Source organism: Bradyrhizobium sp. SZCCHNRI3043 (assembly GCF_032377735.1).
In the GTDB taxonomy this organism is placed as follows: Bacteria; Pseudomonadota; Alphaproteobacteria; order Rhizobiales; family Xanthobacteraceae; genus Bradyrhizobium.
This window is the reverse complement of record NZ_JAUHID010000029.1, coordinates 1-50,890: the sequence shown is the minus strand read 5'-3', so window position 1 is coordinate 50,890 and position 50,890 is coordinate 1. Positions and strand designations below refer to the sequence as shown.

General features: G+C 65.5%; 46 protein-coding genes, 1 tRNA gene and 1 other RNA gene. 31 read left to right on the top strand and 17 right to left on the bottom strand.

Features of this window, described 5'->3' with window-relative positions; all coding sequences use genetic code 11:
• Positions 1-66 precede the first annotated feature (66 nt).
• A complete protein-coding gene (locus QX124_RS30800) occupies positions 67-549 on the top strand; it encodes a cobaltochelatase CobT-related protein (RefSeq protein WP_315799203.1) in 483 nt (160 codons plus the stop codon).
• A gap of 43 nt (positions 550-592) precedes the next feature.
• On the opposite strand, the gene hisC is transcribed toward QX124_RS30800, so the two are convergent.
• A complete protein-coding gene (gene hisC, locus QX124_RS30795; RefSeq protein ID WP_315799202.1) occupies positions 593-1,660 on the bottom strand; it encodes a histidinol-phosphate transaminase in 1,068 nt (355 codons plus the stop codon).
• A 316-nt stretch (positions 1,661-1,976) separates the two neighbouring features.
• Between hisC and QX124_RS30790 the strand changes: the two genes are divergently transcribed.
• The 10 genes from QX124_RS30790 to QX124_RS30745 all read left to right on the top strand — a co-directional run bounded on the left by QX124_RS30790 (position 1,977) and on the right by QX124_RS30745 (position 11,150).
• Positions 1,977-2,156 (top strand): hypothetical protein, encoded by a 180-nt coding sequence (locus QX124_RS30790; RefSeq protein WP_315799201.1) that lies wholly within the window; start codon positions 1,977-1,979, stop codon positions 2,154-2,156.
• Positions 2,157-2,335: 179 nt separating this feature from the next.
• Positions 2,336-2,644, top strand: a complete 309-nt coding sequence (locus QX124_RS30785) for a hypothetical protein (RefSeq protein ID WP_315799200.1) — start codon at positions 2,336-2,338, stop codon at positions 2,642-2,644.
• A complete protein-coding gene (locus tag QX124_RS30780) occupies positions 2,622-3,254 on the top strand; it encodes a hypothetical protein (protein WP_315799199.1) in 633 nt (210 codons plus the stop codon). The genes QX124_RS30785 and QX124_RS30780 overlap by 23 nt, the downstream gene beginning before the upstream one ends.
• 455 nt (positions 3,255-3,709) lie before the next feature.
• Complete coding sequence (locus QX124_RS30775; protein WP_315773686.1) at positions 3,710-4,003, top strand: helix-turn-helix domain-containing protein; 294 nt, start codon at positions 3,710-3,712, stop codon at positions 4,001-4,003.
• Between the two features lie 12 nt (positions 4,004-4,015).
• Positions 4,016-6,031, top strand: a complete 2,016-nt coding sequence (hyfB, locus tag QX124_RS30770) for a hydrogenase 4 subunit B (RefSeq protein WP_315799198.1) — start codon at positions 4,016-4,018, stop codon at positions 6,029-6,031.
• A complete protein-coding gene (locus QX124_RS30765) occupies positions 6,022-6,975 on the top strand; it encodes a respiratory chain complex I subunit 1 family protein (protein ID WP_315773651.1) in 954 nt (317 codons plus the stop codon). Before hyfB ends, QX124_RS30765 begins: the two co-directional genes overlap by 10 nt.
• Before the next feature lie 2 nt (positions 6,976-6,977).
• Positions 6,978-7,643: a hydrogenase-4 component E gene (locus QX124_RS30760; RefSeq protein WP_315734917.1), complete on the top strand. Its 666-nt coding sequence runs from the start codon at positions 6,978-6,980 to the stop codon at positions 7,641-7,643.
• Positions 7,643-9,091: a hydrogenase 4 subunit F gene (locus tag QX124_RS30755; protein WP_315735705.1), complete on the top strand. Its 1,449-nt coding sequence runs from the start codon at positions 7,643-7,645 to the stop codon at positions 9,089-9,091. The genes QX124_RS30760 and QX124_RS30755 overlap by 1 nt, the downstream gene beginning before the upstream one ends.
• Before the next feature lie 5 nt (positions 9,092-9,096).
• Positions 9,097-10,608, top strand: a complete 1,512-nt coding sequence (locus tag QX124_RS30750; RefSeq protein ID WP_315799197.1) for an NADH-quinone oxidoreductase subunit C — start codon at positions 9,097-9,099, stop codon at positions 10,606-10,608.
• A gap of 14 nt (positions 10,609-10,622) precedes the next feature.
• A complete protein-coding gene (locus QX124_RS30745) occupies positions 10,623-11,150 on the top strand; it encodes an NADH-quinone oxidoreductase subunit NuoB (protein WP_315775595.1) in 528 nt (175 codons plus the stop codon).
• A 211-nt stretch (positions 11,151-11,361) separates the two neighbouring features.
• On the opposite strand, the gene QX124_RS30740 is transcribed toward QX124_RS30745, so the two are convergent.
• A tRNA-Arg gene (locus tag QX124_RS30740) sits at positions 11,362-11,438 on the bottom strand.
• 269 nt (positions 11,439-11,707) lie between these two features.
• On the bottom strand, positions 11,708-13,183 hold the full coding sequence (locus QX124_RS30735) for a HAMP domain-containing sensor histidine kinase (protein ID WP_315734920.1): 1,476 nt from the start codon (positions 13,181-13,183) through the stop codon (positions 11,708-11,710).
• A 501-nt stretch (positions 13,184-13,684) separates the two neighbouring features.
• On the opposite strand from QX124_RS30735, the gene rpmH reads away from it, so the two are divergent.
• The 10 genes from rpmH (at position 13,685) to dapE (ending at position 22,731) form a co-directional block, all read left to right on the top strand.
• A complete protein-coding gene (rpmH, locus tag QX124_RS30730; protein ID WP_006609582.1) occupies positions 13,685-13,819 on the top strand; it encodes a 50S ribosomal protein L34 in 135 nt (44 codons plus the stop codon).
• 31 nt (positions 13,820-13,850) lie between these two features.
• Positions 13,851-14,261 carry a ribonuclease P protein component gene (gene rnpA, locus QX124_RS30725; RefSeq protein WP_315799196.1) on the top strand — a complete coding sequence of 137 codons (411 nt, stop codon included), beginning with the start codon at positions 13,851-13,853 and terminating at the stop codon, positions 14,259-14,261.
• Positions 14,262-14,283: 22 nt separating this feature from the next.
• A complete protein-coding gene (gene yidC, locus QX124_RS30720; RefSeq protein WP_315799195.1) occupies positions 14,284-16,149 on the top strand; it encodes a membrane protein insertase YidC in 1,866 nt (621 codons plus the stop codon).
• Between the two features lie 138 nt (positions 16,150-16,287).
• Positions 16,288-16,950 carry a ribosome biogenesis GTP-binding protein YihA/YsxC gene (gene yihA / locus QX124_RS30715; protein WP_315799194.1) on the top strand — a complete coding sequence of 221 codons (663 nt, stop codon included), beginning with the start codon at positions 16,288-16,290 and terminating at the stop codon, positions 16,948-16,950.
• Entirely contained in the window at positions 16,947-17,318 is a 372-nt protein-coding gene (locus QX124_RS30710) for a DUF423 domain-containing protein (protein ID WP_315799193.1), read from the top strand. The genes yihA and QX124_RS30710 overlap by 4 nt, the downstream gene beginning before the upstream one ends.
• Before the next feature lie 75 nt (positions 17,319-17,393).
• On the top strand, positions 17,394-18,290 hold the full coding sequence (gene argB / locus QX124_RS30705; protein WP_012047096.1) for an acetylglutamate kinase: 897 nt from the start codon (positions 17,394-17,396) through the stop codon (positions 18,288-18,290).
• Positions 18,291-18,493: 203 nt separating this feature from the next.
• Positions 18,494-19,504: a DUF1036 domain-containing protein gene (locus QX124_RS30700; protein ID WP_315799192.1), complete on the top strand. Its 1,011-nt coding sequence runs from the start codon at positions 18,494-18,496 to the stop codon at positions 19,502-19,504.
• Between the two features lie 220 nt (positions 19,505-19,724).
• Positions 19,725-20,417 carry a pyrimidine 5'-nucleotidase gene (locus QX124_RS30695; protein ID WP_315799191.1) on the top strand — a complete coding sequence of 231 codons (693 nt, stop codon included), beginning with the start codon at positions 19,725-19,727 and terminating at the stop codon, positions 20,415-20,417.
• A 254-nt stretch (positions 20,418-20,671) separates the two neighbouring features.
• Positions 20,672-21,517: a 2,3,4,5-tetrahydropyridine-2,6-dicarboxylate N-succinyltransferase gene (gene dapD, locus QX124_RS30690; RefSeq protein WP_315775602.1), complete on the top strand. Its 846-nt coding sequence runs from the start codon at positions 20,672-20,674 to the stop codon at positions 21,515-21,517.
• Between the two features lie 59 nt (positions 21,518-21,576).
• Positions 21,577-22,731, top strand: a complete 1,155-nt coding sequence (gene dapE, locus QX124_RS30685) for a succinyl-diaminopimelate desuccinylase (protein ID WP_315799190.1) — start codon at positions 21,577-21,579, stop codon at positions 22,729-22,731.
• Positions 22,732-22,750: 19 nt separating this feature from the next.
• On the opposite strand, the gene QX124_RS30680 is transcribed toward dapE, so the two are convergent.
• The 4 genes from QX124_RS30680 to def all read right to left on the bottom strand — a co-directional run bounded on the left by QX124_RS30680 (position 22,751) and on the right by def (position 27,422).
• A complete protein-coding gene (locus tag QX124_RS30680) occupies positions 22,751-24,808 on the bottom strand; it encodes a HAMP domain-containing methyl-accepting chemotaxis protein (protein WP_315799189.1) in 2,058 nt (685 codons plus the stop codon).
• A gap of 154 nt (positions 24,809-24,962) precedes the next feature.
• On the bottom strand, positions 24,963-25,700 hold the full coding sequence (gene truA, locus QX124_RS30675) for a tRNA pseudouridine(38-40) synthase TruA (RefSeq protein WP_315734935.1): 738 nt from the start codon (positions 25,698-25,700) through the stop codon (positions 24,963-24,965).
• A gap of 117 nt (positions 25,701-25,817) precedes the next feature.
• Positions 25,818-26,753 (bottom strand): methionyl-tRNA formyltransferase, encoded by a 936-nt coding sequence (gene fmt / locus QX124_RS30670; protein WP_315799188.1) that lies wholly within the window; start codon positions 26,751-26,753, stop codon positions 25,818-25,820.
• 141 nt (positions 26,754-26,894) lie between these two features.
• Entirely contained in the window at positions 26,895-27,422 is a 528-nt protein-coding gene (gene def, locus QX124_RS30665; protein WP_315734940.1) for a peptide deformylase, read from the bottom strand.
• Positions 27,423-27,591: 169 nt separating this feature from the next.
• Between def and QX124_RS30660 the strand changes: the two genes are divergently transcribed.
• On the top strand, positions 27,592-28,824 hold the full coding sequence (locus tag QX124_RS30660; RefSeq protein ID WP_315734942.1) for a DNA recombination protein RmuC: 1,233 nt from the start codon (positions 27,592-27,594) through the stop codon (positions 28,822-28,824).
• A gap of 43 nt (positions 28,825-28,867) precedes the next feature.
• Positions 28,868-30,253 (top strand): AmpG family muropeptide MFS transporter, encoded by a 1,386-nt coding sequence (locus QX124_RS30655; protein ID WP_315773635.1) that lies wholly within the window; start codon positions 28,868-28,870, stop codon positions 30,251-30,253.
• 203 nt (positions 30,254-30,456) lie between these two features.
• On the opposite strand, the gene QX124_RS30650 is transcribed toward QX124_RS30655, so the two are convergent.
• The 5 genes from QX124_RS30650 to ffs all read right to left on the bottom strand — a co-directional run bounded on the left by QX124_RS30650 (position 30,457) and on the right by ffs (position 34,019).
• Positions 30,457-30,882: a hypothetical protein gene (locus QX124_RS30650; protein ID WP_315773633.1), complete on the bottom strand. Its 426-nt coding sequence runs from the start codon at positions 30,880-30,882 to the stop codon at positions 30,457-30,459.
• A gap of 20 nt (positions 30,883-30,902) precedes the next feature.
• The gene (gene recR, locus QX124_RS30645; RefSeq protein ID WP_008964175.1) at positions 30,903-31,502 is read right to left on the bottom strand and encodes a recombination mediator RecR; all 600 of its coding nucleotides are present in this window, start codon (positions 31,500-31,502) and stop codon (positions 30,903-30,905) included.
• Positions 31,503-31,527: 25 nt separating this feature from the next.
• Positions 31,528-31,848, bottom strand: a complete 321-nt coding sequence (locus QX124_RS30640; protein WP_315775610.1) for a YbaB/EbfC family nucleoid-associated protein — start codon at positions 31,846-31,848, stop codon at positions 31,528-31,530.
• Positions 31,849-31,951: 103 nt separating this feature from the next.
• A complete protein-coding gene (locus tag QX124_RS30635; RefSeq protein ID WP_315799187.1) occupies positions 31,952-33,790 on the bottom strand; it encodes a DNA polymerase III subunit gamma/tau in 1,839 nt (612 codons plus the stop codon).
• 132 nt (positions 33,791-33,922) lie between these two features.
• An RNA gene (gene ffs, locus QX124_RS30630) (signal recognition particle sRNA small type) lies at positions 33,923-34,019 on the bottom strand.
• 145 nt (positions 34,020-34,164) lie between these two features.
• Between ffs and QX124_RS30625 the strand changes: the two genes are divergently transcribed.
• The 5 genes from QX124_RS30625 (at position 34,165) to QX124_RS30605 (ending at position 38,092) form a co-directional block, all read left to right on the top strand.
• Positions 34,165-34,584 carry an HIT family protein gene (locus QX124_RS30625; RefSeq protein WP_315734951.1) on the top strand — a complete coding sequence of 140 codons (420 nt, stop codon included), beginning with the start codon at positions 34,165-34,167 and terminating at the stop codon, positions 34,582-34,584.
• 3 nt (positions 34,585-34,587) lie between these two features.
• Positions 34,588-35,532, top strand: a complete 945-nt coding sequence (gene nudC / locus QX124_RS30620) for an NAD(+) diphosphatase (RefSeq protein ID WP_315773626.1) — start codon at positions 34,588-34,590, stop codon at positions 35,530-35,532.
• Between the two features lie 130 nt (positions 35,533-35,662).
• Complete coding sequence (locus QX124_RS30615) at positions 35,663-36,163, top strand: Lrp/AsnC family transcriptional regulator (protein ID WP_315773624.1); 501 nt, start codon at positions 35,663-35,665, stop codon at positions 36,161-36,163.
• A gap of 112 nt (positions 36,164-36,275) precedes the next feature.
• Positions 36,276-36,605, top strand: a complete 330-nt coding sequence (locus tag QX124_RS30610) for a hypothetical protein (protein WP_315799186.1) — start codon at positions 36,276-36,278, stop codon at positions 36,603-36,605.
• A 20-nt stretch (positions 36,606-36,625) separates the two neighbouring features.
• Positions 36,626-38,092 carry a methyl-accepting chemotaxis protein gene (locus tag QX124_RS30605; RefSeq protein ID WP_315799185.1) on the top strand — a complete coding sequence of 489 codons (1,467 nt, stop codon included), beginning with the start codon at positions 36,626-36,628 and terminating at the stop codon, positions 38,090-38,092.
• A 63-nt stretch (positions 38,093-38,155) separates the two neighbouring features.
• Here QX124_RS30605 and QX124_RS30600 read toward each other — a convergent pair whose 3' ends face one another.
• From QX124_RS30600 to QX124_RS30585, 4 genes are all read right to left on the bottom strand, one after another.
• A complete protein-coding gene (locus QX124_RS30600; protein WP_315773620.1) occupies positions 38,156-39,655 on the bottom strand; it encodes a phosphomannomutase/phosphoglucomutase in 1,500 nt (499 codons plus the stop codon).
• 224 nt (positions 39,656-39,879) lie between these two features.
• Positions 39,880-40,380: a TIGR02281 family clan AA aspartic protease gene (locus QX124_RS30595; protein WP_315799204.1), complete on the bottom strand. Its 501-nt coding sequence runs from the start codon at positions 40,378-40,380 to the stop codon at positions 39,880-39,882.
• A gap of 160 nt (positions 40,381-40,540) precedes the next feature.
• A complete protein-coding gene (hrpB, locus tag QX124_RS30590; protein ID WP_315799184.1) occupies positions 40,541-43,015 on the bottom strand; it encodes an ATP-dependent helicase HrpB in 2,475 nt (824 codons plus the stop codon).
• Positions 43,016-43,144: 129 nt separating this feature from the next.
• Positions 43,145-44,464: a UDP-glucose/GDP-mannose dehydrogenase family protein gene (locus QX124_RS30585; RefSeq protein ID WP_315799183.1), complete on the bottom strand. Its 1,320-nt coding sequence runs from the start codon at positions 44,462-44,464 to the stop codon at positions 43,145-43,147.
• A gap of 151 nt (positions 44,465-44,615) precedes the next feature.
• Here QX124_RS30585 and QX124_RS30580 point away from each other — a divergent pair, with 151 nt between their 5' ends.
• The gene (locus QX124_RS30580) at positions 44,616-45,668 is read left to right on the top strand and encodes an acyltransferase family protein (protein WP_315799182.1); all 1,053 of its coding nucleotides are present in this window, start codon (positions 44,616-44,618) and stop codon (positions 45,666-45,668) included.
• Between the two features lie 8 nt (positions 45,669-45,676).
• Here QX124_RS30580 and QX124_RS30575 read toward each other — a convergent pair whose 3' ends face one another.
• Positions 45,677-46,645, bottom strand: coding sequence for a quinone oxidoreductase (locus tag QX124_RS30575; RefSeq protein WP_315799181.1), 969 nt, complete (start codon positions 46,643-46,645; stop codon positions 45,677-45,679).
• 99 nt (positions 46,646-46,744) lie between these two features.
• Between QX124_RS30575 and QX124_RS30570 the strand changes: the two genes are divergently transcribed.
• Together QX124_RS30570 and polA are read left to right on the top strand one after the other, a co-directional pair.
• Entirely contained in the window at positions 46,745-47,599 is an 855-nt protein-coding gene (locus QX124_RS30570; protein ID WP_315799180.1) for a LysR family transcriptional regulator, read from the top strand.
• Positions 47,600-47,671: 72 nt separating this feature from the next.
• On the top strand, positions 47,672-50,737 hold the full coding sequence (gene polA, locus QX124_RS30565; RefSeq protein ID WP_315799179.1) for a DNA polymerase I: 3,066 nt from the start codon (positions 47,672-47,674) through the stop codon (positions 50,735-50,737).
• Positions 50,738-50,890: the final 153 nt, after the last annotated feature.

The window sequence follows — 50,890 nt, the reverse complement described above, 5'->3', positions numbered from 1 at the left end:
GCCCCGCGTTGACCGTTTCTTTCGAATGCCCATCGCAACCTCCTCATCGAGTGTTGCGACGACCAATTGAATCCACCCGGCCTGAGCCGGCAGAAATGGCTCCGCGACGGCAAACCCGCCTATCCGGGACGGCTGAACGACCTGCTGCACATCGTCTACTGCAGCGGCGGCAAGACCTTGGGCGCGCGGGATTGCGCCGTGATGCTCCGACAGGGACTTACCAAAGAGAATATCGACGGCGAAGCGCTCGCATGGGCCGCAACTCGGTTGCGCCGTTGCAAGGAACGACGAAAGATCCTGATCGTGCTGTCCGACCGCGCCCCGGTTGACGACTCGACGCTCCTCGAGAACGGCGACGAGTATCTCAGCCGTCACTTGCGCACCATCGCCGGCGAGATCGAGCAGGCCGACGACATCCGGCTGGTGGCGATCGGCATCGGCCACGCGACGGCGCCGTACTACCAGCAGGGCATCACGATCAGTTCGCCGGACGAGTTGGAGAGCACCCTGCTACAGCTGATCGAGCAGCTTCTGGACAGGCCTTGCTAATGCGCTCGCGCCGCAAGACGAGCGCGGGGATCATGCGCCCGTCTCAGCTGTTCTGCGCCAACACCTCTCGCAGCGCGTCCGTCAGCCGCGCGAGCTCCGTCTCCGAGCCGATCGTAATGCGCAGATAGTCGGCGATCCGCGGCGCGGTGAAGTGACGGACGAGCACGGCTCGCTCGCGCAGAGCGCTCGCCAACGCCTGGCCCGAATGGTCCGAATGCCGGGCGAAGACGAAGTTGGCGCTGGACGGCAGCACTTCGAAGCCGAGACGAACCAGCGCGGCGGAGAGGTCGGCACGGTTCTTCATGATGACCGAGCGCGCCTGCTGGAAATGGGCGTCGTCCTCGATCGAGGCGATCGCGCCGGCCTGGGCGGGCCGACCGAGCGGGTAGGAGTTGAAGCTGTCCTTGACCCGCGTCAGGCCTTCGATCAGGCCGGCGGCGCCGATCGCGTAGCCGACGCGCAGCCCGGCCAGCGCGCGCGATTTCGACATCGTCTGCACCACCAGCAGGTTGGGATGCTCGGAGATCAAAGGGATCGCAGTCTCGGCGCCGAAATCGACATAGGCCTCGTCGATGACGACGGCCACATCGCTGTGGGCAGCAGCCAACCGTGCGATCTCGGCACGCGACAGCGCAATTCCGGTCGGCGCATTCGGATTGGCCACGATCACGGGGCCGGGGCGGTCGACATAATCGTCGATACGCACGCGCATCTCGGCATCGAGCGGAACGGTCGCGTAATCGATTCCGAGCAGCCGGCAGTAGACCGGATAGAAGCTGTAGGTCACGTCAGGGAACAGCAGCGGCGCAGGTTGCTTCAGGAGCGCCGCAAATGTATGCGCGAGCACCTCGTCGGAGCCGTTGCCGACGAACACCTGCTCGGGTGAGACCTTGTGATAGGCCGCGAGCACCTCGCGCAGCCGCGTTGCCTGGGGATCTGGATAGAGCCGCAAGGTGTCGGCAGCGGCGGCCCGTATGGCCTCGATCGCCTTCGGCGACGGCCCGAACGGGCTCTCATTGGTGTTGAGCTTGACCAGGCCCGGGATCTGCGGCTGCTCGCCAGGCACATAGGGCGACAGCCCATGAACGAGCTCTGACCAGAAGCGACTCAAGATTGTTCTCCTGCGCGCCCGAGATCCGCCAATCGACGCATCGACCGGAACTGATGGACGTGCGAATTGAACGTGCTGTGGTTCATCGGCGAATGGCGCGCCCGGAACGATTCGAACGTCCGACCCTCAGATTCGTAGTTCAAAAACATTGCTTCGCCACGCTATCCGACTGTACGCCACAGCGCAACGATAGACGCAAAAGTCCTTAATTTCGAGCCTTTTATCGCACATCCTCCTACAAGGTCAGGGTCGAACCGTCGAACTCCCCGATTTTCCAAAACCGTTTGAAAAACCGTTTTTGTTTCGGAGCGCTCCGATGGCCGATGTCCGCCTCCTGCTGACCGACAAAGAAATCGCTCGCCTGCCGACCCCGAGGAAGGGCTGGTATCTGGCGCGCGACACCGAACTGAAGGGATTCTTCGTCGTCGAAGCGGAAACGAACCTTTACCGTCCAAGGCGACCCGAGCGACTGCCAAGGAATATCTTGCTCAGATAAGCCGGGGTCAGCATCCCAAGGCCGGGTCGAAACCGAGTCGCGTCGCGGCCAGCGGGGATAGCCCGACCGCGCATCAATCCGGCGGCATCACGCTCAGGCAAGCGTGGGAGCGATATCGCGACGCCCACATGATTAGGAAAGGCCGTAGCGAGCGCACAATCGAGAGCTATCGGGATCACGTGGAACGAATCTTCATCAAATGGCTCGATACGCCATTGGAAGATTTGGGCCGCCACCCTGCAAAGGTGGTCGAGAGACATGACGAAATCACCAAGGAGAACGGGCCATATATTGCGAATGGAAGCATGCGCACTCTCCGGGCCATCTATTCCCACGCCCGCAAAGCGAACAAGACCTTGCCGCCCGATAATCCCGTCGGGGCTATCGACTGGAATGGAGAGAAGCGACGCGACACCGGAATGGGGCCCGGTGATCTGAGGGCCTGGTTTTTCCGAATTGTCGGTTTTGGACAATCCGATCCGCCGTGAATTCCATCTCTTCACGCTGCTTTCGGGATGTCGGCCCACCGCGTTGCAGGAAACCACTCCGGGCAATATCGATTTCAAGAGACGGATCCTGCACATTCCGAAGCCCAAGGGCGGCGCGAAGCGGGCCTTCGACATTCCTCAATCTCGGGAAATGATCCGCTGCCCGATCCGAGTCATGCGCTTCGGACATCAGATGCGTCCGTCGCACGCCCGCCAATGGATATTCCCGGCCGACAGCGTGTCGGGGCACGTCGTCGAGCAGAAAGAAGATCGGGCCACGCTGTCGAAATGGGGTAACGATCTACGGCAGAGCTTTCGCACCATCGCCGCCGCAGCCGGCGTGTCGGAGTTCGATGCAAAGCTGCTGATGAACCACGCAATTCCCGGCGTGAACGCAGGCTACATCACTCGCCCTAAGCTGCTGGAGGATCACCTACGACGCCAACAACAAGCGATCAGCAGTACGGTATTTGCGGCATTGAACGCGAATAGCCCAAGTACCCGTCGGTGGCCAAAATCCACCAACTCGCAACTTCTCAACCCACGTGCCCATGTTATCGCTGACGTCATTCGCGGGCAACAAGGGCTGAAGTCAGCGATCGCGAAATAGCAAGAGCGCGCTCCGTGGGAGAGAGGTGCTTAGTGTCGGCTCCTAGACGCGCGAAACGCGTGTAGCGATCCGCTCTTCTGCATAGATGACGGCACAAGCTCCCCTGTGGCGGAGAGAGTATCAGTCAATCTCCATTGAAAGAGAACGCATTTTCGTTCTTCCCCGACCCAAACCCACCGATTGAGCTACGGCCGGAGAATAGGGTTTCGCCCCCGACAACGACCTGTTCCGTCAATAATCCGTCATCGCCGAAAGTCCATCAAGCGAGTCGATCAATGGCCGGCCTGCAATACGCACCCTCCAATGCGTTGATGCCTGGGACAAAGTCCTCGGCAAATGAGGTCTCGAACATCAATATAGCTATACAAAACAACTTCATTGGTATAATTGATCGAGCAGCTAGCACTTTTACGTGCAGTATTGATGCACAAAATATCAGTACTGGCATCTCGACGATGATCACCGCAGCACAGCTCCGCGCGGCCAGGGCGCTTCTTGACATCGACCAGCGCCAGCTTGCCGAACTGTCTGGCCTTTCGGTCCCCACGATCCAGCGTATGGAAGCGAGCGAAGGCGTCGTGCGCGGCAACGTCGATTCCTTGATGAAATTGATCGAGGCGCTGATCCAGAGCGGCATCGAACTGATCGGCGACGGAGCAGCCAGTCAGACCGGAGGGCGCGGAGTCCGGCTCAAGGAGCCCGCACTCTCCGACTCGCGCCACGTGAAGGGTATGGCGAAAAGGGCATAGGATCCAATTCAGATGAGTGTCGTTGCATTCCTCATGCTCTGCGCAGCGGCGATGTTGGGGGTTGCGCTGTTGGCGGTAGCCATCTCGCACAAGTACGCGGCGACTCGCATCATCTACGGCGCCATGCTGGCGCTGTGCAGCGCGGCGACGGTTTTTTCGCTTCTCGCGCTTGCCGGCCATGCCGGCGCTCCGACTGACCTCGTTCTGCCGCTCGGCCTGCCCTGGATCGGCGCACACTTCGCGATCGATGCGCTCTCGGCCTTTTTTCTCGTTGTCGTGAATATCGGCGGCGCCGTGGCAAGTCTCTACGCGCTCGGCTACGGCGCGCACGCGGAGGAGCCGCATCGCGTGCTGCCGTTCTTTCCGGCCTTCCTCGCCGGAATGAATCTGGTCCTGCTGGCGGCTGATGCCTTCAGCTATCTGTTGTCCTGGGAGTTCATGTCACTGGCCTCCTGGGCGCTCGTAATCGCGCATCATCGCGATCCCGAGAACATGCGCGCCGGCTACGTGTATCTGATCATGGCGAGCCTCGGCACGCTCGCGCTCCTGCTCGCCCTCGGCCTGCTCGCCGGGCCGGGCGGCAATTACGACTTCGAGACGATCAGACATGGCGTGCGAACGCCGCTGACGGCTGCGATGGTCCTCGTGCTGGTCCTGATCGGTGCAGGATCCAAGGCCGGGCTGGTGCCGCTGCATGCCTGGCTGCCGCTTGCGCATCCGGCGGCGCCAAGTCACGTTTCGGCTCTGATGAGCGGCGTGATGACGAAGGTCGCGATCTACGCCTTCATCCGCATCGTGTTCGACCTTGCCGGCGACCTGCCCTGGTGGTCGGGCGCGCTGCTGCTCGCGATCGGCAGCCTGAGCGCAGTCCTCGGCGTGTTGCAGGCCCTGATGCAAGACGACGCCAAGCGGCTGCTCGCCTATTCGACCATAGAAAATATCGGCATCGTCTTCATCGGGCTCGGCCTCGCGCTGTCGTTCCGAGCCGACGGCATGAATGCGGCGGCCGCGCTGGCCATAACGGCAGCCTTGTTGCACGTGCTCAACCATTCCCTCTTCAAGAGCCTGCTGTTCTTCGGCGCCGGCGCGGTGCTGACCGCAACCGGCGAGCGCGACATGGATCGTCTCGGCGGATTGATCCACCGCATGCCGGTGACGAGCTTCCTGTTCCTGGTCGGCTGCATGGCGATCTCGGCGCTGCCGCCACTGAACGGTTTCGTATCGGAATGGCTAACCTTCCAGGCCGTGCTTCAGAGTCCCGACCTGGCGCGATGGTTGCTGAAGGTCATGGTCCCGGCGGCAGGCGGCCTGCTCGCGCTCGCAGCAGCGCTGGCGGGCGCGACCTTCGTCAAGGCCTTCGGTATCACCTTCCTCGGCCGTCCACGCAGCACGGAAGCGGGACAAGCAACGGAGGTGGACCGCTTCTCGCTCTCGGCCATGGCGACACTTGCCTTGCTCTGCCTGATCACCGGCATCGTTCCGGGCTTCGTCATCGATGCCATCGCCCCGATCACGCACCAGCTTGCCGGCACGGCGCTGACGCCGCAGGGGAGCCGGCCCTGGCTCACGATCGTGCCGGAGGCCGAAACCGGCAGCTCCTATAACGGCTTGCTCGTCTTTCTCTTCATCACCACGTCCGCGCTGCTGGCGGTGTGGGCCATCCACCGCTTCGCCTCGCACGCGATCCGCCGCGGCCCGGCATGGGATTGCGGCTTTCCCGATCCCAGTCCGCTGACGCAATATTCCGGCTCGAGCTTTGCCCAGCCTATCCGCCGTGTGTTCCTAGCGCGGACTCCTGTCACGAGTGAAGAGGTCACCATGCCCGCGCCCGGCGACACACGCGCCGCCCGCTTCACGCTGACGATCGCCGATCCGGTGTGGGACTGGCTCTACGAGCCGGTTGCCGGCGCCGTCGAACGCGCCGCGCTCCAGCTCAACAAACTGCAATTCCTCACCATCCGCCGCTACCTCAGCCTTGTCTTCCTCTCCCTCGTGCTGCTCTTGCTGGTGCTGGCGATATGGAGCTGATCTCCGCCCTTCTCGTTCAGGTCTCGCAGATGATGCTGGTGCTGCTGGCGGCGCCGCTGCTGACCGGCTTCATCCGCAAGGTGAAGGCGCGCCTCCAGCGCCGCCGCGGCCCGCCGATCGTGCAGCCCTATCGCGATATCCTACGGCTCCTGAAGAAGGAGGTCGTGGTCGCGGACAATGCCTCGTGGATATTCCGCGTCGCGCCCTATCTGATCTTCGCGGCGACCTGGGTCGCCGCCGCGCTGGTGCCGACCTTCGCCAAGGGTTTGCTGTTCAGCTGGTCCGCGGACCTCATCGCCATCATCGCGCTGCTCGCCAGCGCGCGGTTTTTCCTCGCGCTCGCCGGCATGGATATCGGCACCGCCTTCGGCGGCATCGGGGCGAGCCGGGAAATGATGATCGCCTCGCTCGCCGAGCCGGCCATGCTGCTAGTCGTCTTCACCATGGCGCTGGTTGCGCACTCGACGCAGCTCTCGGCCGTGGCCGATCTGTTCGCCTCGGGCGTCGGCCTGCGTGTCTCGCTGGGCCTTGCGATGGTCGGGCTGATCATCGTCGCCATCGCCGAAAACGGCCGCGTTCCGGTCGACAACCCGGCGACCCATCTCGAACTCACCATGGTGCATGAAGCCATGGTGCTGGAATATTCAGGTCGCCACCTCGCCATGATCGAACTCGCGGCCGCGGTCAAGCTGCTGCTCTACATCTCGCTGATCGGCTGCATCTTCGTGCCGTGGACGCTGGCTGCGCCCAGCGCGAGCACCGCAAGCCATCTGACCGGATTCACCGGCTATCTCGCCAAGCTCACTGTGTTCGGCTTTCTGCTCGGCGTGTTCGAGACCGCCATTGCGAAGATGAGGGTGTTCCGCCTACCGGATTTCGTCGGCGCTGCCTTGATGCTCGGCCTGCTCGGCACGCTGCTGTTGTTCGTATCGAGGAGCCTCTAGCAATGGCGCACGGACTGACATTCGACGTCGCGCACCTGTTGGCGGGCAGCCTGTTGCTGGTCAGCTTCCTGATGATCACACAGCACCGGCTCTATGCCCTGCTCAACGCCTTTGCGCTCCAGGCCGTGCTGCTCGCGATGTCGGTCGCCTGGCAGGCCCACGTCCAGAGCGCGCCGCATCTCTATGTCACCGCCATGATCGCGCTGGTCTTCAAGGCCGTGGTCGTGCCGGTCGGACTGCATCGCATCATCCAGCGGCTCGGCATCCATCGCGAGATCGAAACCGTGATCGGTTCCGGAACGACCATGCTGACCGGCATGGGACTGGTCGCGCTCTCGATGACGGTCATGCTGAAGGTCACCCCCGCCGCCGATCCGCTCGCACGCGAGGACCTCGCCTTCGCGCTGTCGGTCGTACTGCTCGGTCTGTTGATGATGGTGAGCCGGCGCAACGCCGTGAGCCAGGTGGTCGGCTTCATGTCGCTTGAAAACGGGCTGGTGCTCGCAGGCACCGGCGCGCGCGGCATGCCGCTGGTGGTCGAGATCAGCGTCGCCTTCTCGATCCTGATCGCCTTCTTCGTGATCGGCGTCTTCCTGTTCCGGATCCGCGAGCGCTTCGATACCGTCGATGTCCAGGCGCTGGATCGCTTTCGCGGAGAGCGCCGATGATGTTGTCCACCAACGAGGGCGTCGTCCTCGTCACCGTCATTCCGGTCGTCTCGGCCGCTGTGCTGGCCCTGCTTCCCGGCTATCGGCTGTCCGCGCGCCTCAACGTGCTGGCGTCGGGGTTGACCTTCGCGGCCTCGCTCTCGATGTTCTTCGCCGATCACATCCAGCCCGGCTCTTACCTGTTCGTCGATGAACTCAACATCGCGTTCATCGTGCTCAATACCTTCGTCGGCTTCACCACCAGCGTGTTTTCGGCAAGCTATATCGGCCACGAGCTGGCGACCGGGCGGCTGACGCCTGCATACTTGCGTTTCTACCACGCCATGTTCCAGGTCATGATGGGCGGGATGAATCTCGCGCTGACCGCCAACAATATCGGCTTGATGTGGGTCGGCATCGAACTGGCGACGCTGACGACCGTGCTGATGGTCGGCATCTACCGCACCCATGAAGCGCTCGAAGCCGCCTGGAAATATTTCATTCTCGGCAGCGTCGGCATCGGGCTCGCGCTGTTCGGCACCATCCTGGTCTACATGGCTGCGCTCCCCGTGGTGGGCGAAGGCATCAACGGCATGGTCTGGACGGTGCTGGTCGCGCATGCCTCGCAGTTCGATCCGGCGCTGATCAACGTCGCCTTCATATTCCTGCTGCTCGGCTACGGCACCAAGGTGGGGTTGGCGCCGCTGCACGCCTGGCTGCCGGATGCGCATGCGGAAGGGCCGACGCCGATCTCCGCGGTGTTGTCCGGCCTCCTGCTCAACGTCGCACTCTACGCAGTGCTTCGTTTCAAGATCGTGCTGGCAGCCAATCCGAGCGCGGTGGCTCCTGGACCCCTGATGGTGACACTCGGTCTGGTATCGCTGGTGTTCGCCGCCTTCATGCTCTACCGGCGGCGCGACATCAAACGCCTGTTCGCCTATTCCTCGATCGAGCACATGGGGATCATCACCTTTGCCTTCGGGATGGGCGGCCCGGTCGCCAATTTTGCCGGGCTGCTGCACATGGTGATGCACAGCCTTACCAAGTCGGGAATCTTCTTTGCCGTTGGCCATGTCGCGCAGATCAAGGACACGCAGAAGATCGCCGATATCCGCGGCCTGACCGCGACCCATCCGGCGCTCGGCTGGAGCCTCGTGATCGGTGTCGTGGCCATCGCCGGATTGCCGCCGTTCGGCGTCTTCATGAGCGAATTCCTGGTCGTGACCTCAACCTTCGCGCGCGAGCCACTGCTTGCCATCCCGCTCGTGTTCGGCATCCTGCTCGCGCTCGGCGCGCTGTTCTATCATCTCAACGGTATCGCCTTTGGCGTGCCGACCGGGAGCACTGCACCATCGGATGCCTCCTACATGCCGATGATCGTGCATTTCGGTCTCGTGCTGATCGCCGGAATCTTCCTCCCGCCCACGCTGGTCACGTGGTTCCGGCACGTCGCCGATATTCTGGGGTGATCGCAATGGGCCTCGACGAACTCCTGCGCCAAGGCGAGCTTGCATCGAGCCCCTGTCCCTGGCCGCGCGCCGTCGTCGGCGTCGCGACCTGGAACAAGGCGATCGCGGGACTTGGCAGCGCCGACTGGGAACTGCTCGGCCTTTGGGGCGAGGCGGATCGCGTTCACATGGCGCTGCTCGATGCGCCGAAGACTGTGGTCGGCATCGTCACGCTCGATTGCCCGACCCGCCGCTATCCGTCGGTCGGTCTGCACCACCCACCGGCACTTCGGCTGGAGCGGACCATCCGCGATCTCCGCGGCCTGGAGCCGCAAGGCCTGCCGGACCCGCGCGCCTGGCTCGATCACGGCAATTGGGGCCTGCGGCATCCGCTCGCTGCGAAGCCCGAGCCGACGCCGATCGACAAGACCTATGCGTTCCTTCCCGTCGAAGGCGACGGCCTGCATCAGATTCCGGTCGGCCCGGTCCATGCCGGCATCATCGAGCCCGGCCACTTCCGCTTCACAGCCAACGGCGAGACCGTTGTGCGGTTAGAGCCTCGGCTCGGCTATGTGCACAAGGGTATCGAAGGCCTGATTGCGGGCGCGAACCTTGCGAAGGCGGGCAAGCTCGCAGCGCGCGCCTCCGGTGACAGCACGGTCGCCTACGGACTGGCCTTCGCGCGCGCGGTGGAGGCCGCGTTGGGGGTGGAAGTTCCGCTGCGTGCGCACCATCTGCGCGCGCTGATGGCGGAGCTGGAACGTCTCGCCAATCATCTCGGCGATTTCGGCGCAATCTGCAACGATGCTTCCTTCGCCCTGATGCTGGCCCATTGCGGCGTGTTGCGCGAGAAGGTGCTGCGCGGCGCGGGCAATGTTTTCGGGCACCGCCTGATGCGCGACTTGATCCTGCCCGGCGGCGTTGCGACCGATATCAACCAGGATGGCATCCAGGCGATCCGATCGCTGGTGAGCGATATCCAGGCACGCTTCCCAGCCCTGGTGGAACTCTACGACAACACGGCCTCGCTCCAGGATCGCACCGTCACCACGGGCACGGTGAAGGCCGATCTCGCCCGTCAATACGCGCCCGGCGGCTTCATCGGCCGCGCATCGGGCCGCACCTTCGACGCGCGCAAGCATCTTGCCTACGCGCCCTATGACAAGCTCGCCTTCGAGATTCCTGTGCTTGAGGCCGGCGACGTCAACGCGCGGGTGTGGATTCGCGTTCGCGAGATCGAGCAGAGTCTAGGGCTCGTCACCCAATTGCTGGAGCGGATGCCGCAGGGCGAGTTGCGGATCGATCTGCCCACGGCCGGCGAGGTTCGCGAGGGCATGGCGCTGGTGGAGGGTTTTCGCGGCGACATCCTGGTCTGGCTCAGGCTCAATGCCGACAACAGCATTGCGCACTGCCATCTGCGTGACCCTTCCTGGTTCCAATGGCCGCTGCTGGAGGCCGCGATCCAAGACAACATCGTTGCCGATTTCCCGCTCTGCAACAAATCGTTCAACTGCTCCTACTCGGGCCACGACCTCTAGGGACGTCCATCCAGATGAGAAAGCTGCTGTTCCAGAGTCTCGTGCAGATGCCGTTGACGGAGCCGGCGCCGTCGGCCGACGACCGGGCACTTGCAGAAGTGGGCGCTGCGCTGGAGCGGGCGGCCCGCCGGCGCCTTGGCCGGTCGCTGTCGATCCGCGAGGTCGACGCCGGCTCCTGCAACGGCTGCGAGCTGGAAATTCATGCGCTCAACAACGCCTATTACGATCTCGAACGCTTCGGCCTCCGCTTCGTCGCCTCACCGCGCCACGCGGACGTGCTGCTGGTGACTGGGCCGGTGACGAAGAACATGCGCATGGCGCTGGAGCGGACCTACAACGCAACACCAAATCCGAAGTGGGTCGTGGCCGTGGGCGACTGCGCCCGCGACGGCGGGTGCTTCGCCAGCAGCTATGCCGTGGTGGGGGGCGTGGGAGAGGTCGTGCCGGTCGATCTGCATGTCCCGGGGTGCCCGCCCGCTCCGCTCGAAATTCTCCGCGGGCTATTGGCTCTTCTCGAACGCGTGGCTTCGGCCACGCCATAGCCATCTCGACGGCTTCGATGATTTATAGGACCTCAGAGGCACTGGCGGAGAGAGTGGGATTCGAACCCCCGTTAATTCTCCGATCTGGATGCAATCCTTTGCCAGGAGCGGCACCGTCCACGAGCATGCATGTCGCACACCAAAACCGTTTGAAAAACCGTTTCAGTTTTCAAATCTCAAACGGTGATTTTAGCTAAGTCATTGATCTAAATGGCGCGCCCGGAACGATTCGAACGTCCGACCCTCAGATTCGTAGTCTGATGCTCTATCCAGCTGAGCTACGGGCGCGTTTTTCGCGTTTGGCAGGCTCCGGGCCAGGGGCCGGATCCCGGAAGGCCGGGGCGGCAAATGCCGGCAGGCCTCGCGAAGGGCCTTTGACTAACGGCTCGGAGACCGCTTGGCAAGGCTGGAGCGGGACATTTTGCGACCATTTTTCCGCAGACGCGCTGGCGCGGTTCGGTAGAGCCGGAGCGGACGGGCTTCGTTCCGGCACGCCCGAAGTTCCGGGCTCGACGCCTGCGGCATCGCCCCGGAATGGCAGGTGAGGCCGGTCCGGTTCAGGCGCTGGCGCGCTCGGTCCAGAAGGTCTGCAGCTCGACAGGGCGGTCGGGAATCGTGATTCGGAAGGTGGCCCCCAGGGTCCCTTCGACCAGCTGGATGTCGCCATCGTGGGCCCGGACCAGCTCGGCCGCGATCGCAAGGCCCAGCCCCGAGCCGCCCGGGCGACCGGCACCGCGAAAGGCCTCGAACAGGTGCTCTCGCACCTTCGCCGGGACGCCGGGACCCGTGTCCGAGACCTCCAGGATCGCCACCCCGCCCTCGCGGCGGCCGGTGATGCGGATCTGGCGCACGCCGGCATCCGCCGCGAGGCTGTCCAAGGCCTGGGCGGCATTGCGCACCAGGTTGAGCAGCACGCGGAACAGCTGGTCCGGATCAGCATCGATCTTCAGCCCGCGCTCGATCGCCGCGATCCACGTGATCGAGGCATCCGGCGACAGGCCAGCGGTCTCCCGCACCTCCGCCACCACCTGCTCGACCGCCACCATGCGGCGGTCCGGCGCCGGCTCCTGCACCTTGCCGTAGGACAGCGTCGACTGGCAGAACGCGATGGCGCGCTCCAGCGAGCGCATCAGCTTCGGCGCGAAGCGCTGCACCCGCGGATCGGGAACGCTGGCGAGCTGGTCCGACAGCAGTTGCGACGAGGCCAGCAGGTTGCGGAGGTCATGGTTGATCTTGGACACGGCGAGGCCGAGGGCGGCGAGCCGGCTCTTCTGATGCAGCATCGAGACGAGGTCGCGCTGCATGTCGGCGAGCTCGCGCTCGGCGACGCCGATCTCGTCGGAACGCTGGCTCGGCACGATGATTCGCGCCACGCTCTCCGGATTTTCGTGGAAGCCTACGAGGCTCGCGGTGAGGCGCCGCATTGGCCGCACGAACAGGAAATGCAGAGCAAGATAGACCAGCGCCGCGGTCAGCACCGCCAGCAGCAGCGACACGCCGAGCAGATTGCGCGAGAAGCGATACATCGCCTTGCGCAACGGCTTCTCGTCGGTCACGACCTCGATGAACTGGGCGCGGCCCGGCGACGGCCCGATCACGCGCATGGTGTGATCGCCGGTCTCTGTCATCATCGTCAGCGAGTTCACGATCGACGACCACACCGTCATGTCGCGCATGTCGAAGTCGTGGTCGATCGAGGCGGGCAGGTCGGCGCTGGCGAGCAGGCGGCGCTGCTGGCCCATCTTGATGGCGACGCCGCGCGCGTTGATGGAGGTGAGGATCTGCCGCGCCAGCGAATCCGGCACCATGCCCGACGGCGCGGCATCGAGCACCAGCGCAGCGGTATTGGCGGCCGCCAGGCGATCGTTGAGCCGGTTGGTCCAGAAATTGGCGATCGCCGGCACGTAGATCAGCACCTCCGCGATCATCACCAGCGGAATGGTCAACAGCAGCAGCTTTCCAGACAAGCCGAGCCGGCGCGACCTTTTCGGTCGCAGGCGCTCCAGGATTGGCTGGTTGTCGCTCTCGGTCACGTATCGCCCTTGTAAGAGACACCCCCACCCTTACGGGACCGCAAGATGGGACTGCACCGGAGTCCGGTCAAATTACGGATCGCTCATGTTCCGGTTTCCAAATCGTTCATAATGGAACCCAAAACTGCACGACCTCTGACGTCTTCAACCCCGCCGTGCGGAGGCTATTCTTGCCCTCGTCCTGCGCCCAGGGTCTTGCGTTCTCGTCTTGGTTCGTCTCATTCGCCACGCCGACGCACGGCCGGTGACGAAGGTCTTTACGAGATCTCGGCGCCGTCGATCGCCTGCACCGCCTAGGACGCCTTGCCGCGATTGACGAAGGCGGGACGCTCCCTTATAAGCCGCGCCAACCGTCCGCGATGACCCGGCCCGCCCGGGAGCGGCTCGATTTCAGGGCCGGCAGCGGTCCATTTCGGGCCCGGAAGCATCACCGGACATCAATCGACATTTCAAGCAGGCAAGTTGTCAACTGGCAAATTGCCCGGCAGCGGAGAACGACCCGTGAAGCGGACTTATCAACCCAGCAAACTGGTGCGCAAGCGCCGTCACGGCTTCCGCGCCCGTCTCGCCACCACCGGCGGCCGCAAGGTCCTTGCCGCGCGTCGCGCCCGGGGTCGCAAGCGTCTCAGCGCCTGAAGCCAGGGCGTCTGTCCCGGAGATTTCCATCATGGATCGGCTACGGCAGCGGGCGGACTTCCTCGCCGTTGCCGATGGCGTGCGGGCGAACAGCCCTGCCTTCGTGGTCCAACGCCGGGAACGGCCGGACCAGGGCCCGGTCCGGATCGGCTTTACCGTCACCAAGAAGAATGGCACCGCCACGGAGCGTAATCGCATCCGTAGGCGGCTGCGCGAGCTTGTGAAACGGCTCGATCCCCTGTCGATGCGGCCGCACAGTGACTACGTGCTGGTCGGCCGGCGGGATGCCCTGTCACGCGACTTCTCGACCATGCTCGCCGACCTCCAGGCGACGCTCCGCCGCCTCGACCGGCCGCAGGCCAAGCCGCAGCCGCGCAAGCCGTCGGATGCGGACAAGCCAAACGCTCCCGCACCGGACGCGCATTCCCGCAAACCGGATTGAACGACGAGACGATAAGAAAACGATGACCGACAATCGCAACACCATCCTCGCCGTCATTCTGTCCGGCCTCGTGCTGATCCTGTGGCAGGTCTTCTACAACGGACCGCAGATGGAGAAGCAGCGCGCGCAGGCCCAACTGCAGGCGGAGCTCGCCAAGAAGCAGGCGCCGGCAACGCAGCCCGACAGCACCGCTCCGTCTGCCACCCCGCAGCCGGGCGCTTCCGCAACCGGCAGCCCGAGCGCACCGGGCGGGGCCGTGATCAGCACAGGCGTGATGCAGCGCGACACCGCCATCGCCGCCACCCCGCGCGTCAAGATCGACACGCCGCGGCTGACCGGCAGCATCTCGCTGAAGGGCGCGCGCATCGACGATCTGGCTTTCGTGAAGTACCGCGAGACGGTCGATCCGAAATCGCCGGCGATCGTGCTGTTCTCGCCGTCCAACACCGCCGAGCCCTATTACGCCGAGTTCGGCTGGGTCAACGCCGCCGGCGCCAAGGTGCAGGTGCCGGACCAGAGCACGATGTGGCAGCAGGACGGCTCCAACGCGCTGACGCCCTCGACCCCGGTGAAGCTGACCTTCACCAACGGCGACGGCCTGACCTTCCAGCGCACCATTTCCGTGGACGACCACTATCTCTTCACCATCAAGGACGACGTCACCAACGCCGGCAATGCGCCGGTGACGCTGTATCCCTACGGCCTGATCTCGCGTCATGGCACGCCGCAAGTCTCGGGCTATTACATCCTGCATGAAGGCCTGATCGGCTATCTCGGCGAAAAGGGCCTGCAGGAATTCACCTACAAGAAGATGGACGACGAGAAGGCGGCGAAGTTCGACGTCACCAATGGCTGGCTCGGCATCACCGACAAATATTGGGCGGCCGCGCTGCTGCCGATGACGGATGCCCGCCTGCAGGCGAACTATTCGTCGAAGCTGGTCGACAACCAGCATCGCTACCAGACGGACTATGTCGAGACCCCGCAGACGGTACCGGCCGGCGGCTCGGCCAGCGTCTCCACGCGGCTGTTCGCCGGCGCCAAGGAGGCCGGCGTCGTCGGCATCAACTTCCCGATCGGCGGCCTCGGCGGCTACAACCAGATGCTCGGGCTGAACCATTTCGATCTCTTGATCGACTGGGGCTGGTTCTACTTCCTGACCAAGCCGATGTTCCTGGCGCTCGACTTCTTCTTCCGCTTCTTCGGCAATTTCGGCGTCTCGATCCTGCTGGTGACGGTGCTGGTGAAGGCCCTGTTCTTCCCGCTGGCCAACAAGTCCTATGCCTCGATGGCCAAGATGAAGGCGATCCAGCCGCAGCTCCAGGCGCTGAAAGAGCGCTATCCGGACGACCGGATGAAGCAGCAGCAGGAGATGATGGAGATCTACAAGAAGGAGAAGATCAACCCAGTCGCCGGCTGTCTCCCGGTCGTGCTGCAGATCCCGGTGTTCTTCTCGCTCTACAAGGTGCTGTTCGTCACCATCGAGATGCGGCACGCGCCGTTCATCAGCTGGATCAAGGACCTTTCCGCACCGGATCCGACCAATCTGTTCACGCTGTTCGGCCTGATCCCGTTCGACCCGACCCAGCTGCCGCTGTTCGGCCACTATCTCGCGCTCGGCATCTGGCCGATCATCATGGGCATCACGATGTGGTTCCAGATGAAGCTGAACCCGACGCCGCCGGATCCAACGCAGGCGATGATCTTCAACTGGATGCCGCTGATCTTCACCTTCATGCTCGCGGGCTTCCCGGCCGGCCTCGTGATCTATTGGGCCTGGAACAACACGCTGTCGGTGTTGCAGCAGGGCTTCATCATGCGCCGCAACGGCGTGAAGGTGGAGCTGTTCGACAACATCCGCGGCACGTTTAAAAAAAAAGCGGCGTGACGAGTAAGGCGGCGTGAGAAAGTCGGCGGCGCCCCTGGCGGCCGTCATTGCGAGGAGCGCAGCGACGAAGCAATCCAGAGTCCTTGCTCAGCCCTGGATTGCTTCGCTTCGCTCGCAATGACGAGGCGAGAGCGTTTCATGACCACCAGCGCCGATGCGGATGAGCGGCTGATCGAGAAGGGCCGCAAGCTGTTCGCGCAGTCCTGGCGCTTCACCCACGCCTCGCCGTCGATCGCGAGCCTGCCGCCGATGTCGGGGCAGATCGAGATCGCCTTCGCCGGCCGCTCCAATGTCGGCAAGTCCAGCCTGATCAACGCACTGACCGGCCAGAACGCGCTGGCGCGCACCTCGCATACGCCGGGCCGCACCCAGGAGCTGATCTTCTTCGAGGGGCCCGAGCATGCGCCGCTGCGGCTGGTCGACATGCCCGGCTACGGCTATGCCGCCGCGGCGAAGACCAAGGTCGCGTCCTGGACCGAGCTGATCCACAAATTCCTGCTCGGCCGCGCCTCGCTCGCTCGCGTCTATGTGCTGATCGATGCCCGTCATGGGCTGAAGGACGTCGATCAGGAGATCCTCAAGACGCTGGACCGGTCCGCCGTCAGCTATCAGCTCGTCCTGACCAAGGCCGACCAGATCAAGCCGGCTGAGCTCGCAAGCCGGATCGCCGAGACCGAGGCCGCACTCGCCAAGCATCCGGCGGCGTTTCCTCAGGTGCTGGCGACGTCGTCACGATCCGGCACCGGCATGCCGGAGCTGCGTGCCGCCATGGTGCGGCTGCTGGAAGAGCGGAGCACATGATGACGCCGTGGCGAATCCTGGTCGCAATGGCCGGGCTGATGGGCGCCACGGGCGTCGCGCTGGCGGCCAAGGCCGCGCACGAGCCCGATGCATCGCGGCTCGCGACCGCCTCCACCATGCTGCTGTTCCACGCCTGCGCCCTGCTCGGCACCATCGCGCTGGCAGAGCGCGGCGTGGTTCATCGGCGCATCGGCCTGATCACGGCGATCGGCTTCGTGCTCGGCCCGGCCCTGTTCGCCGGCGACCTCCTGATACGGCAGTTCACCGGCGATCGGCTGTTTCCGTTCGCGGCGCCGATCGGCGGTAGCTTGCAGATCGCGAGCTGGCTCGCACTCGCGGTCTGCGCGCTGTGGCCGCGGCGGGCGTGATCCGGCGCTTTGCGCCGCGGGCGGCAATCGGCTAGAACGCGGCGCGACGCCCCCGACAGCCGAGACCTCCCAGACATGACCGACGCGACCACCATCAGCCCGCTCGATCAGGCCCGCATCCTGTCCGAAGCGCTCCCGCACATGCAGGAGTATGACGACGAGACCATCGTCATCAAATATGGCGGCCACGCCATGGGTGACGAGGACACCGCGAAAGCGTTCGCGCGCGACATCGTGCTGCTCGAGCAGACCGCCATCAATCCGGTGGTGGTGCACGGCGGCGGACCGCAGATCGCGACCATGCTCAAGCGCCTCGGCATCGTCTCCGAATTCGCCGCCGGCCTGCGCATCACCGATGCCGCAACCATCGAGATCGTCGAGATGGTGCTGGCCGGCTCCATCAACAAGCAGCTGGTCGGCTACATCAACGAGGCCGGCGGCAAGGCCGTCGGGCTGTGCGGCAAGGACGGCAACATGGTGCGCGCGGTCAAGGCGACCCGCACCATGGTCGATCCCGACAGTCACATCGAGAAGGTGGTCGATCTCGGCTTCGTCGGCGAGCCGGACAAGGTCGATCTGACGCTGCTGAATCAGCTGATCGGCTACGAGCTGATCCCGATCCTCGCGCCGCTGGCGACCTCGAAGGAAGGCCAGACCTTCAACGTGAATGCCGATACGTTCGCCGGGGCTGTGGCCGGTGCGCTGAAGGCCAAGCGCCTCTTGCTGCTCACCGACGTGCCCGGCGTGCTCGACAAGTCGAAGAAGCTGATCCCGGAATTGTCGGTGAAGGACGCGCGCAAGCTGATCGCCGATGGCACCATCTCCGGCGGCATGATCCCGAAGGTCGAGACCTGCATCTACGCACTCGAGCAGGGCGTGCAGGGCGTCGTCATCCTGGACGGCAAGGTGCAGCACGCCGTGCTGCTCGAGCTGTTCACCAACCAGGGCACGGGCACGCTGATCCACAAGTGAGCAGGCGCGACCATCTCTCTCCGTCATGGCCGGGCGAAAGCGCGGAGCGCGTCTTCGCAATGCAGACAGCCCGGCCATCCACGTCGTTCGGCGAAGTCGGAGAGAGAGACGTGGATGCCTGGGCCTCCGCCGCGCCGAAGTGGCTTCGGCCGCGCAGGCGGGTCAAGCCCGGGCATGACGATGTGGGGATATGGGGGCCTGCAATGCCCCTCACGACTCGCCTCTTCCTCGCCGTGTCTACGATCATCCTTACCCTTCTCGTCGCGGCCACCCCCGCTCGCGCCGACCTCAAGCTCTGCAACCGGATGAGCTACGTCGTCGAGGCCGCGATCGGCATCGACGAGAAGGCCGCGACCGCGACGCGCGGCTGGTTCCGGCTCGATCCGGCCACCTGTCGCGTGGTGCTGCAGGGGACGATGACCGCCGATCGCATCCTGCTGCATGCGCGCGCGCTCAGCCTGTACGGCGCCTCGCCGATCGCCGCGAACGGCAATGACCAGCTGTGCGTCGCGACCGACAATTTCGTCATCGCAGCCGCCCGGCAGTGCCGCACCGGGCAGACGCCGGCGCCGTTCACGCAGGTGACGCCGACCAAGGCCGACGACGGCACCCTGATCGCCTACCTCGCCGAGAGCGCCGAATATGACGACGAGCAGGCGCGGCTCGCCGGCATCCAGCGGCTGCTCGGCATCGCCGGCTATGACGCCTCGCCGATCGACGGCGTTGACGGGCCGAAGACCCAGGCCGCGCTCGCCGCGTTCCTGAAGAGCCGCGGGCTGTCATCCGACGTTGTGTCGCAGCCGAATTTCTTCGCGACCATGGTGGAGGCGGTGCAGACGCCGGCGCCGACCGGGCTGACCTGGTGCAACGACACGCCGCACAAGGTGATGGCGGCGGTGGCGACGGACGACGGCCGCACCGTGGTCAGCCGCGGCTGGTACCGGATCGATGCCGGCAAATGCCTGCATCCGGACATCACCGGACAGCCGAAGAAGGTCTACAGCTTCGCCGAAGCGGTCGACGATGAGAACCGCACCATCAAAGTGAAGAACAAGCCGCTGAACTGGGGCGGACTGGTGCAGCTCTGCACCCGCGAGAACAAGTTCGAGACATCCGAGCAGGGCGACTGTCCGAGCCGCGGCTTCACCGCCACCGGCTTCACCGCCGTCGACATCACCCGCGGCGGCAAGACGCTGCGATTTGCACTGCCTTGATAGGCATATCGATGTTGCCCACGTTGCCACCACACCCACAGCTGTCATCCCGGCGAACGCCGAGATCCATAACCACCGGCCGAGGTTTGGGCCATCGGCATCAGCCATCATGCCGCAAGATAGCTTCCGCGGTATGGGTCCCGGCGTTCGCCGGGACGACAGCGGAATATGCCGCCCTAGCCGGGCATGATGACCGAAGGCAGGATGGACCGACGCCCACATGACAGAATCCCCCCGCGCCTTCGATCACGTCGACACCTGGGTGTTCGATCTCGACAACACGCTGTATCCGCATCACGTCAATCTGTGGCAGCAGGTCGATGCGCGGATCGGCGAGTTCGTCTCCAACTGGCTCGAGGTCGATGCGGACGAGGCGCGGCGCATCCAGAAGGACTACTACCGCCGCTACGGCACGACGATGCGCGGCATGATGACCGAGCACGGCGTGCACGCCGACGACTTCCTCGCCTACGTGCACAAGATCGACCACTCGCCGCTGGAGCCGAATCCGGCGATGGGCGCGGCGATCGAGAAGCTGCCCGGACGCAAGCTGATCCTGACCAACGGCTCGGTCGACCATGTCGATGCCGTGCTGGCGCGGCTCGACATTGCCGGCCATTTCCATGGCGTGTTCGACATCATCGCGGCCGAGCTGACGCCGAAGCCGGCGCGCGAGACCTACGACAAATTCCTCAAGCTGCATGCCGTCGATCCGACACGGGCGGCGATGTTCGAGGACCTTTCCCGCAACCTCGTGGTGCCGCACGACCTCGGCATGACCACGGTGCTCGTGGTGCCGGACGGCACCAAGGAGGTGGTGCGCGAGGACTGGGAGCTGGCGGGTCGCGACGACCCGCATGTCGATCATGTCACGGACGATCTGACCGGATTCTTGCAGCGGCTGGTGGGGTGAGACCCGCCACGCATTGAGCTGTCATTCCGGGGCGATGCGAAGCATCGAACCCGGAATCTCGAGATTCCGGGTCTGGTCCTTCGGACCATCCGGAATGACGGAGCACGATAAGCCGCACCTCCCGCGCGGACGGCCCCCGCCACCGATGCGTCCTTGACTCTCCGGGTCCAAATCCCGAAAAAGCCGCCCTGCCCACCATGCTCGTACACGGCCGTCCCCGGCTTTCTGCCCAGGGACCAAGCGAGGATCGACCGATGTCACTGTCCGCCCTGGAATCCACCATCAACAGCGCCTTCGATGCCCGTGATGGCGTCTCGACCACGACCAAGGGCGAGGTCCGCGACGCCGTGGAGAGCGCGCTGGAGTTGCTCGACAAGGGCGAGGCCCGGGTCGCCGAGCGCGGCACTGACGGCAAATGGAGCGTCAACCAGTGGCTGAAGAAGGCTGTGCTGCTGTCGTTCCGCCTCAACGACATGAGCGTGATCCCAGGCGGCCCCGGCCAGGCGTCGTGGTGGGACAAGGTGCCGTCGAAGTTCGAAGGCTGGGGCGAGAACCGTTTTCGCGATGCCGGCTTCCGCGCCGTGCCCGGCGCGATCGTGCGCCGCTCGGCCTACATCGCCAAGAACGTCGTGCTGATGCCGTCCTTCGTCAATCTCGGCGCCTATGTCGACGAAGCCACCATGGTCGACACCTGGTCGACAGTCGGCTCCTGCGCCCAGATCGGCAAGCGTGTGCACATCTCCGGCGGCGTCGGCATCGGCGGCGTGCTGGAGCCGCTGCAGGCCGGTCCTGTGATCATCGAGGATGACTGTTTCATCGGCGCGCGATCGGAGGTTGCCGAGGGCGTGGTCGTGCGCAAGGGTGCGGTGCTGTCGATGGGCGTGTTCCTGGGCGCGTCGACCAAGATCGTCGACCGCGAGACCGGCGAGGTGTTCGTCGGCGAGGTGCCGGAATACGCCGTCGTTGTGCCGGGCGCACTGCCGGGCAAGCCGATGAAGAACGGCCAGATCGGCCCCTCCACCGCCTGCGCCGTCATCGTCAAGCGGGTCGACGAGCGCACCCGCTCCAAGACCTCGATCAACGAGCTCTTGCGCGACTGATCGTCCGCGCTCGGGCGGCCGCACTAGCCGCCGCCCGAGCGCCCATGTTAAGCGAGGGCATGACCGATGCCCTCGCCATCACCCGCGACCTGATCCGCTGTCCCTCAGTGACCCCCGCCGATGCCGGGGCGCTCGGCGTGCTCGAGGCCCTGCTGAAGCAGGCCGGCTTCACGACCCATCGCGTGACCTTCTCGGAAGCAGGTACCGCCGACATCGACAACCTCTATGCCCGCATCGGCACCGAGGGGCCGCACATCACCTTCGCCGGTCATACCGACGTTGTGCCGCCCGGTGATGAAGCGGCGTGGAGTCTTGGCGCGTTCTCGGGCGAGGTGAAGAACGGCTACATCTATGGCCGTGGCGCCGTCGACATGAAGGGCGGCATCGCCTGCAGCGTTGCGGCCGTGCTCGACTATCTACGCGATCACGGCGGACAGCCAAAAGGCTCGATCTCGTTCCTGATCACTGGCGACGAAGAGGACGTCTCGGTCAACGGCACCATCAAGCTGTTGCAGTGGGCGGCCGAGCGCGGCGAGCGGTTCGACCATTGCGTGCTCGGCGAGCCGTCCAATCAAGAGGTCATGGGCGACTGCGTCAAGATCGGCCGCCGCGGCTCGCAGTCCGGCACCCTGATCGTCGAGGGCAAGCAGGGCCACGTCGCCTATCCGCACCGTGCCTCCAACCCGGTGCCGGACATCTCGCGCCTGATCGTCGCACTGTCGGACGAGCCGCTCGATCATGGCAGCGCGCAGTTCCAGCCGTCGAATCTCGAATTCACCACCGTCGATGTCGGCAACACCGCAACCAACGTCATCCCGGGCCTGGCGCGGGCGAAATTCAACATCCGCTACAATGACTGCCATACGCAGGAGACGCTGCGCGCGCTGGTGGAAGAGCGGCTCGCCAAGGCCTGTGGCAACCGCATCCGCGCCCACATCGACTGGCTGCCGTCGAACTCCAACGTGTTCCTGACCAAGCCCGGACCGTTCACCGACCTCGCCGTCGCCGCGATCGAGAGCGTGACGGGGCGCAAGCCGGAGCTCTCCACCACCGGCGGCACCTCGGACGCGCGTTTCATTTCGAGCTACTGCCCGGTGATCGAGTTCGGCCTGGTCGGCCAGACCATGCACCAGATCGACGAGCGCGCCTCGGTCGCCGACATCGCGACCCTGACGAAGATCTATCGCGGCATTCTCGAAAGATATTTCGCCTGAGCGGCGCGCCTGATCCTGATCAGGCGGCCTTCACCTCCGCCAGGAACTGATCGACCTCGCGACGCAGGTCGGTGGCCTGGCCGGCAAGGCTCGCCGCGGAGTCGAGCAGCGAGCGCGCCGATCCGCGGGTGTCCGCGGCGGCCGCGCTGACCAGCGCGATCGACGACGAGACGTCGTTGGTGCCGCTCGCGGTCTGCTGCACACTGCGGGCGATCTCGCGGGTCGTGGCGCTCTGCTCGGCCACCGCGCTCGCCACCGCACCGGTGACGCCGCTGATGGTGTTGACGACGGCGGCGATCTTCTCGATCGCGGCCACCGTGCTGCCGGTCTCGTTCTGGATCGCGGCGATCTGGCTTTCGATCTCTTCCGTGGCCTTGCTGGTCTGCGAAGCAAGGCTCTTCACCTCTGACGCGACCACGGCAAACCCCTTGCCCGCCTCGCCCGCACGCGCCGATTCGATCGTGGCATTGAGCGCGAGCAGATTGGTCTGCGAGGCGATGGCGCGGATCAGCTGCACGACGTCGCCGATGCGCGTGGCGCTGCCGGCGAGCGTGCGCACCTTGTCGGTGGTGTCGAGCGCCTGGCTGGTCGCGTTGGAGGATTCCGACGCGGCTTCCGCGATCTGCCGGGTGATCTCCTTCATCGACGCGTCCAGCTCCTCGGAGGCAGCCGCCACCGTATTGACGCCAGAGGTCGCCTGCGCCGCCGCTTCGGCCACGGCGGTGGCACGGGACGCGGTGGTGCTGGCCGAGCCGTCGAGCGTCTCGGCCGATTGCTTCAGGCCGCTCGCGGCATCGCTCAGCCGGCCACACAGCGTGTCGATGACCTCGCCGAAGCGGCGCGTGAGCGCCTCGATCTTCTGCCGACGGGCGTCGCGCCGGGCCTCGGCATCGGCGCCCTGCAGCGACAGCCGGTCGGCCTCCGCCGATTTCTCCTGCAGAACACCGATGGCGTTGGCGAGCGTGCCGATCTCGTCGGTCCGATCGCCATATCCGATCTCGACGCTGCGCTCGCCACCGGCGATCCGACGGATCATCTCGGTCAGATTCGACAGCGGCTTGATCACGCGGGCATTGAACCAGACCGTCCCCAGTGCGGCGGCCGCGACGTTGACCAGCAACAGGACCAGCGCCAGGGCAAAACGGGTCTGCGACTCGGCAATCGCGACCTCGCTCTGGCTCAGCGCCTCGGCGAGGGCTGCATCCCGCAGCGGCAGGATCGTATCGAGGATCGGGAATACGGACCGCAGGAACTGGTCGGGATCGAGCTCGAGCACCTTGCCCCGGTTCGGCGCCACCTGCGACGAATAGAACTCGCCGCCGCGGGCCCAATAGCCATTCTCGACCTCGGTCAGGGCCGCGAAGATCGGCTTCTGGTTGATCTCTGCGGCAGCGAGCTTGGCCGTCGTCCAGATGCGCTCGATGCGTCCCTTGAACGTCGCGAGCGCCTCGGCCGGTTCACCCGCCATCGGCTGCTTGGTCGCGATCATGCGAACGAACGTCGTCGTGGCGCGACCGGCCCAGTCGCGCAAATCCCAGCCGATCACGGCAAGACGCGCGGCCTGGCCGACCGCTGGATTGGCCGCATTGATCCGGCGCACGATCACGTCGACATGGCTGCCGGTCGTTTCCTGGATCGTGAACATCTGCGGCACGTAATCACGGACGATTGCTTCGGATCGCGCCGCCTTGGCCTGCGCGACGGCATCGAGAGCGGCCCCGCGCGTCGCACGCAATTTCTGCTGGATCGAGTCCAGCGCGGCGGTGTCTTCACTCAGCAGCGCCAGGCTGCGCGCCTTGGCGAAGGCGTCGTCAGAGCCTTGAAGTATCTTCTGCAGCGCGGCCAGCTCGTCCGAGTTCGCCGGATTCGGCGACGCCAGGCGTGGATTGACCATGGCGCGCTCGAGGTTCAGCTTTTCCGGCAGCCGCAGCATGGCGGCCAGCAGCTGCGTATCACGGCCTGCCGTCCTCGCGGCCTGCAGCGAGGTCAGCTGCTGCCAGGCGAACAACATGGTTGCGAGCAGGCCGATGACGGCCCCGAGCAGCAAAGAGAGCAGGAAGACTTGACGAATGCGCACGATCGACCTCGCTGGACAGCAGCCTGAGGTCCGGATAGCAGCGAGGGCTTCAATTTGGAGTTAATGAATCCTGTCCCTTACTCCCGAAACGACTACTCATTAGGATAATCATTGGCAGCTAATAGCGATTCGCGGGTTCCACTGCAGAACAATCTCAATAGTCGACTTTCACGAGATAGAGGCCTTCCGGCGGCGCGACGACGCCACAGGCGGCGCGATTGCGCGCGGCGAGCGCGGCAGCGAGATCATCGGCGCTCCAGCGGCCCTGCCCGACCCACACCAGCGAGCCAACCATCGAGCGCACCTGGCTGTGCAGATAGGAGCGTGCGGAGGTGAGGATGGTGATGGCATCGCCGTCCCTGACGACGTCGAGCTGATCGAGCGTCTTCTCCGGCGATTTTGCCTGACATTCCGTGTCGCGGAAAGTCGTGAAATCATGCTTGCCGATCAGCCGCTGGGCCGCCGCGTGCATCGCGTCCGAGTCGAGCCGCTGCGGCACGCGCCAGACGCGGCCGACCTCGAGCGCGAGATTGGAGCGGCGGTTGACGATGCGATAGCGATAGTGCCGCCTGCGGGCGGAGAAGCGTGCTTCGAAGGTGTCGGGAACGATCTCGGCGTCGAGCACCGCGATCGGGTTGGGCCGCAGATGCGCGTTGAGCGCGTCGCGCAATTTGTCGGGCCGGAATTCTTTCTCAACGTCGCAATGCGCGACCTGACCGGTGGCGTGGACGCCGGCATCGGTGCGCCCCGAGCCATGCACCCGGGTCGGCACGCCACAGGTCGCCTGCACCGCCGCTTCGAGCGCGCCCTGCACCGACGGCAAGGTCGCCTGCAGTTGCCAGCCGCAGTACGGCGCGCCGTCATATTCGATGGTGAGCTTGTAGCGGGGCATCTGACCCGATCGAGTTTTGCCGTCATTGCCGGGCTCGACCCGGCAATCCATCCCTGGACGAAGCTTGTTCTTGAGATGGATGCGCGGGTCAAGCCCGCGCATGACGAGATGAGGTGGTCAGCCGAAACGCAGGCCCGGCGCGATACGGGTGCCGCGCAGGAAATCCGCGGCCTTCATGGGACCCTTGCCGGCGCGCTGTAGCTCGGTGACGCGGATGGCGCCGTCGGCGCAGGCGATGGTGAGCTGCTCGTCAAGAACGGCGCCCGGCTCGCCCCCGCCGTCGGCAAGCGCGCAGCGCAGGATCTTCAAGCGGACCGCTTCGCCATCAAGCGTGAACTCACTCCAGGCGCCAGGAAATGGCGACAGGCCGTGGATGTGCCGCAGCACCGCGTGGGCCGGCTTCGTCCAGTCGATCCGCGCCTCGGCCTTCTCGATCTTGGCGGCGTAGGTGACGCCTTCCTCTGCCTGCTTCGTCAGCGTCAGCCCGCCGCGCTCTAGCGCCGCCATCGCACGCACCATGAGATCGGCGCCGATCCGCGACAGGCGGTCGTGCAGATCGGACGCCGTCATCGCGTCGGTGATCGCAAGGCGCTCGGCCATCGCGACATCGCCGGTGTCGAGCCCGACATCCATCTTCATCACCATGACGCCGGACTCGGCATCACCCGCCATGATCGCGCGGTTGATAGGCGCGGCACCGCGCCAGCGCGGCAGCAGGGAAGCGTGGAGATTGTAGCAGCCGAGCTTGGGCGTATCGAGAATGGCTTGGGGAAGGATCATGCCGTAGGCGACGACCACGGCCGCATCGGCCTGATGAGCCTGAAACTCGGCCAAGGCCTCCTCGGTCTTCAGCGTCTTCGGCGTGAACACGGCAATGCCGAGCCGGCGCGCCTCGGTCTCGACCGGCGTCGGCTGCAGCGCGAGGCCGCGGCGGCCGCCGGGTTTCGGCGCGCGCGTATAGACCGCCGCGATCTCGTGGCCGTGGCCGGCGAGTTCGAGCAGGGTCGGCACGGCGAAATCCGGCGTGCCCATGAAGATCAGGCGAAGCGGCATCTGGTGGAAGATCCTGCATTGCCGAATCCTCCGCGTCATGGCCGGGCTTGTCCCGGCCATCCACGTCGAGCTGCCTGTAACGCGCGGCGAGACGTGGATGCCCGGGTCAAGCCCGGGCATGACGGAGGAGAGAGTTGATCGTTACTCGCTGGCGCGCTTGGCGGCCTTGGTGAACTTCTTCATCACGCGGTCGCGCTTCAGCTTCGACAGATAGTCGATGAACAGCACGCCGTTGAGATGATCGATCTCATGCTGGATGCAGGTGGCGTAGAGCCCCTCGGCATCCTCCTCGCGGACCACCCCGTCGAGATCGATGAACCGCACGCGCACGCGCGCCGGCCGCTCGACCTCCTCGTAATATTCGGGGATCGACAGGCAGCCTTCCTCGTAGACCGACAGCTCGTCCGACTTGGCGACGATCTCCGGATTGATGAAGACGCGCGGCTCGCGCTTGCCTTCCCCGTTCACGTCGGGCTTGGCCAGATCCATGGTGATGACGCGCAGCGGCTGCGCGACCTGGATCGCTGCGAGCCCGATGCCCGGCGCGTCATACATGGTCTGGAACATGTCGTCGACCAGCTGCCGGATCTCCAGCGTGACCTTCTCGACCGGCTTGGACACCAGCCGCAACTGCCGGTCCGGCAGGATGATGATTTCTCTTAGGGACATGGCGCGCGATTTAAGCCGCGGAACCGGCGCGGTCAATGTGATGGCTCGCGGTTAAGACTTCACTAACCATGAATTTCAACGTTTCGTTAACCATGATTCTTAACGTGCCCTTAACCATAATTGTTCTCTCTTCGTTCGCGAGCTTGCGCGAATCGGATAGACGGGGGTGATGACCGTCAGCCAATCCCTCAATCCTGTCGTCGTCATCATCGGCGACCTGCCCATCAGGGCGAGCGATGCGCTGATCGGATTCGGCGTACTGGTGCTGCTACTGCTCGTGATCATCGTGGCCGCCGTGGCCCGCTCCGGACGGCGCGGCGCGGAGCTCGCCGCCCAGCAGGCGATGCGGGCTGACGAGCTCGAACAACGGTTCGGCGAGATGATCCGCGTCCAGAGCGAGGCCTCCGGCCGGGTCGACGCGATGGCCCAGCTGCTCGCCGGCCGTCAGGTGGACCTGGCCCGCAGCGTGAACGAACGGCTCGATGCGGTCACCCACCGCGTCGGACAGTCGATGGAGCAGAGCACGCGCCACACAATGGATAGTCTGCGCGTGCTGCACGAGCGCCTCGGCATCATCGACAACGCCCATCGTGATCTCAGCGAGCTGACGACGCAAGTGACGACCTTGCGCGACGTCCTCGCCAACAAACAGTCGCGCGGCGCCTTCGGCCAGGCGCGCATGGAGGCGATCGTCCAGGACGGGCTTCCGAAGGGCAGCTACGCGTTTCAGCACACGCTCGCCAGCGGCAAGCGGCCCGACTGCGTCGTGTTCCTGCCCGATTCGCGACCGCTGTGCATCGACGCCAAGTTTCCGCTGGAAGCCGTGACCGCACTGCACGACGCCGTGACCGAGGAGGAGAAGCGCGCCGCGGCGCAGCGGCTGCGCACCGACGTGCTCCGCCACGTCAATGACATTGCCGAGAAGTACCTCGTGGTCGGCGAGACGCAGGACACGGCGCTGATGTTCGTGCCGTCGGAATCGGTCTATGCCGAGATCCATGACGGCTTCGATGACGTGATCCAGCGAGCCTATCGCGCGCGCGTCGTGCTGGTGTCGCCATCGCTGCTGATGCTCGCGATCCAGGTCATGCAGCAGATCATGAAGGATGCGCGCATCCGCGACGCCGCCGACCAGATCCGCAACGAGGTGATCCATCTCGGCGACGATCTCGGCCGCCTGCGCGAGCGCGTGCTCAAACTGCAGAAGCATTTCGGCGATGTCGGCGAGGACATCCGCCAGATCCTCATTTCCGCCGACAAGATCGAGAAGCGCGCCGCCCGCATCGAGGAGCTCGATTTCAGCAAGCAGGATTCGCCGGTGGACTCACCACGCATCGCGCCGGTTACCGGCACGACGCCGGATCTGTTTCCGCTGGCGGGACGCGTGCAGGTGGGGGAGTGATGGTGGCGTCGCGAAGGCCGTTCAAATCTGCTACCACCCGCCCATGACCGCACCTGACGCCGCTTCCGAGATCCCTGCTGCCGCTCCAAAGCCCGGCGCTGCCAAACCCGCCCCCACCTGGCGCGAGAGCATGGCCGTCTACTTGCAGCCGCGCGTGCTCGTGGTGCTGTTCCTCGGCTTCTCGTCGGGACTGCCGCTGGCGTTGTCCGGCTCGACGCTTCAGATCTGGATGCGTGAGCTCGGCGTCGATCTCGGCACGATCGGGCTGTTCGCCCTCGTCGGAACGCCTTACACGCTGAAATTCCTTTGGGCGCCGCTGGTGGACGCGCTGCACGTGCCGCTGCTCACGCGCGCGTTTGGACGGCGGCGCGGCTGGCTGGTGTTCGCACAGCTGCTCTTGATCGGCGCCATCCTGCTGCTGGCGCTCACCGATCCGGCACATGCGCCGTTCATGGTGGCGCTGGCCGCGCTGCTGGTCGCCGCGATGTCGGCGACCCAGGACATCGTGGTCGATGCCTTCCGCGTCGAGAGCCTGCCGGAGAGCGAGCAGGCCGCGGGCATGGCGGCGTATGTCGCCGCCTATCGCATCGGCATGCTGGTCTCGACCGCCGGCGCACTGGTGGTGGTCAGTGCATTCGAGAACTCGGGGCTGACGCGTCCGTCGTCCTGGATGTGGGGCTATGTTGCGATGGCCGTACTGGTGCTGATCGGCACGATCACGGCCCTCGCGGCGACCGAGCCGGCCCAGTCGCAGCAGGCGGAGGCCGCGATGGGTGCGGACACCGCGCTCACCCGCGTGATGCATGCGGCTGCCGGAGCCTTCGTCGAGTTCCTCGGCCGACGTGATGCGCTCACGGCGCTAGCCTTCGTCGTGCTGTTCAAGTTCACCGACGCCTTCTCCGGCACGATGACCGCGCCGTTCGTGATCGATCTCGGCTTCAGCAAGGTCGACTACGCCGCGATTGTGAAAGGCGTGGGCCTCGCCGCGACGCTCGCCGGCGGCTTTGCCGGCGGCTTCGTCGCGCGACGCTATTCGCTCGCGACGAGTCTCTGGATCGGCGGCATGGTGCAGGCGCTGGCGAACCTCTCGTTCTCCTGGCTTGCGATCGTCGGAGTCAATCAATGGGCACTGGCGCTGGCGATCTCGGCGGAAAACTTCACCAGCGCGGTCGGCACCGTGATCTTCGTCGCCTATCTCTCCGCGCTGTGTCAGAACCCGCTGCACACCGCCACCCAATATGCACTGCTGACCGCGCTCGCCGCGGTCGGGCGCACCTATTTGTCGTCAGGCGCCGGCTACGTGGCGAAGGCGACCGGCTGGCCGCTGTTCTTCGTGATCTGCGTGCTGGTCGCGATCCCGAGCCTCGTGCTGCTCGCCTGGCTGCAGCGGCGCGGACATTTCGACCAGTTGGGGCCAGTGAAGGTGTAGCTGCGCCTCACATTCGACCGTCGTCACCCACCACCGGGTGTCGTCTTCGACGAGCCCGATGACAGGCTCCGACGGGTGACCCAGTATTCCAGAGACGTCAGCCATCGACCGAGCAGCCGCGGGGTACTGGATCGCCCGGTCGAGCCGGGCGCTGACAGCGGAAAGTCAGGACGCCGCGCTCGCGTGGACGGCCCAATCAGGTCTCACCGCTTCACTAAGCTCCACTTGGTCACGACCGCCTCGCTCATCTGTCCCGCATCCTGGGCGCAGGCGATCTCGTCGACCTTGACCGCGATCTGCTTGCCGAGCAGACCCTTGAGCTGCGACGCCTGCGCCGTGTTCGCGGTGACGAGCTGGAACGTCTCCGGGCCGGTCTCCAGGTTGCACAGCCCGCTCGGCGGCGGCAGGCGGCGCGGCTCGCTCGTGATCTGATAGGCGGCGGACGGCTGGCCCGGCTTGGCGCCTTTGAGCTTGAGCGCGTTCAGCTCTCCCGACAGCACGTCACCGGCATTGAGCGGCTTGCCCGCCTTCTGCGCCGCCTCGCTTTGCTGCGCCAGCACTGACGGCGCCGAGAGCGCCGCCAGAATCGCGCCCAAAGCCAGCCGTTTGCCGAATCCGCGTTTCGTCATCATTCCACTTCCGTCTGTGCTTAGAACAAGGTCCGCTGCCGCATCGCGGCCGAGAGCGTGCCTTCGTCGAGATAGTCGAGCTCGCCGCCGACCGGCACGCCATGTGCCAGCCGCGTGACCTTGACGTTCGCCTCCTGCAGGAGGTCGGTGATGTAGTGCGCGGTGGTCTGGCCGTCGACCGTCGCATTCAAAGCGAGGATGATCTCGGACACCTCGGGCGCATGCGCGCGCTGCACCAGCGCATCGATGGTGAGATCCTGCGGGCCGACGCCATCGAGCGGCGACAGCGTGCCGCCGAGCACGTGATAGCGGCCGTTGGAGGCCTTGGCGCGCTCCAGCGCCCAGAGGTCGGCGACGTCGGCGACGACGACGATCATCGCCGGATCGCGACGCGGATCGGTGCACACGGTGCACGGGCTTTGCGTATCGATGTTGCCGCAGGTCTTGCAGACCTGGATGCGATCGATCGCGACCTGCAGCGCCGAGGCAAGCGGCACCATCAGCGCCTCGCGCTTCTTGATCAGATGCAGCGCGGCGCGCCGCGCCGAGCGCGGTCCGAGGCCGGGCAGGCGCGCAAGCAGTTGGATAAGGCGTTCGATCTCGGGACCGGCGACGGCCATCAGTTCACGAATGTCATCAGGTCAACTAACCGAAACCGAAGCCCGGCGGCAGGCCGAGCTTGCCGGTGATGGCCTGCATCTTCTCCTGCATCGCGGCTTCCGCCTTGCGCCGCGCATCGCCATGCGCCGTGACCAGCAGGTCCTCCAGGATCTCGGCCTCCTCCGGCTTGAGCAGCGACGGATCGATCTTGACGCTCTTCACGTCCATCTTGGCGGTCATGCGCACGGCAACCAGACCGCCGCCCGAGATGCCCTCGACCTCGACGTTGCCGAGTTCCTCCTGCATCTCCTGCATCTTCGTCTGCAGCTGCGCCGCCTGTTTCATCATGCCGAGAAAGTCAGCCATCGGAGCACCTCATCATCAGCCATCTTGTTGAGCATGATCTCCGCGCAAACGCCTTTGGCGTTTGTCGCGAGGAAAACCGGTTTCCACTTTTCCGGATCATGCTCTAGAAATCATCATCGTCGGACTCGTCAGGCGGCTCGACAGCACTGGCGTCCGATTCGGGCGGCTCGGGGGCGAGCCGGCGCACTTCGACCACCTTGGTGCCCGGGAACCGCGCCAGGATCTCCTGCACGCGCGGATCGGCCTCCGCCGCCGCCTCGCGCTCGCTCTTGGCGCGCAGATTCTGCTCGCGCAAGGTCGCCTGGCCCGGCTCGTTGGAAACGATCACCGTCCAGCGCCGGCCGGTCCAGTCCTCCAGCTTGCGCCCGAGGTTCGAGACAAGCGAGCGCTGCGCCGTCCGTTCCAGCGCGATCTCCAGCCGTCCCTCCTCGAAGCGGACCAGCCGCACGTCCATCTCGAGCGCGCTCTTGGTGATCAGGTCACGGTTCTTGCCGGCCAGCGCGACGAGTTCCTGAAAGCTCCCTATGCGCAGTGCGGGCTGGTCCTGTGATGCCGGCGACGGCTGCGATGACATCGCCTGCGGGCGCATCGAACCGCCGACCGCGGCGAGCGTCGGGCCTTGCGCGCGCGGCGCCTGCATCGGCGCCGACGTCATCACAGGCGGCGCCCCCGCGCTCATGCCGGATGCCGGCGCAGGGCGCGCCCCGCCGCCGTTCGTGACGATCGGCGAGCCACCACCGCTCTGCTCGATCATGCGAATGGCTTCGTCGGGTGTCGGCAGATCGGCCGCGTAGGCGATGCGCACCAGCACCATTTCCGCCGCTGCAGCCGGGCGCGTCGCGCCTTGTGTCTCGGCGATGCCCTTCAGCAGCATCTGCCACATCCGCGACAGCACCCGCATCGACAGCTTGGTGGCGAAGTCGCGCGCGCGCAGCCGCTCGGTCTCGCTGAAGGCGACGTTGTCGGCCGTGGCCGGCACGACCTTCACCCGGGTGACGAAGTTCACGAACTCGGCCAGATCCGACAGCACGACCACGGGGTCGGCGCCGACGTCATATTGCTCGCGGAATTCCTTGAAGGCGGCGGCAATGTCGCCGCTGGCGAGATGGTGGAACAGGTCGATCACGCGGGTGCGATCGGCGAGGCCGAGCATCTGCCGGACATCGTCGGCGCGGACCTCGCCGGCGCTGTGCGCGATCGCCTGATCGAGCAGCGACAACGAATCGCGCACCGAGCCTTCGGCGGCGCGCGCGATGATGCCGAGCGCCTCGGGCTCGATCGTCACGCCTTCCTTGGTCGCGATGCCCTGGAGATGCTTCATCAGCACCTCGGCCTCGACCCGGCGCAGATCGAAGCGCTGACAGCGCGACAGCACCGTCACCGGCACCTTGCGGATCTCGGTGGTGGCGAACACGAACTTGGCGTGCTCCGGCGGCTCCTCCAGCGTCTTCAGGAAGGCGTTGAACGCCGCCGTCGACAGCATGTGGACTTCGTCGATGATGTAGACCTTGTAGCGCGCGCTGGCCGGCGCATAGCGGACGCTGTCATTGATCTGGCGGACGTCGTCGACGCCGGTATGGGACGCCGCGTCCATCTCGAGGATGTCCATGTGCCGGCTTTCCATGATCGCCTGGCAATGGGTGCCGAGCACCGGCATGTGGATGGTCGGCCCCTTCACCGAGCCGTCCGGCAGCTCGTAATTCAATGCGCGGGCGAGAATGCGGGCGGTGGTCGTCTTGCCGACGCCGCGGACGCCGGTCAGAATCCAGGCCTGCGGAATCCGGCCGGTCTCGAACGCGTTCGAGACCGTGCGCACCACGGCCTCCTGGCCGATCAGATCTGCGAAGCTGGCGGGGCGGTATTTGCGCGCCAGCACCCGGTAGGGCTTGGCGGGAGCGTCGGCGCTGTCAGGCGGAACAGGTGGGGCGCCAGCGTCGGTCATCGAGCGATCCGCAAGTGAGTATTCCAGGCCGGCATCGATCGCGGGTCGTCGACGCAATCAGCCGGAGCGCGGTCGAGCGCCCGCCCTGCGCGGGGTCCCCGCCATCTTTGCGCGATTCGCTCGAGAAAACAGGTAGGAGACTGACGAGCGACCCGATCCGGACCTCGTTAGGGCTGCTTCCTTCCGGACCTGACCCGGTTGGCGAGTGGCTCGTCCACCGCCAATCTCCCGCTGCCTATTTGGGGCCAAACGGTCCGGAAAGCAAGCGCGAGCTTCGCCGGGGCGGCCCACCGCCCCGCGGGCTTGTGCCGCAGCTCGGAAAGGCTTTAGGTGCCGTCGAATTCCCCGCCAGACCGTCCGCCAGGAACCGCCGCATGCCCGAATCAGCCTGGTCGCTGCATCCGCAACTTGCGAAGGATACGATCGACATTGGCGACCTGCCGCTGTCCCGCGTGCTGGTGATCAAGGACGCGAACTATCCTTGGCTGCTGGTGGTGCCGCGCCGCGAGGGCGCGGTCGAGATCATCGATCTCGACGAGGTCGCGCAGGCGCAGCTGATGACCGAGATCACGCGGGTGTCGCGCGCGCTCAAGGAGATCACCAAATGCGACAAGCTCAACGTCGCCGCGCTCGGCAACATGGTGCCGCAGTTGCACGTCCACATCATCGCGCGACGCACAAGTGACGTGGCCTGGCCGCGACCGGTGTGGGGCGCCGCGCCGCCTGTGCCGCACGATGCGCAGGAGGTGCAGCAGTTCATCAGCGCTGTCAGGCGCAAGATCTGGTTAGGGTAAGAGATGTCGCCATTCGACTTGTTTCCGCTCGGCAAGCCGGCCTTCGTCAGCCATCCAATCGATCGCGCCGCCCATCTGCGCTTCCATGATGACAAGCTGATCGCCTTCGAGAGCAATCCCTCGACGCGCGCCTATGTCGTGCACCGCGATTCGCTGGTGCTGAAGCGCGACGGCGACCAGCTGCGCGCGCTGCTGTCGATCGACGAGGCGCTGAAGTTCGGTGCCAATCCGGGAACGATCTTCCTCGGGCTGCAGGACGGCGCGGCCGTGTTCGGCATGGGCATCTCGCCGGCCGCCGTCGAAAAGCTCGCCGGGCGCGACGATGTGTCGGTCGCCGAGCTGCGCGGGATGGCGATGCAGGGTGCGACCCCGGTCGACCAGCTGGCGACGATCGCGATGGCGAAATCCCTGGTGTCCTGGCATCAGCGTCACGGCTTCTGCGCCAATTGCGGCGCCAAGACCGCGATGCGCGAGGGCGGCTGGAAGCGCGAATGCCCGAGCTGTAAGACCGAGCATTTCCCGCGCACCGATCCGGTCGTGATCTCGCTGGTCGCTTCCGGCGACAAGTGCCTGCTCGGGCGGCAGAAGCAGTTTCCGGCCGGCATGTATTCCTGCCTCGCCGGCTTCGTCGAGGCGGCCGAGACGATCGAGGACGCCGTCCGGCGCGAGGTGTTCGAAGAATCCGGCATTCGCTGCACCGACGTGACTTATTACATGACCCAGCCCTGGCCCTACCCGTCGTCGCTGATGATCGGCTGCAGCGCCCGGGCGCTCAACGAAGACATCGTCATCGACCGTAACGAGCTCGAGGACGTGCGCTGGTTCAGCCGCGACGAGGCCCGGCAGATGCTGGTGCGGCAGCATCCAGATGGCTTGGCGGGACCGCATCCGTTCGCCATTGCTCATCATCTGGTCGGCCGCTGGCTGAAGGAGAACGACGAGCGGTAGCAGGAAACCAGCCTACCCCTCCGCGGAAGCGGCCAGACCCGGCCGCAACGGGCTGAACGGCCGATCCTTGCCTTGGAACGATTTTCTCTATATGAGGGTTTTATAGCCTTCATATGGAACAAGTTTCTCCATGACCGATGTCGCCGCCCAAAGCTCCGAGGCCAATCGCCGGCTCGATGCCATCGACCGCAAGATTCTGATGGTCCTGCAGGAGGACGCTTCGCTGTCCGTCGCCGAGATCGGCGACCGGGTCGGACTGTCGTCGACACCGTGCTGGAAGCGCATCCAGCGGCTGGAGGCCGATGGCGTGATCCTGCGCCGGGTGGCCCTGGTCGATCAGAACAAGATCGGGCTCGGCATCTCCGTGTTCGTGTCGGTGGAGAGCGCCGACCATTCCGAGGCCTGGCTGCGCAAATTCGCCGAGGCGGTCAGCTCGATGCCGGAGGTGATGGAGTTCTACCGGATGGCCGGCGACGTCGACTACATGCTGCGCGTCGTCGTTGCGGACATGCAGAGCTACGATGTCTTCTACAAGAAGCTGATCAGCGCGGTGCCCCTCAAGAACGTCACCTCGCGCTTCGCCATGGAGAAGATCAAGTCGGTGACGGCGCTGCCGGTGCCGCCGGTCTGAGCCGAGCATTCCGGGCAGCTTCGACGTTGCAGCGCTAGCGTCCCGGACCTCGGTCGTCATCCCTAACAAACGTTTACCTGAAGTTATTCCCATCCCTCTATTCTTGGATGCGATGACGTCCGGTGCAACCATACCTCAGCCTTCGCGCGCCTGGCTCAATGCCACGGCGCTCCTGATCGCGAGCTTTGTCGCGGTTGCTGCGCTGTCACTCCAGGTGCGCATGGGAAGCGAAATCGTGGCCGTCGCTTTCCCACCTTGGTGGAGCGCGCAACAGGCGATGCTCGCTGCGGCCTCGGCTGACGCCGCTCTCGTGCGCACGACGACCGTTTCATCGCTGCTGGTCGTCCGTCCCGGCGAACACGACGGCTTGGCGCGGCTGCGCGAGGCTGGAGCCTGGCTCGTCATCGATCCGCAGGCGGTGTCCGCCTGCTTTGCAAAATGATCTCTTTGGGGGAATAGGAAATGACCGTCGAGACCAGCGATCTGGCAACCCTCCGGCACACGACCAGCAAGCTTCTGCTGGCGGTGCTCTGGGTTCACGTTCCGCTCTCCCTCATCATCGGGCTGTCGCGCGGCGACTGGTTGATGCCGACCATGCTCATGGTCGTCATGGCAGTGGTGGCAACCCTTTCCTGGCGCAGCGCTGGCGACACTTTGTCGACCCAGCTCACCGTCGCAGTCGCCGTCATGGGCGGCGTATCCGTGCTCGTCTACCAGATGTCCGGACATGCCTGGCAGATCGACATGCACATGTATTTCTTCGCGGCGCTGGCCTGTCTGGTCGCATATTGCGACTACCGGCCGATCCTGGCCGGCACCGTCGCCGTCGCGCTTCACCATCTGGTCCTGAACTTCGTCTTTCCTGCAGCGATCTACCCGGGCGGCGCTGATTTTGGCCGCGTTGTGCTGCATGCGGTCATCCTGCTGATCGAGGCCGGCGTTCTCATCGCCCTCGCGCTCAAGCTGACGCAGTTGTTCGAAACCAGCGCGCGCAAGACCGCGGAAGCCGAATCGGCGATCGCTGCCGAGGCGCGCGCCAACGCCGAGCGGTTCGAGGCCGAGCAACGCGTCAAGCAGCAGACCGATCTTGCCCGGCGCGAGCTGGCAGAGGGCTTCGAGTGCAAGATCGGCGGCATCGTCGAGGCGGTGGCCGTCGCCGCCAACGAGATGCAGAGCCTGTCCTCGTCGATGAGCCGGAGCAGCGCCGAGTCCTCGCGCCAGACGTCGGCCGCGGCCGGCGCCTCGCAGCAGGCGTCGACCAATGTCGAGACGGTCGCTGCCGCAACGGAAGAGCTGACGGCCTCGATCAACAACATCTCACAGCAGGTGACGCGCTCGGCGGAGATCGCCGCGAAGGCGGCGGACGAAGCTCGCCGTACCAACACGGTGGTCGAGAGCCTGGCTGCCGGCACCCAGAAGATCGGCGAGGTGGTGACGCTGATCCAGACGATCGCCAGCCAGACCAACCTGCTGGCGCTGAATGCCACCATCGAGGCGGCGCGCGCTGGCGAGCACGGCAAGGGCTTCGCCGTCGTGGCAAGCGAGGTCAAGGCGCTCGCCAACCAGACCGCGAAGGCCACCGAGGAAATTTCCAGCCAGGTGCAGAGCATCCAGAGCGCCACGGGGGACGCCGTCAGCGCCATCCAGGCGATCGGGGGAACGATTGCCGAGATCGACGAAATCTCCAAGGAGATCGCCACCGCGGTCGAGCAGCAGGGCCTCGCCACCGGAGAAATTTCCGGCAACGTGCAGCAGGCGGCCGAAGGCACGCGGCTTGTCAGCCAAAGCATGGGAAGCGTGACCCGTGCCTCCGACGAGACCGGCAGCGCCGCCTCGCGCCTGCTGGAGTCGGCGAACGGACTATCCTCGCAATCCACCCGGCTCAAATCCGAGGTCGATCAGTTCCTGAGCTCCCTGAGGGCCGCTTGATCCCATCGAATAGGATGGGATCAGCGCGAGCATCGGCCCTAGCGCGACATCATCAACGCGGCCTCAGATCGTCTGGTTGTAGGCGCCGACTTCGGGATGCGTCCGCAGCACCTCGTTGACCGCCTCGAACATGTCGTGCATGCGCCGCTCGGACACCGGGCTTTCGACCACCACCACGAGCTCGGGCTTGTTGGATGACGCTCGCACCAGACCCCAGCTGCCGTCCTCGACCGTGACGCGGACACCGTTGACGGTGACGAGATCGCGGATCGGCTGGCCCGCCACCTTGCCGCCCTGCTGCTGCAGCGCCTGGAAGTGCCTCACGACGGCGTCGGCGACGCCGTATTTGACCTCGTCGCCACAATGCGGCGACATGGTCGGCGACGACCAGGTCTTCGGCAGCGCGTCCTTCAGGTCGGCCATCGACTTGCCCGGCGCCCGATCGAGCATTTCGCAGATCGCGATCGCCGAGACCAGACCGTCGTCATAGCCGCGGCCGAACGGCTTGTTAAAGAAGAAGTGGCCCGATTTCTCGAAGCCGGCGAGCGCGCCGAGCTCGTTGGTGCGGCGCTTCATGTAGGAATGGCCGGTCTTCCAGTAGGCGGTCTTCGCGCCCTGCGCCTGCAGCACCGGATCGGTCATGAACAGGCCGGTCGATTTCACGTCGACGACGAACTGCGCATTCTTGTGGATCGCCGACATGTCGCGCGCCAGCATCACGCCGACCTTGTCGGCAAAAATCTCCTCGCCGGTGTTGTCGACCACGCCGCAGCGGTCACCGTCGCCATCGAAGCCCAGGCCGACATCGGCCTCGTGCGCGAGCACGGCGTCACGGATGGCGTGCAGCATCTCCATGTCTTCGGGATTGGGATTGTATTTCGGGAAGGTGTGATCGAGCTCGGTGTCGAGCGGGATCACCTCGCAGCCGATCGCCTCCAGCACCTGCGGCGCGAACGCGCCCGCGGTGCCATTGCCACAGGCCGCGACCACCTTGAGCCTGCGCTTGAGCTTGGGACGGCTGGTGAGGTCGGCGATGTAGCGCGCCGGATAATTCTCGTGAAATTGGTAGGAGCCGCCACCGCCGTTCTTGAACTCGGCGTTGAGCACGATCTCCTTCAGCCGGGTCATCTCCTCGGGCCCGAAGGTGAGCGGACGGTTGGCGCCCATCTTCACGCCGGTCCAGCCGTTGTCATTGTGCGAGGCGGTCACCATGGCGACGCAGGGCACGTCGAGATCGAACTGCGCGAAATAGGCCATCGGCGTCACCGCGAGGCCGACGTCATGCACCTTGCAGCCGGCGGCCATCAGGCCCGAAATCAGGGCGTATTTGATCGAGGCGGAATAGCCGCGGAAATCGTGCCCGGTCACGATCTCCTGCTTCACGCCGCGTTCGGCGATCAGCGCGCCCAGCCCCATGCCGAGCGCCTGCACCCCCATCAAATTGATCTCCTTGTTGAACAGCCAGCGCGCGTCATATTCGCGGAAGCCCGTCGGCTTCACCATTGGCTCGGATTCGAAGGCGTAGGTATTGGGAACCAGGACGGGCTTGGGTTTCGGAAACATCAGGAGACGGCCTCGGCAATATCACATCAATGGAAGAAGGCGTTCATGCTTAGCACGACGTCAGACAACAGTGTCAGAAGGCAGAGGAATGCAGGCAACAATCGGGCAGGACCGCTCGAGCAGGCCACCCGACGAACTATTCAATGACTGCGACTCGGGATCGGCCTGCCTGCCGGTATGTGGGGGCCGGTGACGCGCGAAACAACATTCCGCTTCGGTGCAGCCTACTGCTCCAGCACCATCTGGCCGTTGGCGTAAGCGAAACGCTTCAGCTTGGACAGGAAGGACAGGCCGAGCAGGTTCTCCGACAGCGCGGTATCGGGCAGCACCAGCGCGTCGACGTCACGCACGGTGAGCTCGCCGAGCTCGACCATCGCAAGCCTGGCCCGCGCGGCCTTCACGGTGCCGTTGGCCGTGGTCACAGTCGCCGTGTAGTCGCCGCGCGCCGGACGCAGGCCGAAACGGGCGGCCGAGCTCTCGTTCAGCGCGACCATCGAGGCGCCGGTATCGACCATGAAGCTGATGCGCTGGCCGTCGATGCGGCCGTCGGCGCGGAAGTGACCGCGGCGGTCGGTCGGAATGCTCAGGCTGCGCTGGCCCGCGGCAGACGGTTCCGCCGTGGCAACCCGCGCGGACGGTGTCGCGGATGCCGACGCGGGGGTCAGGCGATCGGCCAGTTGCGCCATGAAGGTGCCGAGACCGACGAGAACGGCCGCAAAGATCATTATGTTACGCATGACGCAAACGCCCGACTTTACCCCGCAACCGATTTGACCATCAAAGCCGCTGACGGGCGACTGCGAGCGACCGGCTGCCGCCGCCATTTTGGCGAAAACGATGAGCGAAGCGTTAACGACACGACAGCGGCGGTACAATTTGCATGAGCTACGTCCCCCGCGGCTTGGCACGCCGGGTCGGCTCGGCATGGGCCGGATCATCAGGCCAGGGATGGCGCGGATAACGACCGCGCAGGTCGGTACGGACCGCGGCATAGGAGCCGCGCCAGAAGCCGGGCAGATCGCGCGTCACCTGCACCGGCCGCTGCGCCGGCGACAGCAGCTCCAGCACCAGCGGCACCGCGCCGCGCGCGATCGAGGGGTGGACGTTGAGCCCAAACAGCTCTTGTAGCCGGACGGCAATAGTGGGCCCCTGCTCGGCCTCGTAGTCGATGGCCAGCATGGTGCCGGTCGGCGCCTCGAAATGCGTCGGCGCCTCCCGGTCGAGCCGGGCCCGCAGATCCCAGGGGAGCAGTGCCATGACGGCATCCGAGACGTCGCCGGGCGAGACATCCTTGAGCGAGGTCTTGTCGGCCAGCAGCGGCACCAGCCAGTCCTCGCGCCGCTCGGCGAGGCCCGCATCCGACAGGTCCGGCCAACTGTCGCCTTCCGCCTTGCGCAGGAAGGTGACGCGGTCACGCCACTGCTTGGCGGCCTTCGACCACGGCAGCCGGTCGAGCCCGGCCGCGCAGATCCCTTCCGCGAAGATGCGCGCGGTCTCCTCCGACGGCGTCAGCGCGACCGGCGCATCGGCCATGGTGATCGCATGCAGCTTGCGCCGGCGGCGCGCCCGCAACGCCATCGCGTCTTGATCGAAGCTGACCTCGTCTCTCGCTTCGATATGCGCAGCAAAATGCCGATCGATATCCTCGATCGCCAGCGGCGCCGCCAGCAGGATGCGGCCGCTGGCCGCCGTTCCCGTCAGCTCACCGACCGCGATATAGGGTACGCGCGCCAGCGACGAGGTCGGCTCGACCGCGGCGCCGCGGCCATTGGCGAGCACGAAGCTGGCATTGCCGCGGTTGCGCGCGACCCGGTCCGGAAAGGCAAAGGCGAGCATCAAGCCGGTGCTGAGCTGCCCTTGCACTTGTGGGGAGAAGGCCGCCCTGACCTGCTGCGCCCAGCGCCGTGCCATGTCACGCGCACTCTGCGCCCGTTGCGAGCGGTCGCGACGGAACTGATCGAGCCTGACCTCGAGATCAACGCTGTCGCCGCCGAGCCCGCGCTCGGTCAGAATGGCGGCGATGTCGGCGGCCTGCGCGGCGGCGCCATAATCAGCGGCGTCGACGATCATGCGGGCGAGCCGCGGCGGCAGCGCCAGTGCCCGCAGGCGGCGGCCCTCGTCGGTGAGGCGACCTTCTTCGTCGAGAGCGTCGATCTCGCGCAGCAGATCACGCGCCTCCTTCCAAGCCGGTTGCGGCGGCGGATCGAGGAAGCTCAGCGCGGAGGGGTCACTGACACCCCATTGCGCCAGATCGAGCACCAGCGAGGACAGGTCGGCGCTGAGAATTTCCGGCTGCGTATAGGCCGCCAGAGAGGCCGTCTGCGGCTCGTCCCATAACCGGTAGCAGACACCAGGCTCGGTGCGGCCGGCGCGGCCGCGGCGCTGATCGACGGCGGCGCGCGAAGCCCGCACCGTCTCCAGCCGGGTCAGGCCGATGTCCGGCTCGTAGCGCGGCACCCGGGCGAGCCCGGAATCGACCACGATGCGGACGCCTTCGATGGTCAGCGAAGTCTCGGCAATCGAGGTCGCCAGCACCACCTTGCGCTGCCCTTTTGGGGCGGGCGAGATGGCTCGATCCTGCACGGTGGCCTCGAGCGCACCGAACAGCGGCACGATCTCAACGCTGGCATCGTGGACGCGCTCGGCGAGCATGGTCTGGGTGCGCCGGATTTCGGCGGCGCCCGGCAGGAAGGCGAGCACGGAGCCGGCATCGGCGCGCAGCGCGCTGGCGATGGTCTCGGCCATCTGGCGCTCGACCGGCGCATCCGGCTTGCGGCCGACATAGCGGGTCTCGACCGGATAGGCGCGGCCCTCGCTCTCGACCACCGGTGCATTGCCGAGCAGGCTGGCGACGCGGGCGCCGTCGAGCGTCGCCGACATCACGAGAATGCGGAGATCCTCGCGCAGCCCCTGCTGCGCGTCGCGCGCCAAAGCGAGGCCGAGATCAGCATCGAGCGAGCGCTCGTGGAATTCGTCGAACAGCACGGCGGCGACGCCGGTCAGCTCGGGATCATCCAGGATCTGCCGCGTGAAGATGCCCTCGGTGACGACCTCGATGCGGGTCGCGCGCGAGATCTTCGAGCCGAAGCGCACGCGGTAGCCGACGGTGTCGCCTACGCGCTCGCCGAGCGACTTCGCCATCCGCTCGGCGCTGGCGCGGGCCGCGATCCGGCGGGGCTCCAGCACGATGATCTTCTTAGTTCCGACCCACGGCGCATCACGCAAGGCCAGCGGCACCCGCGTGGTCTTGCCGGCGCCGGGCGGCGCCACCAGAACGGCGGTGTTGCTGCGTTCGAGCGTGCCGGACAGTTCGTCCAGCACGGCATCGATGGGCAGCGGTGTATCGAAGCGAAGGGGCAATCGTTGAACCCGTCATTGCCCGCGACGGCGGACAATCCAGTAGACGCAGATCTCGCGGATGACGAAGATCGAGGCTACTGGATACCCCGCCTGCGCGGGGTATGACAACGTCATGTCACGCTCCTCGCATCACGCGCCCTTCACCGACGGCCTGCCCACGCTCTCGTAGACGAATCCGTGAGCGGCCATCTCGTCGGGGCGGTAGACGTTGCGCAGGTCGACGACGACCGGATGGGCCATCACCTCCTTGAGGCGATCGAGATCCATGGCGCGGTACTGCACCCATTCGGTCACCAGCACGATCGCATCGGCGCCCGTCGCGCAGTCATAGGGATCGTCGAAATAGGCGATCTCCGGCAGTTCCTTCTTGGCCTGCTCGATGCCGACCGGATCATGCGCGCGCACCTTGGCGCCCATGTCGAGCAGCCCGGTCACCAGCGGGATCGACGGCGCCTCGCGCATGTCGTCGGTCTCCGGCTTGAAGGTGAGGCCGAGCACCGCCACCGTCTTGCCGCGCAGATTGCCGCCGACCGCATGCGCGACCTTGCGCGCCATCGCTCGCTTGCGGTTGTCGTTGACGGCCAGCACCGATTCGACGATGCGCAGCTGCGTGTCGTAGTCCTGCGCGATCTTGATCAGCGCGCGCGTATCCTTCGGAAAGCACGAGCCGCCGAAGCCCGGACCGGCATGCAGGAACTTGGAGCCGATGCGGTTGTCGAGACCGATGCCGCGCGCCACCTCCTGCACGTCGGCACCGACCTTCTCGGCGAGATCGGCGACCTCGTTGATGAAGGTGATCTTGGTGGCGAGGAACGCGTTGGCGGCGTACTTGATCAGCTCGGCGGTGCGGCGCTCGGTGTACATCATCGGCGCCTGGTTCAACGACAGCGGGCGATAGATGTCGCCGAGCACCTTGCGGCCGCGCTCGTCCGCGGTGCCGACGACGATGCGATCGGGCCATTTGAAATCGCGGATCGCGGCACCTTCGCGCAGGAATTCCGGATTGGAGGCAACGACGACATCGGCCGTCGGATTGGTCTCGCGGATGATGCGCTCGACCTCGTCGCCGGTGCCGACCGGCACCGTCGACTTCGTCACGACCACGGTGAAGCCGGTGAGGGAGGCTGCGATCTCGCGCGCTGCGGCATAGACGTAGGTGAGGTCGGCGTGACCGTCGCCGCGTCGCGACGGCGTACCAACCGCGATGAACACGGCATCGGCCTCCGCAACCGGCTGCTTGAGGTCCGTGGTGAAATCGAGCCGCTTGGCCTTGACGTTGGCCGCGACCAGCGCATCCAGGCCGGGCTCGAAGATCGGGATTTCTCCGCGATGCAGCGCGGCGATCTTGCTCTCGTCCTTGTCCACGCAGGTCACCTGGTGGCCGAAATCGGCGAAGCAGGCACCGGACACCAGCCCCACATAGCCCGTGCCGATCATCGCAATTCGCATCGAAACCCATCCTTCAAGGTTAATACTTTCGCGTCTTAAACCATTTGCGGTTCAAGGGGAATTTAGAAAACGGCATGACGTTTGGATGACAAGGAGGAGTATTAACGGCTCTGCCCGACAATGCGGCAGCTCCGCGCCAAAGAGGGACAGCATGACCGCAAATGGTACGCCGAAATCGGCCGGAACCGAGGCGCGCATCGACTGGGTCGACTACGCCAAGGGTATCTGCATCATCATGGTCGTGATGATGCACTCGGTGCTCGGCGTCGAGCTGGCCGCCGGCGAGACCGGCTTCATGCACGCCGTCGTCGCATTCGCCAAGCCGTTCCGGATGCCCGACTTCTTCCTGATTTCCGGCCTGTTCCTGCCGCTGGTGATCGACCGGGATTGGCGCACCTATATCGACCGCAAGGTCGTGCATTTCGCCTATTTCTATGTGCTGTGGGTGACGATCCAGTTCGGCTTCAAGGCGCCCGGCTTCGCCGCGGCCTCCGGCTGGCAACATGCCGGCTATCTGTATCTCGAATCCTTCGTCGAGCCGTTCGGCACGCTGTGGTTCATCTATCTGCTGCCGATCTTCTTCGTCGTCATCAAACTGACACGAAAGCTGCCGGTGCCGGTGATCTGGGGCATCGCGGCGGGCCTGGAAATGTCGCATATCGTCACTGGCTGGACCGTGATCGACGAATTCTGCGCCCGCTTCGTCTACATCTATTCCGGCTATCTGTTCGCGACCACCATCTTCGCGCTGTCGGACCGCGCGCGGGCGCAGCCGATACTCGCCATCGTCGGCCTGCTCGCCTGGGCGGTGATCAACCAATCGCTGGTGAACCTCGGTGTCAGCGAATGGCCGGCTGTCTCCCTCATGCTTGGCTATGCCGGCGCGGTCGCCATCATCATCGCCGGCACGCTGCTGCCGCGCGCGCAACTCCTCAATGCGCTGCGCTTCTGTGGCGAGCATTCGATCGTGATCTACCTCGCCTTCTTCCTGCCCATGGCAGCCACACGCACAGTCCTGCTGAAGACCGGGGTGATCGGGGACATCGGAACGATCTCGCTGCTGGTCACGATCGCCGGCGTGCTCGGCGCGCTCCTGATCTGGCGCCTCGCGCTCCGCGTCGGCGCCCGCTTCCTGTTCGAACGCCCCATCGCGTTCTGGATCGCGCCGCCGAAGCCGAAAGCCGTGTTGCAGCCGGCTGAGTAGCCTCACCGTCAGGGCACCAGAAGCAGCGCGCCACGGCTGCGGCCGCTCTCCAGATCGATATGGGCCTCGACGACCCGCGCCAGCGGATACGCGGTGCCGTGGCCGACGAGATCGCCATCGGCGAGCGCGGCGAGAACCGTCGCTGCATCCCTGCGATAGTCGGCGACATCGTTGACATGGGCCATCACGCTCGGGCGTGCCAGCGACAGGCTGCGGCGCGGCCCCAGCTCCTCGACGGCAAGGCTTGGAATTGGACCGCCGGACTGACCGATGCTGGCGACCGTCCCGAACGGCCTGACGCAGGCGAGCGTTTGCGCAAGTGTCTTGCCGCCGACGCCATCATAGGCGACATCGACGCCGCGCCCGTCGGTCAATCGCTTCACGGCATCGACAAAGTCAGCATCCCGGCCGACGATCAGATGGTGCGCGCCAGCGGCACGCGCGAGCTCCGCCTTGGCCTCCGAGCTCACCGTGCCGATGACGGTCGCGCCGCGCAGCCGAGCCAGTCGCGTCAGCACCTGGCCGAGCCCGCCGGCGGCACTGTGCACCAACAGCGTCGTTCCGGCTCCGACGGCATAGGTACGATTGAGCAGCATCACCGCGGTGATGCCTTTCAGCAGGGTCGACGCAGCGCTCGCTTCAGACACGGCGTCGGGCAGCGGCATCGCGCGCCAGGCGGGCAGATTTCGCTCCGAGGCATAGGCGCCGACCGGGGCGCCGGCATAGGCGACGCGGTCGCCGACGGACAACTCTGTCACGTCCGCGCCTTTCGCCGTCACGATCCCCGCCCCTTCGACGCCAGGAATTCCATCGGGCAGCGGATAGAGGCCGCTGCGCTGGTAGATATCGATGAAGTTCACGCCGATCGCGGTGTGGCGCAGCCGGATCTCGTTGGCGCCCGGCGCCGGCAGCTCAACATTCTCCAGCACCAGATTCTCCGCGCCACCGGGTGACTTCAGTCGAACGATAGCAACCATGCCCTTCTCCACACATCTTGCCTTGATCCGGACAGTGTGGTCAGCGTTGGCATTCTGCGGAATTGCCCAATTTGGCTCCTCTATTGTGAATATTCGAACATGCGGATCGACTGGACCGACCTTCACCACTTCGTGACGCTGGCCCGCGAGGGCACGCTGTCGGCCGCAGCACGTGGTCTCGGCGTCGATCATGTCACGGTGGCCCGCCGGGTCGCGGCCCTGGAACGGGTCACCGGGCTGAAGCTGGTCGACCGCCGAGCGCGGGCCTATGAGCTGACCGAGGACGGCCGCCGCCTCGCCGCGGCCGCCGGCCCGATGGAGCAGGCCGCGTTCGCGATCGAGCGCGCCGTGGTCGCATCGCGTCCCGGTCTGGCCGGTGAGGTCTCGGTCAGCGCGCCGCCGACGCTCGCCAACAGGCTGATCGCGCCACGGCTGGTCGAGCTGCACCGACGGCATCCCGCCATCATCATCAAGCTGATCGGCGAGAAGCGCAGCGCCTCGCTCAACCGACGGGAAGCCGACATCGCTCTGCGACTGTCGCGTCCCGACGAGCCCGGCCTGATCGCACGCAAGATCGGCCGCTTCGGCTTCAACCTCTACGGCGCGCCGCACTATCTCAAGGAGACGCCGCAGCATGCGCTCGGATTCATCGCCTATGATGCCAGCATGGACTCGGCACCCCAGCAGCAATGGCTGAAGGCGGTCGCCGGGCAGCGCACGATCGTGTTTCGGAGCAGCGATCTCGAGAGCCAGGCCGCAGCGGCGCGCGCAGGGCTGGGGCTCGCCGCCCTGCCGCATTTTCTCGGCGATCATGATCCTGACCTCACCCGCTTCGAAGCCGGCGGCGCGGCCATCAGCAGGGACATCTGGCTCATCGTTCATCGCGACCTCAGGCGCACGCCCCTCATTCGCGCCGTCATGGAGTTCCTGACCCGCTGCGTCCGACCGGACTGAGGGGCGGAAAAATCCGGTGCGCATGGCGTCGTCACGGCTGTCAATGCGAGCGAAAATCCCTACATTGCGGCCATGCCCAAAGCTCCCCAGAAAGCCGCCGCCACGCCCGCCGCTCCCGCGCCTGCCGCCGCCAAGGGCGCGGCCAAGGGCGACCATGTGTTCCTGGTCGACGGCTCGTCCTACATCTTCCGCGCCTATCACGCGCTGCCGCCACTCAACCGCAAGTCCGACGGGCTGCAGGTCAATGCCGTGCTCGGCTTCTGCAACATGCTGTGGAAGCTGCTGCGCGACATGCCCGAGACTGACCGTCCCACGCATCTGGCCATCGTGTTCGACAAGTCCGAGGTCACGTTCCGCAACAAGATCTATGCCGACTACAAGGCGCACCGGCCGCCGGCGCCCGACGATCTGATCCCCCAATTCGCGCTGATCCGCGAGGCGGTCCGCGCCTTCGAGCTGCCCTGCCTGGAGCAGGCCGGCTACGAGGCCGACGATTTGATCGCGACCTATGCGCGGCTTGCCTGCGAGCGCGGCGCCACCACCACCATCGTGTCCTCCGACAAGGATTTGATGCAGCTCGTCAACGACTGCGTCACGATGTACGACACGATGAAGGACCGCCGCATCGGCATCGCCGAAGTCATCGAGAAGTTCGGCGTGCCGCCGGAGAAGGTGGTCGAGGTGCAGGCGCTGGCCGGCGATTCCACCGACAACGTACCGGGCGTGCCCGGCATCGGCATCAAGACCGCCGCGCAGCTGATCACCGACTATGGCGATCTCGAAGGGCTGCTGACGCGCGCGGGCGAGATCAAGCAGCCGAAGCGGCGCGAGGCGCTGATCGAGAACGCCGAGAAGGCGCGGATCTCGCGCCAACTGGTGCTGCTCGACGACAAGGTCGCACTCGAGGTGCCGCTCGACGACCTCGCGGTGCACGAGCCGGATCCGCGCAAGCTGATCGCGTTCCTGAAGGCGATGGAGTTCACGACGCTGACGCGCCGCGTCGCAGAGTATTCGCACATCGATCCCGCCGACGTGTCGGCGGATGAGCAGTTGAAGAGTGGTGCGGGCACTGCTGCCTCCGTTCCCTCCCCCCTTGTGGGGGAGGGTCAGGGAGGGGGGCGCCCCACCAACGGTGCCTCCGCAGCACCCCTCTCCCCAGCCCTCCCCCACAAGGGGGGAGGGAGCCCTCGCACCGGTGATCCGCGTACCGACAAGTCGGCGATGAGCAAGGGCACGCCGGCGAGCCTCGCGGAATCCAGGGCGGAGGCGGCGAAGAGCGGGCGGATCGATCGCGACAAGTACCAGACGCTGCGTAGCCTCCCAGAGTTGAACACCTGGCTCGCGCGCATCCATGACTTCGGCCGCGTCACTCTCGAGGCCAAGGCCAGCTCGATCGATCCGATGCAGGCTAGCTTGTGCGGCATCGCCCTGGCACTTGCGCCGAATGAGGCCTGCTACATCCCGCTGGCGCATCGCCAGGCCGGCGATGGCGGCGGCCTGTTCGACGCCGGGCTCGCGCCGGACCAAATCAAGGAGAGCGATGCGCTCGCCGCGCTGAAGCCGGTCCTCGAATCCACAGGGCTGCTCAAGATCGGCTACAACATCAAGTTCATCGCCGTGCTGCTGGCGCAGCACGGCATCACGCTGGCGAATGTCGACGACATCCAGCTGATGAGCTACGCGCTCGATGCCGGGCGCGGCTCGCACAAGCTCGAGTCTCTGGCCGAGCACGTGCTCGGCCACGCCGTGCTCGGCGAAAGCGAGCTGATCGGCAGCGGCAAGAACAAGCTGACGTTCGAGCAGGTCGCGATCGACCGGGCCACGGCGCATTCCGCCGAAGCGGCCGATGTCATTCATCGCGTCTGGCGCGTGCTGAAGCCGCGCCTCACGGCCGAGCGCATGACCGCCGTCTACGAGACCTTGGAGCGGCCGCTGGTGCCGGTGCTCGCGCGCATGGAGCGGCGCGGCATCTCGATCGACCGCCAGGTGCTGTCGCGTCTGTCCGGCGATTTCGCCCAGACTGCCGCTAGGGTCGAGGCCGAGCTGCAGGAGCTGGCCGGCGAGCCGATCAATGTCGGCAGCCCCAAGCAGATCGGCGACATCCTGTTCGGCAAGATGGGCCTTTCGGGTGGCACCAAGACCAAGACCGGCGCCTGGTCGACGTCCGCATCGATTCTCGACGACCTCGCCGAGCAAGGCAACGAGTTCGCGCGCAAGATCCTGGAATGGCGCCAGGTCTCGAAGCTGAAATCGACCTATACCGATGCGCTGCCGACCTATGTCAACCCGCAGACGCATCGCGTGCACACCACCTACGCGCTGGCGGCGACCACCACCGGCCGGCTGTCGTCGAACGAGCCGAACCTGCAGAACATCCCAGTCCGGACCGAAGATGGCCGCAAGATCCGCCGCGCCTTCATCGCGACGCCGGGCCATAAGCTGGTGTCGGCCGACTACTCGCAGATCGAGTTGCGGCTGTTGGCGGAGATCGCGGACATCCCGGTGCTGAAGCAGGCGTTCAAGGACGGGCTCGACATTCACGCGATGACGGCGTCCGAAATGTTCGGCGTGCCGATCAAGGACATGCCGAGCGAAGTCCGCCGCCGCGCCAAGGCGATCAATTTCGGCATCATCTATGGCATCTCCGCCTTCGGCCTTGCCAACCAGCTCGGCATCGCCCGCGAGGAGGCCTCGGCCTACATCAAGCGCTATTTCGAGCGCTTCCCGGGCATTCGCGACTACATGGATGCGACCAAGGAGTTCTGCCGCAAGCACGGCTATGTCGTCACGCTGTTCGGCCGCAAGTGCCATTACCCGGAGATCAAGGCATCGAACGCCTCGGTCCGCGCCTTCAACGAGCGCGCCGCGATCAACGCGCGGCTGCAGGGCACCGCAGCCGACATCATCCGGCGCGCCATGACCCGCGTCGAGGAGGCCCTGGCGCAAAAGAAGCTGTCGGCTCAGATGCTGCTGCAGGTGCATGACGAACTGATCTTCGAGGTGCCGGACGACGAGGTCGCCGCGACCTTGCCGGTGGTGCAGCACGTCATGCAGGACGCCCCCTTCCCCGCCGTGCTGCTCTCGGTGCCGCTGCACGTCGATGCGCGGGCCGCCGACAATTGGGACGAGGCGCATTGAGCTGATTGCGGTGATCTCTGCTTCGTCATCGCGAGCGCCGAAATCCGTCCACGAGCGAGATGCCACCCTCCCCTGGAGGGCTACGGGATTCCCGGTTTTATGCTTTGGGTTGCAAGTAGATAGCCTTCAAGCATTGCAGCGAGACGATCCCAG

What these genes read in the sequence shown, in the direction of transcription:
- QX124_RS30745 (WP_315775595.1), top strand. Translation starts at nt 10,623, where the DNA reads ATGAGAAAGCTGCTGTTCCAGAGTCTCGTGCAGATGCCGTTGACGGAG.
- truA (WP_315734935.1), bottom strand. Translation starts at nt 25,700, where the DNA reads ATGCCCCGCTACAAGCTCACCATCGAATATGACGGCGCGCCGTACTGC.
- fmt (WP_315799188.1), bottom strand. Translation starts at nt 26,753, where the DNA reads ATGCCGCTTCGCCTGATCTTCATGGGCACGCCGGATTTCGCCGTGCCG.
- argB (WP_012047096.1), top strand. Translation starts at nt 17,394, where the DNA reads ATGACCGACGCGACCACCATCAGCCCGCTCGATCAGGCCCGCATCCTG.
- dapE (WP_315799190.1), top strand. Translation starts at nt 21,577, where the DNA reads ATGACCGATGCCCTCGCCATCACCCGCGACCTGATCCGCTGTCCCTCA.
- dapD (WP_315775602.1), top strand. Translation starts at nt 20,672, where the DNA reads ATGTCACTGTCCGCCCTGGAATCCACCATCAACAGCGCCTTCGATGCC.
- QX124_RS30750 (WP_315799197.1), top strand. Translation starts at nt 9,097, where the DNA reads ATGGGCCTCGACGAACTCCTGCGCCAAGGCGAGCTTGCATCGAGCCCC.
- QX124_RS30585 (WP_315799183.1), bottom strand. Translation starts at nt 44,464, where the DNA reads ATGCGAATTGCGATGATCGGCACGGGCTATGTGGGGCTGGTGTCCGGT.
- QX124_RS30610 (WP_315799186.1), top strand. Translation starts at nt 36,276, where the DNA reads ATGACGTCCGGTGCAACCATACCTCAGCCTTCGCGCGCCTGGCTCAAT.
- QX124_RS30700 (WP_315799192.1), top strand. Translation starts at nt 18,494, where the DNA reads ATGCCCCTCACGACTCGCCTCTTCCTCGCCGTGTCTACGATCATCCTT.
- QX124_RS30570 (WP_315799180.1), top strand. Translation starts at nt 46,745, where the DNA reads ATGCGGATCGACTGGACCGACCTTCACCACTTCGTGACGCTGGCCCGC.
- QX124_RS30655 (WP_315773635.1), top strand. Translation starts at nt 28,868, where the DNA reads ATGACCGCACCTGACGCCGCTTCCGAGATCCCTGCTGCCGCTCCAAAG.
- QX124_RS30605 (WP_315799185.1), top strand. Translation starts at nt 36,626, where the DNA reads ATGACCGTCGAGACCAGCGATCTGGCAACCCTCCGGCACACGACCAGC.
- hyfB (WP_315799198.1), top strand. Translation starts at nt 4,016, where the DNA reads ATGAGTGTCGTTGCATTCCTCATGCTCTGCGCAGCGGCGATGTTGGGG.
- QX124_RS30760 (WP_315734917.1), top strand. Translation starts at nt 6,978, where the DNA reads ATGGCGCACGGACTGACATTCGACGTCGCGCACCTGTTGGCGGGCAGC.
- QX124_RS30625 (WP_315734951.1), top strand. Translation starts at nt 34,165, where the DNA reads ATGCCCGAATCAGCCTGGTCGCTGCATCCGCAACTTGCGAAGGATACG.
- yidC (WP_315799195.1), top strand. Translation starts at nt 14,284, where the DNA reads ATGACCGACAATCGCAACACCATCCTCGCCGTCATTCTGTCCGGCCTC.
- QX124_RS30765 (WP_315773651.1), top strand. Translation starts at nt 6,022, where the DNA reads ATGGAGCTGATCTCCGCCCTTCTCGTTCAGGTCTCGCAGATGATGCTG.
- QX124_RS30775 (WP_315773686.1), top strand. Translation starts at nt 3,710, where the DNA reads ATGATCACCGCAGCACAGCTCCGCGCGGCCAGGGCGCTTCTTGACATC.
- def (WP_315734940.1), bottom strand. Translation starts at nt 27,422, where the DNA reads ATGTCCCTAAGAGAAATCATCATCCTGCCGGACCGGCAGTTGCGGCTG.
- QX124_RS30790 (WP_315799201.1), top strand. Translation starts at nt 1,977, where the DNA reads ATGGCCGATGTCCGCCTCCTGCTGACCGACAAAGAAATCGCTCGCCTG.
- polA (WP_315799179.1), top strand. Translation starts at nt 47,672, where the DNA reads ATGCCCAAAGCTCCCCAGAAAGCCGCCGCCACGCCCGCCGCTCCCGCG.
- QX124_RS30650 (WP_315773633.1), bottom strand. Translation starts at nt 30,882, where the DNA reads ATGACGAAACGCGGATTCGGCAAACGGCTGGCTTTGGGCGCGATTCTG.
- QX124_RS30710 (WP_315799193.1), top strand. Translation starts at nt 16,947, where the DNA reads ATGATGACGCCGTGGCGAATCCTGGTCGCAATGGCCGGGCTGATGGGC.
- QX124_RS30635 (WP_315799187.1), bottom strand. Translation starts at nt 33,790, where the DNA reads ATGACCGACGCTGGCGCCCCACCTGTTCCGCCTGACAGCGCCGACGCT.
- QX124_RS30615 (WP_315773624.1), top strand. Translation starts at nt 35,663, where the DNA reads ATGACCGATGTCGCCGCCCAAAGCTCCGAGGCCAATCGCCGGCTCGAT.
- recR (WP_008964175.1), bottom strand. Translation starts at nt 31,502, where the DNA reads ATGGCCGTCGCCGGTCCCGAGATCGAACGCCTTATCCAACTGCTTGCG.
- QX124_RS30580 (WP_315799182.1), top strand. Translation starts at nt 44,616, where the DNA reads ATGACCGCAAATGGTACGCCGAAATCGGCCGGAACCGAGGCGCGCATC.
- QX124_RS30695 (WP_315799191.1), top strand. Translation starts at nt 19,725, where the DNA reads ATGACAGAATCCCCCCGCGCCTTCGATCACGTCGACACCTGGGTGTTC.
- yihA (WP_315799194.1), top strand. Translation starts at nt 16,288, where the DNA reads ATGACCACCAGCGCCGATGCGGATGAGCGGCTGATCGAGAAGGGCCGC.
- QX124_RS30575 (WP_315799181.1), bottom strand. Translation starts at nt 46,645, where the DNA reads ATGGTTGCTATCGTTCGACTGAAGTCACCCGGTGGCGCGGAGAATCTG.
- rnpA (WP_315799196.1), top strand. Translation starts at nt 13,851, where the DNA reads ATGGATCGGCTACGGCAGCGGGCGGACTTCCTCGCCGTTGCCGATGGC.
- QX124_RS30755 (WP_315735705.1), top strand. Translation starts at nt 7,643, where the DNA reads ATGTTGTCCACCAACGAGGGCGTCGTCCTCGTCACCGTCATTCCGGTC.
- QX124_RS30600 (WP_315773620.1), bottom strand. Translation starts at nt 39,655, where the DNA reads ATGTTTCCGAAACCCAAGCCCGTCCTGGTTCCCAATACCTACGCCTTC.
- QX124_RS30595 (WP_315799204.1), bottom strand. Translation starts at nt 40,380, where the DNA reads ATGATCTTTGCGGCCGTTCTCGTCGGTCTCGGCACCTTCATGGCGCAA.
- nudC (WP_315773626.1), top strand. Translation starts at nt 34,588, where the DNA reads ATGTCGCCATTCGACTTGTTTCCGCTCGGCAAGCCGGCCTTCGTCAGC.
- QX124_RS30640 (WP_315775610.1), bottom strand. Translation starts at nt 31,848, where the DNA reads ATGGCTGACTTTCTCGGCATGATGAAACAGGCGGCGCAGCTGCAGACG.
- QX124_RS30660 (WP_315734942.1), top strand. Translation starts at nt 27,592, where the DNA reads ATGACCGTCAGCCAATCCCTCAATCCTGTCGTCGTCATCATCGGCGAC.